Consider the following 47,715-nt stretch of genomic DNA (forward strand, 5'->3'; position numbering starts at 1 on the left):
TGGCTGTGGCCGGCTACAGCCGGTCAGCATTGTCGCGACTGCCGTCTTCTTCGGCACCGGCGTCCTCGTGTCGTTCCTGCTGTGGAAGGTGATCTGATGCGTACCCGGGGCGGGCTGATCGTCGCCAACATCATCGCTGGGCTGGCCCTCGGCTACACCGTCGCGAACATCGGGTTCGCCGACTACGCCGAACTGAACCGCATGTTCACCTTCCAGGATCTTCGCATGCTCCTGGCCTTCGCCGGCGCCGTAGCGATCATCGTTGTGGTATTCGCCGTGTTGCGCGTCCGCCGCACCCCGGGGCGGATCCATGCGGGCGTCATCCCCGGGGCAATCTTGTTTGGCACCGGCTGGGCGATCTCGGGTGGCTGCCCGGCGATCCCCATCGTGCAAGTCGCCAGCGGGTACCTCCCCGCCCTGGTCACCATTGCCGGCATCGTCGTCGGCATCCGGCTCTGCCGCTGGGCCAACACACGGTACTTCCACCTCGACAGCGGATCCTGCGAGCGGTAGCCGATCGCGAGCGACTCGGAAAAAACGTCTCCCCCCCCGGGATCATCCGTACGACGGGGGCAGTAGGTCATACCCCGGGCCGCCCTGAAGGCGCATCAACGCGGTGGCAAGGTGGAGGTGCGCGACGCGACGCTGTCGAGGCCGCATGCTCCGTCCGAAATCGCCGGGTGGGTCGAGCCCGGAGGCGCACCTTTGTCAGCACGTCGTCCGGCAGGTGGACGTGGGCGTCGATGTCGGATGCCGGCTGAGACTACGGGTTGAGGTGGGTCGAACGGGTCAGGATCGCGGAGGTGACCGGATCGGTGGTGGCCAGGTCGGGTCGCCGTACGCGGGGCAGTGGTGCCTCGCCGTCCGGCGGCAGGGTGGCGTTCAGCATCACCGTTCGGGCTGGTTGGCCGGGGGAGCGTAGCCGATCGAGCAGCAGTTTGCCGGCGGTCTGGCCCAGCTCGTACGCGGGCTGGTGGATGACGGAGATCGCTGGTGTGAGTAGCCCGGTCCATGGCGCGTCGTCGAAGACCACCAGCTCGACGTCCTGGCCGGGGGTGAGTTGCCGGTCGCGGAGCACGCGTAGGACGCCGACGGCCATCATGCTGTTGGCCACCAGGATGGCCTCGACGTCCGCCGTTTCCAGCAGGGCGTCCGCGGCCTGGCGGCCGCCGTTTTCGTTGAAGGCGGCGTAGCGGATGAGGTTCTCGTCGATCGGCAGTCCGGCGTCCTGTAAGGCTTCTCGGTAGCCGAGCACCCGTTCGCTGGCGGTGAAGACGCGCTGCGGTCCGGTGATGCAGGCGATCCGGCGGTGGCCGTGGGCGATCATGCGGTCGACCGCGGTTCGGGCTGCGCGACGTGAGTCGATCAGGACCGTGTCCACTGTCAGGTCCTGCCGCAACGGCCGGTCCATGGTGATGACGGGCAGGCCTCGGGACAGCAGCCGGTCGACTCGGCTGGTCGCCGACGTCGGCGTGATCAGCACGCCGGATACGCGGTACTGCGCGGCGATGCTGAGGTAGCCCTCTTCCTTCTCCGGGTTCTCGTCCGTGTTGCACAGCAGCAACGAGTACCCGGCCGACTGGGCTACGTCCTCCACGCCGCGGGTGACCTGGGTGAGGAACGGGTTCTCGATGTCCGCGATGATCAGCGCCCAGGTGGCCGAGGTCTGCTGGCGCAGGGATCGGGCCAGCGAGTTCGGCACGTAGCCGAGTTCCCGTGCGGCGTGGCGGACGCGCTCGGCGGTGTCCGGTCGCACGGCGGTGTCGGAGGCGAACACGCGCGACACGGTTGCGGTGGACACCTGGGCGAGCCGGGCCACGTCACGGATGGTGGTCAAGGCAGGCCCTTCGCGGTGGCGTTCCGGTGGTGAGGTGAGCACAGGTTACCCGTAGGGCGGGCGGCGGTCGATGAGCCACGGGCGGAATGTAATCGATTACAGATCTGCCTGGCAAGATGCGGGTCGGCGAGGCGTGGAAGATTGCCGAGCCGTGAAGGGGCTGTTGCGGACACGTGTAAAAGTCCAGCGCAAGAGGGGGTTGTGCCTGTGGTGCAGCTCATGTAATCGTCTACATCCACGGGCCGCCTCCGGCCCCGTCCGTGGGAAGGACCTGACAGTGAAGCGGCAAAGAAGACTTGGCGCCGTTGCTGCGGCGACAGCGCTCACCCTCGGGCTCGCCGCATGCGCCGGCGGTGCCAGTGACAACCAGTCCACCAGCGGCGGGTCGGGATCCCTGACCTTCCGGTCGTGGAGTCCGATCGAGCAGACCACCCAGCAGATGATCGCGGCGTTCAAGCAGGCGAACCCGGATGCGAAGATCGACGCGACCATCTTCAACTACCCCGAGTACCTGGTCGACCTGCAGACCCGGGCCGCGTCCAACACGATGCCCGACATCGTCGGCCTTCAGCCTGGCGCGCTCACCCAGCAGTACCGGGCCAACCTCATGCCGTTGCAGGACTGCGCCCAGAAGACGTGGGGCGCCGACTGGCAGAAGAAGTTCTACCCGATCGGCATCGAGCAGGCCCGGATGGGCAACCCGGCCGGCGACGAGAACTTCTACACGCTCCCGCTGCTCGTGCAGACCGTGAACCTCTGGGCCAACACCAAGATCTTCGACGAGAAGCACGCCCAGATCCCGCAGACCTGGGACCAGCTCAAGGCGACGGTCAACCAGCTCAAGGGCGGGGAGTACGCGCCGTTCATGCTGCCCGCCAAGGACAGCTGGCTGCGCAACGTCGTCTTCCTGCAGATCGCCAACAACATCGAGCCGGGCCTGGTCTACAAGGCCGAGGACGGCTCCGACTCGTGGACCAACCCCAAGCTCGTCGAAGCGTTCGACTACTGGAGCAAGCTCTTCACCGACGGCATCGCCCAGAAGGGCGCGATCGGCCTGGACGCCTACCCGACCGGCGCGAACCAGTTCGAGGCGGGCAACGCGGCGATGATCCCGCTCGGCGCCTGGTGGATCCAGCAGTCCGACCCGACCAAGACCGGCCTGCCGCCGCTGTCCGAGGGCATGTCCGGCTACCAGCCGTTCCTGTTCCCCACCATTCCGGGCGGCGCCGCCCAGCCGCAGCTCGTCGGCGGCATCGACGTCTCGCTGGGCATCGCCAAGAACACCAAGAACCCCGACCTGGCGTGCAAGGTGCTCACCGACTGGATCGCCGGCGCGGGCGCCCAGAAGCTGATCAACACGTTCAACGACCTGCCCGCGGTGACCGGCCTGAACCCGGAGAAGTTCACCAGCGACAAGCAGAAGCAGATCTGGACGACCCTGACCTCGGACTGGATGCCGCAGGTGAAGTACTCCCGCTACCTGAAGACCCCGCAGATGGACACCGCACTCGGGGACGCACTGTCCGGCATCGCCACGGGTGAGCTGACGCCCCAGGCGGCCGCCGCGAAGGTGCAGGCGGAACAGCAGAAGGTCAACGGCTGAGCGGCCCAGGCCGCCCGAACCAGGCGGATGAGGGTGTGCGGCCCACACCCTCATCCGGCCACGGAGCTGACCAATGAGTGACCACACCGTTCAGAAGCACACCGCTCCCCGGGAGTGGCTTGCCGGAACCCTGTTCCTGCTGCCGGCCATCGTGCTGTTCGGGATCTTCGTCATCTACCCGATCGTCTACAACTTCCAGGCCAGCACCCTCGACTGGGACGGGGTGAACCCGGGCAGATTAGTCGGTCTCGGCAACTACACCCGGCTCTTCCAGGACCCGATCTTCCTGACCACCCTGAAGAACTCCGGCTGGTGGATCCTGCTCACCATCATCCCGCAGGCCCTCATCGGGTTCTTCCTGGCCATGCTGCTCAATGAGAAGCTGCGCGGCCGGGCGATCTACCGGGCGATCTTTTTCATCCCCGCCGTGCTCTCCCCGGTCGTGGTGGGCATCGTCTGGCAGCGCATCTTCGACCCGTTCAACGGCGTGGTTGCCAAGCTGGGCCGGGCCACCGGGCTCGACTTTCTGGTGCACGGCTACCTCGCCGACCCGAAGACCGCCATCTTCGCCGCGATCGTCGTCAACGTGTGGATGTGGACCGGCTTCTCCATGCTGTTCTACCTGGCCGGCCTGCAGCTCATCGACAGCAGCGTGCTGGCCGCCGCCAAGATCGACGGTGCCGGCACCTGGCGCACGATCCGCAGCATCATCTGGCCGCTGCTCCGGCAGACCCACCTGTCCCTGCTGCTGCTCGGCATCATCGGCTCGCTGAAAACCTTCGAACTCGTCTACGTCCTCACCGAGGGCGGACCCAACCACGCCTCCGAGATGCTCCCCACCTACACCTTCAAGCAGGCCTTCCAGCTGCAGAGCGTCGGGTACGCCTCGACCATCAGCGCGGTCCTGCTGCTGATCGCGGTGATCAGCTCGCTGTCGATGGTGCGGGCGTTCGGATCGGGCTTCCTCACCGGAGACGAGAAATGACCATTGACCGCAAGGCCATCCCGGCGACTGGCGCGCCGGCACGAGCCGACTCCGGACCGGTCCGGCCGCACCGGCGCCGCCTTCCACACTGGTCGCACGCCGTTCTTGCCCCGCTGGCCGTGCTCTGGCTGATCCCGCTCGTCATGGTCGTCGGCCTGTCGTTGCTGCCCACCTCGAACCCGGGCACCACCGCCCTCGGGCTGTTCCCGCAGGAGCCGTCGCTGGGCAACTACATGCAGATCTGGACGAACAATCCGATCCTGCGGAACCTGGTGAACAGCCTGCTGGTCACCGTCCCGTCGGTGCTGCTGGTCATCCTGTTCGGCTCCATGACCGCGTTCGCGCTGGCCCGGCTGCGCGTACCGCTCAAGGCGGTGATCTTCGGGGCGCTCACCCTGGCGCTGATCCTGCCGATGTCCAGCATCGTCGTGGCCACCTTCAAGATCCTTCAGGCCATGGGCCTCTACAACAACCTGGCCGGCCTGGTGCTCGTCTACACCGCGCTGGGCCTGCCGTTCGCGGTCATCATCATCCGCACCTCGTTCCTCGCGGTGCCGAACGAGCTGTACGAGGCGGCCATGCTGGACGGCGCCAGCAAGTTCTCCGTCTACTGGAAGGTCTACCTACCGCTGAGCCGGCCCGCCCTGGCCGTCGTGGCGATCTGGCAGTCCATGTCGTCCTGGAACGACTTCCTGCTGCCGCTGGTCACCCTCGAGGACAACACGCTCAAGCCACTGACCCTGATCCCGCTGGCCTACCGCGGCACCTTCCTCAGCCAGCCGGGCGCGCTGTTCGCGATCCTGGTACTCATCTCGATCCCGATCGTGGCGGTCTTCCTGCTGGTCCAGCGCCACCTGGTCAACGGCCTGTCCGGGGCGATCAAATGAGCCTGCTCGGCGTCGACCTGGGCACCACCGGCGTAAGGGTGGTGGCGATCTCGGCGGCCGGCGTCGAGATCGCCGGCGCGGCCCGCGCGACCACCCTGCACCGGCCGGCGCCCGGCATCGTGGAGACCGACGCCGACGAGGTGCTTGCCGCGGCCACCGCGCTGCTCGCGGACGTGGCCGCCCGCGACGCGGTGGTCGCCGACCCTCCGGAGGCGATCTCGTTCAGCGTGCAGGGCGAGGCGGTCCTGCCGGTCGACGCCGAGGGCAAGGCTCTCGCACCGGCGCCGGTGAGCATGGACCGGCGCGGTGCGGACCTGGCCGACCGGGTCGCCGCGGAACTGGGCGCCGGCGAGGTGCAGCGGATCACCGGCCAGCCGCCGCACCCGATGTTCTCCGTCTACAAGATTCCCGGCTGGACCGGTCCGGACGTGCGCGGCTATCGCTGCCTGGGCGACTACGTCGCCGCCCGGCTCGGCGCGCGGCCGGCGCTGGACACCAGCATGGCGGCCCGTACCGGCGGCTTCGACGTCGACCGCGGCGTCTGGTCGGCCGAGCTGCTCGCCGCCACCGGAGTCCCGGTCGCCCTGCTGCCCGAGGTGGTCCCACCGGGCACCATGACCGGCAAGCTCAGCGCCGACGCGGCCAGCGCAACGGGACTGCCGGCCGGCCTGCCGCTCGTGGTCGGATCGCACGACCAGGCGTCGTCGTTCCTCGGCGGCGGCGGCCGGTTCGGCTCGGCGGCCGTGTTCTCCTTCGGATCCAGCGACTGCCTGACCGTCGGATCACCCGCACGTCCCGGCGGGCTCGTCGGTACCGGCCTGGCGTCGTACCCGATGGGTGAGGGCCGCTGGCTCACCCTGGCCGGCACGGCCGCCGGCGGTTGGGCGCTGGACTGGTTCGCCACGCTGGCCGGCGTCGCCGGGCCCGCCGAGCGCGACGCCCTCTTCGAGGCGGCGTCGCCCGAGCCGCCGCAGGTGCTGGTGCTGCCGTACTTCGCCGGATCCGGGACGCTCGACAACGACCCGAGGGCCCGTGGCGCCGTCGTGGGGCTCACCCTCGAGACCACCCGGGAGCAGCTCGCCCGCGCCTTCCTCGAGTCGTCCGCGTTCGAGCTGCGCAAGATCGCCGACGCGCTCACCGAGCGGGGCGTCACGATCGGCGCCGTACACGCCGTCGGCGGCGGCGCCCGCAGCCATCGGGCGCTGGCCATCCGCGCCTCCGCCGCCGGGCTTGCGCTGACCCCGGTGCCGGGGCACGCGGCGGCCCGCGGCGCGGCCCTGCAGGCGGGCGCCGGCATCGGCCGCTATCCGTCGCTGGCCGAGCTGCCCGCACCGGCCTGCCTGCCGATCGCCCACCCCGACCCCGGCACGGCCCAGTGGTACGCCACGCAGTCGCGCCGGTTCCGTGACCTCTATCCGACCCTCATCCCGCACGACCGTAGTTTTTCCGATCCGAAGGAGACCCGGTGACCGAGTTCGACCTGCAGCAAACCAAGCAGGACGTGCTGGACTACTGCCTGCTGTCCATGCGCTACGGCCTCAACTTCAACACCCAGGGCAACATCAGCGTCCGGCTGCCTGGCACGGACCGCTTCCTGATCACCCCGACCGACCTGGAGTACGACCGGATGACGGCCGACGACATGGTGGTGGTGGACGCCGACGCCAACGTCATTGAGGGGCCGCACCAGCCGTCCTCCGAGGTGACCGTGCACTTGGCGGTCTACCGCCGGCGGCCGGACGTGAACGCGATCGTGCACACCGAGCCGGTCTTCGCCAACGTCTTCGGGGTGGCCGGCCAGCCGATCACCGGTGCCCTGGTCAACATGGTCATCTACACCAAGGGCGATGTCCCGATCATGCCGTTCGCCCTCAGCAACCGCACCGAGTTCGGCGACGCGATGTGCGACGTGATGGGGGACCTGAACGCTGTGGTCTGGGCGAACCACGGGCTGCTCACGGTGGGCGAGAACCTGCGGGACGCGTTCAAGACCACCGTCGCGGTGGAGAGCGCCGCCAAGGTGCTGCTGCACGCCCGGGCGTTGACCGACAAGCCGATCGTCCTGGACTACCACTCGCTCGGCATCACCACGTCGCTCTGAGGAAGGGCATCCCATGCCACTGGTCACTCTTCGACAGGCGCTGGACGAGGCGCGGCGCGGCGGGTACGCCCTCGGCGCGTTCAACGTCAGCGACGTGCTGCAGGCCGAGGCGGTCCTCGACGCCGCCGCCGAAACGTCGTCGCCGGTCATCCTCGCCTCGCTGGCCGGCGTCACCGCCCACCGCGACGACGAACGGTTCTGGGCCGCGCTGCACCACCTCATCGACGGCTACCCGCAGCTGCCCGTGGTGCTGCACCTGGACCACGGCCCGGACCCCGCCACCTGCCGGCGAGCGATGGACAACGGCTTCACCAGCGTCATGATCGACGGAAGCCTCCGCGCCGACGGCACCCCGTCCTCGTTCGCCGAGAACCTCGCGGTGACCACCGAGGTCGTGGCGGAGGCCCACCGCCACGGAGTTTCCGTCGAGGGCGAGCTGGGCACCATCGGCGGCTCCAAGACCGACGGATCCCGGGCGCCGATCGTGCTCGCCGACCCCGACCAGGCCAGGGAATTCGTGACGGCGACCGGTGTGGACGCCCTCGCCGTGGCGATCGGCACCTCGCACGGCGCCTACAAGTTCGACGCACCCCCGGACGGGTCCGTGCTGCAGATGACGCTGATCGAAAAGATCAGCAGCCTGGTGCCGCAGACCCACCTGGTCATGCACGGCTCGTCGTCGCTGCCCGCTCAGCTGCGGGAGCAGAACAACCGGTACGGCGCCGGCCTGCCCGAGTCGTGGGGCGTGCCGGACGCGGAGAAGGTCCGGTCCATCACGATGGGCGTCCGCAAGATCAACCAGGGCATGGACTCGCACCTGGCCTTCACCGGTGCGGCGCGGCAGGCGCTGGGCACGGACCGGCTGAACGTCGATCCGGCGTACTACCTGCGCCCCGGCCGCGAGGCGATGCAGCGGATGGTCGCCGAGCGCATGCGGCTCTTCGGGCAGGCCGGCCACGCCGGCGACTACCAGCCCGTACCCCTCGCCGAGATGGCCCGTCGCTACCCATTGGAGACGTCATGATCGACCACGCGTACCTCGTCGCCAACGGCGACCAGCGGCTGTCCGCCAACCAGCTCTGCTGGCCCGCCCAACAGCGGTTCGAGGCCCTCCTCACCGATGCGTTCCGGAAGCGGGGCGTCACCCTGGAACGGGCGCACCCGGCGGACACGCCCGAAGGGCACGGCTTCATCGCCAGCCAGGCGCAGGGCCTCGCGGTGCTCGGCGCGCTGCCGCCGGACGCCCCGGTGGTCATGGCCGAAGGCGTGTGGATGTTCTCCCAGCAGGTCCTCGGCGGGCTGCTGCGGCACCGCGGCCCGATCCTCACCGTGGCCAACTGGGAAGGGGAGTGGCCCGGCCTGGTCGGCCTGCTCAACCTCAACGCCTCGCTGGCCAAGGCCGGGCGGCCGTTCGAGACCCTGTGGAGCCGCACCTTCACCGACGACTGGTTCAACGCGCGCCTCGACGAATGGCTGACCAAGGGCAGCATCCAGCACGACCTCAGCCACGTCACACCGTTCGACGTGTCCGCAGTGGACGGCCGCGCCCGCCAGGCTGCCGACGACGTGCTCGGCCGGCTACACCGGGAGGGCACCATCCTCGGCGTCTTCGACGAGGGCTGCATGGGGATGTACAACGCGATCATCCCCGACGAACTGCTCTTCCCGCTCAACGTCTTCAAGGAGCGGCTGTCCCAGTCGGCCCTGTACGCCGAGACCATGCGGGCGAGCGAGGACGAGGCGGTAGCCGCCCTGCGGTGGCTGACCGACCGGGGCATGACCTTCCACTTCGGCACCGACGAGGCCACCGAGCTCACCCGAGAGCAGGTCCTGCTCCAGTTGCGGATGTACGCCGCCGCGGCCCGGATCGCGGACCGGTTCCGGTGCGACATCATCGGCATCCAGTACCAGCTCGGTCTCGCCGACGTACTGCCCGCATCCGACCTGGCAGAGGGCCTGCTGAACAACGCCGACCGCCCGCCGGTCATCGGGGACGACGGTGCGGTCATCCGCGACGGCGCCCCGATCACCCACTTCAACGAGGTCGACGAGTGCGCCGGCCTGGACGCCCTGCTCACCACCCGGCTGGCCGGCGCGCTCGGGCAGCCGGTGGAGACCACCCTGCACGACGTGCGGTGGGGCGACCACGACGCCAGCGGCACGGTGGACGACTTCGTCTGGGTCTTCGAGATCTCCGGCGCGGTGCCGCCCGAGCACCACGTCGGCGGGTATGCCGGCACGGACTCGATGCGCCAGCCACCGCTCTACTTCCGGCTCGGTGGCGGCACCGTGCGGGGCGTGGCCAAGCCCGGCGAGCTGGTCTGGTCGCGGATCTTCGTCGAGGGCGGCGAGCTGCACATGGACCTCGGCCGCGCCACCGTGGTGGAGCTGCCCGCGGCGGAGACCGAACGGCGGTGGGCCGCGACCACCCGGGAGTGGCCGATCATGCACGCCGTGCTGCACGGCGTCACCCGGGACCAGTTCATGGCCCGGCACCGCTCCAACCACATCCAGGTCAGCTACGCCACCGACGCGGCCGGAGCCGACGAACTGCTCGCCGCGAAGGCGCTGACCGGGCACCAACTGGGCATGCGAGTCAACCTCTGCGGCAGCCGCCCCGACAACGCCCCGCTGCTCTGATGGACGTCTTCCTTGGCGTCGACGTCGGCACCGCGAGCACAAAAGGCGTCGCCGTCACCGCGGACGGCCGGGTCGTGGCCCGCGCGCAGGTCGCGCACGGCCTGAGCAGCCCCCGACCCGGCTGGTACGAGCACGATCCGGAGTCGGTCTGGTGGGGCGACTTCCGGCGGGTGATCGCCGAGCTGACCGCGGATGCCGGTATCCGCCCGGCCGGCCTCGGGGTCAGCGGCATCGGACCGTGCATGCTGCCCGCCGACGAGGCCGGTAGGCCGCTGCGGCCAGCCGTCCTCTACGGCATCGACACCCGGGCCGAGGAGGAGATCGGCCTGCTCACCGACCGGTGGGGCGCGGCGGAGATCGTGCGCCGCGGGTCGATCCTCACCTCCCAGGCGATCGGGCCGAAGCTGTACTGGCTCGCCCGGCACGAGCCGGACATCTTCGCCCGAACCCGAATGATGTTCATGGCGAGCTCCTTCCTGGTGCACCGGCTCACCGACGAGTACCTGCTCGACCACCACTCAGCGAGCCAGGTGAGCCCGCTCTACGACCAGCGGGCCGGCGACTGGGACCCCGCCTGGTGGGACGAGATCGCTCCACACGTACAGCGTCCTCCGCTGCGCTGGGCGAACGAGGTCGCCGGCCGGATCACCGCCGAGGCCGCCCGGCAGACCGGCCTGCCCGCCGGTCTGCCGGTGACCGCCGGCACCATCGACGCCTGGGCCGAGGCGGAGAGCGTCGCCGTCCGCGCGCCCGGCGACCTGATGCTGATGTACGGCAGCACCATGTTCCTGGTCGCGATGACCGACCGGCCACTGACCAGCAGCCGGCTGTGGCCCACCGTCGGCCTACGTCCCGGGGTGAACTGCCTCGCCGCCGGGATGGCCACCGCGGGATCGGTCACCGGCTGGCTGGCCGATCTGACCGGCGCGGACTACACCGCCTTGACCAGGGAGGCGGCCGCGGTAGCGCCCGGCAGCGAGGGACTACTGATGTTGCCCTATCTGGCCGGGGAGCGTACGCCGATCTTCGACCCCCGGGCGCGGGGCGTGGTGGCGGGGCTGACCCTCGGTCACGGCCGAGGCCACCTGTACCGGGCGGCACTGGAGGGAGTCGCGTACGGGGTGCGACACAACATCGCGGCAATGCGCGAGGCCGGCGCGGTTCCGGCACGGGTGGTACCGGTCGGCGGCGGAACCACCGGCGACCTGTGGACGCAGATCATCAGCGACGTGACCGGCCTGGTGCAGGAGCTTCCCCGGGAGACGACCGGGGCGGCGTACGGCGATGCGATGCTGGCCGCGGCCGCGACCGGAGCGGCATCAGACACCGCAGCATGGAACCCGATGATGCGTGCGATCGAGCCGGACCCCCGGCACCGTGACCGGTACGACGCCCTCTTCGCCGACTACCTGGCGCTGTACGAGTCCACCACACCGATCGTGCATCGCCTCTCCGGAGGACCGTGACGACTCGTAGCCCACTGCCTCGAACGCCGCCGTTCGCGCCCGCTCCACAAGCTGCCAGAACCCATCCACTTCCACCGCCATCAGTGCTCGGCGCTGGTGCCCACGATGGCGCAGCTACCGGCGGCGCCGCCCGCCGCGCCCGAGGTCACGGGCGTACGGCGGACGCCGGTGGGATGGTGCTCACCTGGCGTGAGGGCGGCGCAGCGAGCTTCGCCGTCTACCGGGTGGACGGCGACGCGGCCCAACTCCTCGGCACCACCCGAAGTACGGCCTGGGTCGGCCGCGCAGCCCCGGCCGGCCGCCCGCTGTCCTACTGCGTGCCCGGGCTGGATCGCAGCGGGAACGAGGGCCGGCTCAGCGCGCCGATGTCGGTCGCCGTGAGGTAGAAGGCCCGAGACGCTCACTGGTGGCAGAACCGGGCCATCGTAAAGGGCTCCATGCAGGTGGCCGGGAACGTGCTGGTCGGCACTCATGTCGGTGCCTTCCGCGCTTCCGATCCGGGTGGTAGCACCAGCCCTTCACGGTGATAGCACGATTCACGTTCCGCCGGTGGGATCGCCGTGATTGTGCCACCCGCTGATGGGCGGCCTGGCAATGTACCGCGTGAGGGGGTCGGCGAGCGGGGCTGGGGAGGGCAGGGGTGCGGGACAACCTGCTCCGCAAACGAGGAAGTCCGCAGCAGGCGACGTTCCTGGAACTGTTCTTCGACCTGGCCTTCGTCTTCGTCATTGGGCGGATCACCCTGCGCGTGACCGACAGGTTGGGCCAGCCTGGCGTCGCCGAGTCGTGGCTTGCTCTCCCGGCCGCCGGCAGGACGCTGCTGCTGCTCATGCCGCTGACCTGGGTGTGGACCCTGACCGCGTGGACGACGGCGCGACTCGACCCACGCCGGCCGCCGGTGCAGGCCGTGGTCATCATGACCATGTTCGGAGTCCTGATCATGTCGGCCGCGCTGCCCACCGCGTTTCGCGGCGGCGCGCTGGCCTTCGCCGTGCCGTATGTCGTCATCCAGATCGGCCGATCCGTCGTCCTCGAGATCATGCTGCGTGGCCACGAACTGCAGGGCACGGTGGCGCGTGAACTCGTCTGGTTCACCCTGACGGGCATCTTGTGGATCGCCGGCGCGTTCACCCACGGCGCGACCCGGGTGCTGCTGTGGGTTGTCGCCGCAGCCGGGGACTACCTGTCGGCCCGCTTCGGGTGGCCCGTGCCGAAGCTCGGCCCGCAGCGTTCCACGGTGTGGGCGGCCGCCGGCGAGCATCTGGCGGACCGCTACCGGCAGTTCCTGCTGATCGCCCTCGGCGAGTCCGTCGTGGCCCTCGCCCTGGAATACACGAGGGGCCTGTACGGCGTCGCATCGACAGCCGCGTTCGTGATCGGGTTCGCCACCACCGTGCTGCTGTGGCGGATCTACTTCTACCGGGCCGGGCAGATCCTCGGCGAGGCCATCGCCGCGTCGGAGGACCCGACTCATCTCGGCCGGGTGGCCGCCTTCGCCCACTGGGTCATGATCCTCGGCATCATCATCACCGCCGTCGGCTACGAACTGGTCATCCCCAACCCGCTCGGCCACACCGAGCCGGCCTGGGCCGCGGTCATCCTCGGCGGTCCCGCCCTGTACGTCGCCGGACGCGCCCACTTCGAATACGTCGTCTTCGCCCGCGTGTCTCGACCACGGGTGATCGGGGTCCTCATCTTGATCCTCGCCACCCCGTTGATGGTTCTCCTACCACGCCTGTTCGCCGCCCTCGTCGCCGCGCTGGTCCTGGCCGGCATCGCCGCCACCGACGCCGCACGTGCCCGCGGAAAACCACTGGAGGCCCCATCGCCTCCTAGATAGGCGATCTGACAGCCATGGACCGGGCCAAGCGCTGGAAATGGGGTCTTTGACGGTGGGGGAACCGGCACAGCTACTGCTCAAGGACGAGGCCAAACGGCCGGCGACTTTCCTGGAATTGTTCTTCGACGTGGTGTTCGTCTTCGCGTTCACCCGGATATCGGCCCGGTCCGCCGACGTTCTCACCGGCCCCGACAGGCATGTTCCGAGTGTCGTCGCCACCGGCCTGGCCAAGGCATTGTTGCTGCTGCTGGCTCTCTGGGCGGTCTGGCACCTCACGGCATGGACTACCAGCCAGTACGACCCTTACCACCACAGAGTCCAACTCGTGGTCATCTGCTCGCTGGTGGCCAGCCTGGTCATGGGAGTGGCCGTATCCAGAGCCTTCGGCGACCGGAGTCTGGCCCTCGCCGCCGCCTACGTCCTCGCCCACGTCAGCCGATCCCTCATCCTGTCGATCTCACTGCGCGGCGAGCCCGAAAGACGGCGGCACGAGCTACGGATGCTGACCACCTTCACCCTGACCGGCGCCCTATGGATCGCCGGCGCCGTGCTGACACTCAGATGGCGGCTACCGCTGTGGCTGCTGGCACTGGCCACCGAATGGATGACCGCGCGATCAGGCTTCCCGATTCCCGGCCTCGGCCGCTCCCCGGCAGCGAAACTGCGCATGGAGGGCGAGCACCTGGCCGAGCGCTACCAACAGTTCCTCCTCATCGCCCTCGGCGAGGCGATCCTGGTCACCGGCCGCGTCTACGCCGAAGGCACCGTCGGCGCCGGCCAGACCGCCGCGTTCGCGATCGCGGTGGCCACCACAGTGCTGATCTGGCGGATCTACTTCCACCGCGCCGGGCAGATCCTCCCCGAAGCGCTCAGCAGAAGCACGTCCCCGGCGAAAATGGGCTGGTCCACCACCGACTCACACCTGATCATGCTTGCCGGCATCGTCACCACCGCCATCGGCTACCACCTGGCCATCGAACACCCCCACGGCCACACACAAGCCACGTGGATCGCGGTCATCCTCGGCGGCCCGGCCCTGTTCACGATCGGCCGAGCACGCTTCGAGTACGAAGTCTTCTCCCGCGTGTCCCCCTCCCGGGTCATCACGCTGGCCATCCTGGCCGCTCTCTTTCCCGCGATGATCCACCTGCCACCGCTGGCCGCATCAGCCGCTGCCACCGCCGTACTGGCCGCCGCCGCCACCGCCGACGCCAGGCGAGCGTGGGGACGTCCACCCGAACAACCCAAACCGTCGCCATGACGGGACCTGACCGGCCCATAGGACCGAGATCAACCCAAGATGCGGCAACTACCGGTGTGGGCGGAATCGACCGTACGAGTTCCCCTGCATCGTGAGCGGAGCTTCAGGTGTAGACGAGTGTGCCGCACCCGGTGGAGTCGATGAAGGTGATCGTCGACATGTCACCGCCGGAACCGGCTGGCGCCGTCAGGTTCCCAGGGTCAGGGCGGCCAGCGCTGCGTTCGTGATCGATCCGGGGAGCAGGTCGTGGATCTCGTAGAGGTCGGCGACGCTGCCCGATTGTCCGAACTCGTCGACCCCGAGCGGCACCGCAGGCACGCCGAGCGCGGAGCCGAGCCACGCGAGTGCGTGACTGGAGGCATCGTGGACGGTCACGAGAGGTGCCCGCGTCGCGAACGCGGTGCGCAACGCGCCGGGGATGGCCGGCGCGGTCGCGGTCCGAATGCCTTGCCGCAGTGCCCGTTGCCAGGCGGTGAAGAGGCGGTCGGCCGAGGTGATGTCCACGACGTGCGCGGCGATGCCTTCCTCGGCCAGTTCGGTCGCCGCCGCGACCGTTTCCGGCAGGACGGCGCCGCTGGCGGCCAGGTAGACCTGCGGTGCCCCGGTGGCGGCCAACTCGGACGCGTCGACCAGCCGGTACGCACCGGCCAGCACCTGCCGGCGCAGGACCACGTCGCCCAGCCGGCGGCGGGCCGCTTCGAAGGGCGCCTGGTCGATCGGGCGGGTCGACAGCCGCAGGTAGTACGCGCCGTCGTCGGCAGCAGAGCCCGCCGAACCTGCGGCGATGTGCGACAGGGCGTCGCACATGAGCCAGTCCAGGGCGGTGGCGTAAGCGGCCTCCAGGAACGTCACGCCAGGCAGTTCGATGCCGATGGACGCGGTGATCGTGGACTGATGAGCCCCGCCCTCGGGTGCCAGGGTGACCCCGGACGGTGTGCCGGCCACCAGGAAACGCGACCCGGAATAGGCGCCGTGGATGAACGCGTCCAGCCCTCGGCACACGAACGGGTCATAGACGGTGCCGACCGGCAGGAGCGGTTGGTCGGAGTGGTCCCAGGCCAGACCAAGCTGCCCGAGCAGCAGGAAGAGGTTCATCTCGCTGATGCCGAGCTCGATGTGCTGCCCGGTCGGCCCCTCCGCCCACCTCAGCACCGGGTCGGCGTTCCATGACCGCCGCTCGGTGGGCGCGAACACTCCGGCCCGGTTGATGAACCCGGCCAGGTTGGTCGACGTCGCGACGTCCGGCGCCGTGGTCACCAGGTACGGAGCGACCGCCTCGTCGCGCGAGAGGTCCACCAGGATCCGACCGAAGGCCTCCTGGGTGGACACCGGCCGGGAGACGCGTACCCCGGTGGCGGTCGGCACCGCGACGCCCAGCCGGGCGTTTCGCGGCTGCCGGGCCAACTGCCGCGCGCGTTCCTCGACCCACCGGCCCTCGGCCGAGTCGGCGTCGAAGCGGTCCCACTCCCGGTCGGCGCGCACGCCGGTCCGGGCCCGCAGCGCATCGATCTGCTCGCCGGAGAGCAGGGCCGAGTGGTTGCGCGGGTTCCCCGCGATCGGCAGGCCCCAGCCCTTGACCGTGTAGGCGAACAGCACCGCCGGCCGGTCCGTCGCGTCGCACTCGGCCAGCCCGTCCAGCACCGCGCCCAGGTCGTGGCCGCCCAGGTCGGTGACGAGTTCGCCCAGATCGTCGTCGGTGACGTCGGCGACAAGGTCCGCCAGGCCGGCGGGAGCCCCGTCCAGGAGCCGTTCCCGCAGTGCCGGGCCGACCAGGCCGAACAGCGACTGGTACTGCTCGTTCGGCATCGCGTCGATCCACTCGCGCAGCAGCGGACCGTTCGGGCGGGAGAAGAACGCCTGGAGCCGTCGCCCGTACTTGACCTCGACGACGTGCCAGCCGTTGGCCTCGAACGAGGCCCGCCACTGGTCGATCCGGATTCCGGGGACGACCCGGTCAAGGGACTGCCGGTTGAAGTCCACAATCCAGGTGACCTTGCCGAGCCCCTGGGTGGCAGGGTCGGCCACCGCTTCCCAGACGTTGCCCTCGTCCAGTTCGGCATCGCCGAGCAGCGCGATGAACCGGGACCGGGGACGCTGCCCGAAGTGGGCGTCCACGTAGCGGCGCACGGCCGCCGCGAACAGCGGCGCCGCCGCGCCGAGCCCGACCGAGCCGGTCGAGAAGTCGACCTCGTCGGGGTCCTTGGTCCGCGAGGGGTACGACTGCAGCCCGCCCCGTGCGCGCAGCTTCGTCAGGTAGGACCGGTCCAGCTTGCCGAGCAGGTACTGGATCGCGTGGAAGACCGGTGCGGCGTGTGGCTTGACCGCCACCCGGTCCGCCGCGTCCAGGTGCGCGAACCACAGGGCCGTCATCACCGTCACCATCGACGCCGACGACGCCTGGTGGCCCCCGACCTTCACCCCGTCGCCGGTGTCCCGCTCACGGTTGGCCGCGTCCACGATCCGCGTCGCGAGCCACAACACCCGGCGCTGGACGGCGTCCAGGACGCCCAGGTCGACGCGCGGTTCGGCGTCCGGAACCGGCGGGCGGGCGGACACCATGGGGGACGCGGGGGAGATGCCCGGGCGCTGACCCGGCAATCCCGTGGTGGTGACGGGGTGGTTGATCGTGGTGCTCATGCGGGGACCCGTGTGGCACCCGCGTTGGTGACGAACTCGGCGACGCGGGCGAGGTCCTTCTCGAAACCGCCTCCGGGCAGCGCCCGGTTGGTCAGCGTGAGCGAGTCCACGCCCCACGGGCGCACGGTCGCGATCGCCGCAGCCACGTTCTCGGGGGACAGCCCCCCGGCGAGGATGACCGGGATGCCGACGGACGCGACGATCCGCGCGCTGATGTCCCAGTCGTGCACCACCCCGGCGGCGCCGACGCCCGCGACCTCGTCGGTGTGGGAGTCGAGGATGAGCAGGTCACTGACGTCGGCGTAGGCGCGGGCGGTGTCCACCGCCTCGGGACCGGTGACGGCGATGGCCTGCATGATCTTGCAGTCGGGCAGCCGGCGTCGCAGCGACGCGACGGCGGACGGCGGCACGGCGCCGGGCTCGCCACACAGGTGCAGGATGTCGGGCTGGACCCGCGTGGTCATGCGGACGATCTCGTCGAGGTCACCGGAGACGGACAGGGCCACCGAGACTGCCTTCCCGCGCAGCGCCCGGACTGCTTCCGCAGCGGTATCTTCATCGATCTCCCCGGGCAGGCCGAGCTTGGCCGGGGTGAGGCCGACGTGGTCGACCCCTACCTCCGCGAGGGCGAGGGCCTCGCGAGCGGACTGCGCGGTGTAGATCTGGACGATCACTCGGTTCTCCAACTGGTGTCCGAAGTAGTCAGTAGGAACGCTGTGCGATGGCTTGGTTGAGCCGCTTCTCCTTCTCCAGCACGTCGTCGACGTGCCGCAGCGAGTACGCGACGTAGAGGGCGTCGAGGAGCGCCATCTGGCAGGCCCGGGCGGCCAGGGGCTCACTGCGGGTCTCGTGGGAGACGCTGACCAGCACGATGTCTCCCTGCCGCGCGACGTGTGAGTCCCGGTTGCCGGTCACGACGAGGGTGGACGCGCCGGCCCGGCGCGCCTGGGTCAGCATGTCGGCCACGTCCTTCGTGGCGCCTGAGTAGGAGATGCCGACCGCGAGATCCCCGGGGCGCAGCAGGGAGGCGTGCATGATCTGCAACTGCGAGTCGATGGGGGCGTCGCAGCGGATCCCGAGCCGGTGGCACCGCTGGTAGAAGGACTGCGCGACGACCCCGGACGTGCCGACGCCGCCGACCAGGACGTGGTCGGCGGCTTCGAGTAGATCCAGGGCCCGCGCCATGTCCTGCCCGGTCAGCAGGTGGTGCGTATCGCGCAGGGACTGGATGGTGCTGGCGAAGACCTTGGCCGCGACCGTCGCCGCGTCGTCGTCGGGCGTGACGTCGTCGTGGATCAGCTGGGTCGGCGAGGCGAGGTCCTGGGCCAGGCCGAGCTTGAGGTCGGTGAACCCGGCGAAGCCGCTGTTGCGGCACATCCGCAGCACCGTGGTGTCGCTGACGTTGCAGGCGCGGGCGACATCCAGCATCGAGCTCTCCAGCAGTCCTGCCGGCTGCTCCAGGATCCAGTCCGCGACCTTCCGTTCGGTGTCGGACAGCGACGGCCTGGCAGCCCTCAGTCGCGCCAGGGCGCTCGTCCCGTTGGTGATGGAGTTGGTCATTCCCTCGCCCGTCTCGAATTGAGCAACACCCTAGACCAGGCTGACTCGTGGTGGTAGTACTACTACCCACCAAGATTTTAAGCAGTGGAACCACAGGAGTCTGGGATGCGAATCAGATCTGCATGGCGAGCGGCACTGGCTGCCGGTGCCGCGCTCGTGATGCTGTCGGCGTGCGCAGGCGCCGGTGGCTCGACTGACACGTCTGGCGGCGGGGGCAAGACGTTGGAAATCTGGCACGCCTACGCGGGCCAGAAGGACAAGGTCGAGTTCATCGAGTACGCGCTGGACACCTTCAAGAAGGCGCACCCCGACATCAAGGTGAAAGAGGTGTCGGCCGAGCAGTCCTCCTACAAGACGAAACTGCAGACGGCCATGGCCTCGGGCAACCCGCCGGACGTCTTCTACACCCTGCCCGGCGGCTACCTGAAGGCCTTCGTCGACAGCGGCCAGGTGCTCGGGCTGGACGACGAGCTCGCCAAGCAGGGCTGGCGGGACAGCTTCCTGGAAAGCTCGCTGCCGTCAGTCACCTTCGGCGGGTCGACGTACGCGGTGCCGATCGACATCGACGCCGCGCTGGTCTGGTATAACAAGGCGCTGTTCCAAGCCAAGGGCTGGCAGGTCCCCACCACCTGGCCGGAGTTCCTCGACCTGGCCGAGAAGATCAAGTCTGCCGGCGTCGTGCCGGTCGCGCTCGGTAACAAGGACAGCTGGCCCGCGACCTTCTGGTTCCAGTACGCCGAGATGCGCATGCACGGCAGTGGGGTGATGTCCGGCTTCGGCGCCGGAGACAAGAACGCCACCTTCGGACCCGAGGCCAAGGACGCGGCCGGCGCCCTGCAGACGCTCGCCCAGAAGGGATACCTGCCGAAGGGCGCGAACGGTATGTCCGACGCCGAGGCCAACATCCTCTTCCTCAACGGCAAGGCGGCCATGGTCCTCAACGGCACCTGGCAGATCGGCATGTCCGCGGAGGCCCCGGCCGGCTTCGAGCTCGGCTACTTCCCGTTCCCGACCTTCGCCGCGGGCAAGGGGAACCAGAGCGACGTCCTCGCCGGCGTCGCCGCCAGCTTCGCCGTGTCCAAGAAGGCCAAGGACAAGGAGGCGGCCCTGGCGTTCCTCCGCCACATCACCAGCCCCGAGGTGATGACCAAGTACGTCCAGATCCGCAAGACCATGGTCGCCCGCAAGGGAGCGACCACGCCGGAGGCGGCCGGCCCGCTGCTGGCCGGGGTGGTCCAGGACGTCATCGGCAAGGCCGACACCCTCGACCCGTTCTACGACACGGCCATGGCCCCCAAGACCACCGAGACGTACTACTCCACCCTCCAGGGGTTGATCGACGGCTCGATCACGCCGGCGGCGGCCTCCGAGGCCATCGAGAACGCCGCCAAGGCCGGCAAATAACCACTGCGACCCGTCGTCCGAGCGCCCGCACCGACCGCGGGCGCTCGGACGGCGACCCCGGAGGTCTCGTGTCCACATCCACGCGGTCCCACGCCGCCCGCCGCGACGCCCGGGCAGCCCTGCTGTTCCTCGCGCCCGCGGTGCTGTTCCTCGCGGCCTTCGTCGCCTACCCGCTGCTCACCGCCGGGGTCCTGTCGTTCCACTCATGGGACGGCGTCTCGCCCCGGCAGTGGACCGGGCTGGCCAACTACGAGCGGCTGCTCGGCGACCGGATCTTCTGGGGATCACTTCGTAACAACGTCCTGGTCGCGCTCACCGCGATCGTGTTCCAGGTCGGCGTCGGCATGGTCATCGCGTACTGGCTGGTGCGGGTGGTGCCCCGGATCAAACGGTTCGCCATGTTCGTCTACGTCATCCCGGTGGTGATCAGCGAGATCTGCATCGGGTTGCTCTGGGGCTTCGTCTACAACCCCTACTTCGGCCTGCTGAACGGCTTCCTCAACACCGTCGGGCTCGACGAATTCGCCCGCGGGTGGCTGGGCGACCGGTCGACCGCCATGCCCGCAGTGCTGGTGGTCATGAACCTGACCTACCTGGGTCTGTACATCCTGCTCTTCGTCGCCGCGTTCGAGAACGTCGACGAGGCGGTCTACGACGCGGCGGCCATCGACGGCGCCGGCCACTACCGGACCTTCTTCTCCGTCAGCGTCCCGATGGTCTGGTCGAACGTCCAGGCGACGACCCTGCTCGCGGTCGTCTCCTCGTTCAAGACGTTCTCCCTCGTCTACGTGCTCACCCGAGGGGGACCGAACAACGCCACCGACGTCGTGTCCACCTACCTCTTCCAAGCCGGCTTCGGGAACTTCGAGGCCGGCTACGCGTCCACCATCGGATTCGCCCAGATCCTGCTGACCGCCGCGGTCGGCGTATTCGTCCTCGGCCTGATGCGCCGCGGGAAGCGAGGAGAGGCGTGACTTCCTCGACCATCCACGTCACCAGGCAGCACCCGACGGCCGTACCGGGAACGACCGGTCGCGGACGGCCCCGCCTCAGCACCGGCACCGCGATCGTCTACCTCATCCTGGCGGTCCACCTGACCGTGGTCGTCTTCCCCTTCCTCTGGATGGCCTACAGCTCGCTGAAGAGCAACAAGGACTTCCTGGCGTCCGTCTGGTCGCTGCCCACCGACCCGCAATGGGCCAACTACGGCAAGGCGCTCGGCGAAGGGAAACTGCTCGTCTACGCCGGAAACTCCCTCGCCGTGACGGCGGTGTCGGTCGCGCTGACCGTCGCCATAGCCACCGCCGCGGGCTACGCCTTCGTCATCTACCGCACCCGTTGGATGCCCTGGGTGGAGGTCGCGATGCTGGTCGCGATGGCCATCCCCGCGTACGTCGCACTGGTGCCGCTGGTCGCGACGCTGCGCGACGCGGGCCTCCTGGACACCCGTACCGGCGTGGTCCTGCCCACCGTGGCCTTCAACCTGCCGGTGTCCGTCCTCATCATGCGGGCGTTCTTCAGCACGGTCCCACGATCCCTGGTCGAGGCAGCCCGGGTCGACGGCGCGTCCGAACTGCGGGCCTTCCTACGCGTCATGGTGCCCATCGCGCGACCGGCGATGTTCACCACCGCCATCGTCAACACCATCTGGGTCTGGAACGACTTCCTCTTCCCGTTGGTGCTGCTCAACACCCCCAGCAAGAAGACCTTGCCGCTGGGCCTCACCGACTACGTGGGCGAGCGGGTCACCGACTACCCCGTGCTGCTGGCGGCGATCCTGCTCGCCGCGCTCGGCTCATTCGTGGTGTACGCCGCCCTCCAGAAACACGTCATCGGTGGGCTGACCAGCGGCGCCATCAAACAGTGACGGCCGGCCCCACCCGCCCCAACCCAAGGAGACACCCCATGGACGACCTCGACTTCGCCAGCCGCGCCGTCTACTACGAGCCCGAGGCCAGCACACAGTCGATCAGCTACCCGATCTACATGTCGGCCAACTACCAGTACGCCGACGACATCTACGACCAGATCGTCGACGGGGCTCGCAAGGAGGTGAACATCTACAGCCGCTGCGGCAACCCCGGCGAATACAAGCTCGAGGAGCACGTCGCCCAGCTCGCCGGCGCCACGGCGTGCCTGGCCACCGCCTCCGGGATGGCGGCGATCTCCCATGCCCTGCTCGGCCTGCTCAAGGCCGGGGACCACCTCGTCGCCGACCTCACCACCTACAGCTCCACGCACGAGTTCTTCGACCACCGCATCCAGGACTTCGGCATCGAGGTCACGTTCGTCGACGCCAGTGACCTCGCGGCGGTGGAGGCGGCGATCACCGACCGCACCCGCCTCCTCTACGTCGAGACGATCGCCAACCCCACGATGAAGATCGCGCCCCTTCGCGCACTCGCGGACCTCGCGCACTCGCGGGGCCTCGTCGTCTTCTGCGACAACACCTTCGCCAGCCCGGCGGTCTGCCGGCCCCACGAGCACGGCGTGGACGTGGTGCTCGAGAGCGCCACCAAGTTCATGGGCGGCCACAACGACGCGGTGGGTGGGGTCATCACCCTGCGCTCGGACATCCTCCCGGCGGACTGGCTGGAGCAGGTCCGTTGGAACACCCTCACCAAGCTCGGCGGCGCGCTGTCCCCGTTCAACGCGTGGCTGCTGCTGCGGGGGCTGCAGACCCTTCCGCTGCGGGTCGAACGGCAGACCCAGAACGCGCTCGCCCTCGCCGAATGGCTGGAAAAGCAGCCTCAGGTCCGTAAGGTGTTCTACCCGGGCCTGCCCAGCCACCCGCAGCACGAGCTGACGCAGCGGCAGTTCGACATGCCGGGTGCGATGCTGGCGTTCAGCCTGGACACGGAGGACCAGGCGGTGCGCGTCCTCAAGGGCCTCAAGCTGGGCTCTTTCGCGGCAAGCCTGGGTGGGGTGCGGACCGTGACCCAGGTACCCGGAACGATGGCCTTCCTCGACATCCCGGCGGCGGAGCGGGAGCAGATGGGCATCACCGACGGCATGATCCGGGTATCCGTCGGCATCGAGTCCGCCCGCGACATCATCCGCGACTTCGAGCAGGCCATGCGGTAACTCCGGGCCGGCCCGGCCCGGTCGTTCCGCCCGGGCCGCGGTGTCCCCACCCACCACGAGATCACCAGGACGATCGAAACATGACATTCCCAGCATCCGACCGGTTGGATGGCCTGCCGGTCGAGGTTCATCCAGAGGTGGCCGAGGCCCTCCGCCACGGCGGGCCCGTCGTCGCGCTGGAATCCACCATCATCAGCCATGGCCTGCCTCGCGACAGCAACATGCAGGTGGCGCGGGACATCGAGCAGTCGGTGCGAGCTGCGGGCGCCGTGCCGGCCACCATCGCTGTCCTGGACGGTCGCGTGCGGGTCGGCCTCGACGAGGATGCCCTCCTGCAGATCGCGAGTCGCGACGATGTCAACAAGGCGAGCATCCGCGATGTCGCGGTCGCCCTCGCCCGTCGGGTTCCGGGTGCCACGACCGTGGCCTCCACGGCCTGGCTGGCCAGCCTGGTGGGCATCGAGGTCTTCGCCACCGGCGGTCTCGGCGGCGTGCACCGAGGCGCGGCGACCTCGTGGGACGAGTCCGCCGACCTCATGGGTCTCGCGGCTGCGCCGATCGTCGTGGTCTGCGCCGGCGTGAAGTCGATCCTCGACGTGCCGGCGACGCTGGAACGGCTCGAGAGCCTGTCGGTGGGCGTCGTCGGATACCGCACCGACCGGTTCCCCGGCTTCTACGTGCGAGAGACCGAAATGGCCGTGCCGTGGCGGGTGGAGACCCCGGAGGAGGTGGCCCGGATCCACGCCGCCAATCGAGCCCTGGGTAACAGCCGGGCCCTGGTTGTCGCGAACCCGATCGAGCCGCAGAGCGAGATGGACCCGGACCTGCACGACGACGTCCTGGCGGCGGGGCTCGCGGCGTTGCGGGAGCAGGACGTGCGAGGCAAGGACGTGACTCCGTTCCTGCTGGCCTTCTTCCATGAGCGGACCGGCGGTGCGAGCCTGAAGGCCAACGTCGACCTGGTGCTGGCGAATGCACGCCTTGCCGGCCAGATCGCCGTGGCCGGGGCCGGCGGCTGAGAGGTGGCAGCGCAGTGACCGCGAGCCAACTCGTGGCGGAGGTCAGCCGGCAGCGGGACGCCGTCGTCCTGCTGCTCGGTGACATCAACGTCGACCTGCTGCTCGAGATCCCCGAGTACCCACGGCCCGGTGGCGACGGCGTCGCATCGTCCCAGCGGATCGGGCTGGGCGGCTCCGCGGCCAACAGTGCCATCATGCTCCGCCGCTTGGGCCTGCGGGCCAGCATGCTCAGCGCGATCGGCGACGACCGCTGGGCCGAGGTCGCGGTCGAGGCGCTGCGCGCCGAAGAGGTCGGCTTGGAGTACGTCGTCCGCGACCCGCACGAGCCGACCTCGCTCAACGTGATCGGCGTGACGCCGGACGGGGAGCGCACGATGATGGCCTACCGCGGGGCGAACCCCCGTTATTCGCCGGCCGACCTGCCTGAAGAGGCGATCGCCGCCTGCGATTTCCTGCACGTGTCCGGCTACGCCTTCCTGCAGGCGCCGCAGTCGCTCGCCGCGGCCCGGGCAATCGAGGTGGCCACCGCGAACGGCGTGCCGGTCTCCCTCGACATCCCGGTGGATCCCGCCCGTCGTGAGCCGGCCACCATCAGGCGGTTGCTGAGGTTCACCGATCTGCTGGTCGTCGGCGTTCCGGAGGCCCGGCAACTGGTCGGGACGGCCGAGCCGGCGGAGGCGTGCCGCAGGCTGCGCGATCTGGGGGCCAGGACCGTCGCGCTCAAGGTCGGCCGCGACGGCACCGTCATCGCCAGCGGCGACGAGTGGGTCGAGCTGTCCGGGCTGCCGGTGCGGACAGTCGACACGACCGGCGCCGGTGACTCCTTCTGCGCCGGCGCCATCGCCGCCATGCTGGCTGCCCTGCCGCTGGCGAAGATCGGAGCCTTCGCCAACCTGCTCGGCGCGGCCGCGGTCGAGAAACCCGGGGCCGGACAGTCGCTGCCGACCCTCGACGAGTTGCGACGCATCGAGTGCTCTATCAGCGGCGATTTCACCTCCCGCTGTGGTCATGCCTGAGGAGCATCAAGGCCGTGACATCCCATGAGCTGGGCTGTCAAGCTGCTGCGTCGGGTTTACGAGGAGACGGCGACCACGGTGCGATGAGTTTGCAGATCGTCGATCGCGGCCAACAGGTAGTCGGCCAGGTCGGCGCGCGTCATCTGTGTGCCAACCTTTGCGGTGGCGCCCAGCGAAGTGCGTAGACGGCCGGTGCCGGGTCGGTCGGTCAGCCTGGTCGGGCGTACCACGGTCCAGGTCAGGTCACTGGTGGCGAGGCGTTCTTCCATCCGCGCCATGTCGGCGTAGGTGTGTCGCATGAGGCGTTGCAGGATGCGTGAGGCCAATCGGGTGCCGGCTGTTGCGTCGGCGGGGATGGACAGGCCGGCTGAGGAGATCACCAGGAGTCGGCCGTGGGGCTTGAGGGCGGAGATGATCTCGGTGGTGCCAACCGAGTAGATCGTGGTGGCTCTGGTGTCGGCGGCACCGATCGCGGAGATCACCGCATCGTGGTCGTCGAGCACGCCTTGCAGCGAACCTGGGGTCAGGATGTCGGCGGCGTGCACGGTGAGCCGGTCTCGGGCGGGGCCGAGGGTATCGGGGTGCCGGGCGACCGCGGTGACGCGGTGCCCGGCGGCGAGCGCGTGCTCGACGATGAGCCGACCGGTGCGGCCGGTGGCGCCGATGACGGCGATGGTGGTCATGCGTTGTTCTCCTAGGTCAGGCCGTGGCGGGCTTGGTGGCGGGCTGCAGCTTGAAGGAAATGGCCTCCATCAGTGGCTTGTGCTGGGTCTTCTGGACGGCGGCGATGCGCCAGTGGCCGTCGGTGTCGCGCACGAGCGTGTAGGTGGCGAGCTTGCCCAGTCGGCGCGGGGTCTTCTTGGTGACGTCGCCGCGGGTCATGACGACGGCGGTGTCGGCGCCGTAGCGGCGGATGTCGAGGATCTGCAGGCTCAGGCGGGTGTCTTTGAGGAAGCTGTCGAACAGGGCCTGGTGGGCGCGGCCGATCTCCAGGCCGCCGTGGTAGACGGTGCCGACGAAGGTGACGTCGGTGGCGTCGGCGGTGAAGCAGGCGCCGTAGGCGGCACCGTCACCGCGGTTCCACGCGTCCTGGCTGCGCGTTAGCAGCTCGCGGATCGCCGCGACGTCCGGCTCGGTGGTCTCGGGGCGGATCGGATTGCTGGTCATCTGGATCGGTCCTTTCTTACTTTTCGGCTTCGGGCCGGGTCTGCGGGGAGATCAGGAACGAGATGTGTTCCATGACGGACTGGCGCTTGGTGTTGTGGAAGGCGGCGATGCGCCACGTGCCGTCGTCCTGGCGCACGAGGGTGTAGGTCTGGGTCTTCGACAGCTCTGCGGGCTGCGGGCGCTGGCCTTCGTAGGTGTCGCCGCGGCTGGTGACGATCGCGGTTCCGGGGCCGTAGAACCGGATATCGAGGTAGGAGTCGGCGAGTTTGGTGCCCTTGACGAAACCACCGAAAAGCGCGCGGTGGGATTCGGTGATGTCGCGGCGGCCCTGGTAGTTCGTGCCGACGTAGGTCGTGTAGGTGGCGTCGTCGGTGAACATGGCGCCGTAGGCGTCGGCGTCGCCGCGATCCCACGCTCCGACCAGTTGGTCCAGCACGTTGCAGACCTCAAGGTGGGCGGCGGCTGGCCCGGACGGCGTGACCGCGGCGCAGTCGGCGGTTCCGGTGGCCTGTACGTCGGCGGTGGCGTCGAGCCAGGCGTATCCGCCAGCGGCGGCCAGCCCCAGCGTCAGGCCGCCGGCCGCCAGGAGGCGCCCTACGCGGCGTCCGCGAGCGCCGCGCTTGGCTGTCGGGCACGCAGCGGTGGACGGTGCCGGGGTGGTCGTGGTCATAGGTGCCTCCCGTGGTAGCTTCTTAAGAGAAGTTTCTTCCTAGAAGATTTCTCTTCTCCGAGGAAGAGATTAGGTGGATGGAGGATCTTGTGTCAACTCCACGGGCGCAGTCGGACGCGAGCCACACCTACCGCCGCTACCTGAGCGCGGTCATGCTGCACGGCCACGCCAGCGCCAAAGCCTGCGACCTGGGCGCGACGGATCTCTACGCGCTGAACATCCTGGAACTGGCCGGGCCGATGACGCCGGGCGAGCTGGGCACGCGCACCGGACTGACCACCGGGCCGACCACCCGCCTCATCGACCGCCTCGAAGCCGCCGGCTACGTCCGCCGCGCCCCTGACCCCAGCGACCGCCGCAAAGTAATCGTCGAGCCGATCGGTAAGCCGGCCCAACTCGACCAGGTCATGGCACCGGCTCGGCAGAAGATCGGCCAGATCCTCGCCGGCTACTCAGACGAGCAACTCCGCGTGCTCTTCGACTACTTCACCCGCGCCACGCAGGCGTACCAGGAAGCGGCCGAACGCATCCCCGACGGCGACTAACAGATGCCATGAACCCGGGGCGCCGGCCGTCCCCCGCCTGGCCTCGCGGCGACCGGTCGGCGGCCTGGCCGGCGGGGTGTTCCACCACCGCAGCCGGCAGTTGGCTCTTGGCCTGTTGAAAATTGCCAAGCGTTGCGATGGAATAGTCGAAATGTTTCGCCATCGGTCTTCGCGGATGAAGGTGGCGCCATGTCAGTCCGCCCACCCCGCCTTCTCGGCTTGGCGGCGGTCGGCGTCCTGCTGGCCGTCGCCTCCCTGACCGGCACGTCCGGCGCCACGCCCGCCGAGCCGGCCTCCATCGCGGTCTGGGATCCGAGCACGTGTACCGCCCCAATCCACAACAGTTTTCGTTGTCGTTCCACACCCCTCATGGAGGCAGCGCATGTCACCTGACCAGCACGAGGTTGGTCGTCGCACCTTGCTCAAGGCAGGGCTGGGTACTGGGATCGCGGCGATCGTCGGCACTGAACTGTTCGCGGCGGCACCCGCTGGTGCCGCGCCCAGCGCCATGTTCCCCTGGATCATCGATTGCGATACGTGGGGTGCGCGTCCGCCAAGGGGAGCGATTCAGATCACCGGCAACGTCACCAACAAGATCATCCTGCACCACATGGCATTCCCGAACGTCACGGACTACTCGCGCGACCACGCGATGCAACTGGCGCGGGACTGCCAGAACCTGCATATGGACGTCAACGGCTGGGCGGACACCGGCCAGCACTTCACGGTCAGCCGTGGCGGCTATGTGCTGGAGGGCCGCCACCGCAGCCTGCAGACGCTCGACACGGGCGCGCACCAGGTCATCGCCGCGCACTGCCCCGGCGAGAACGGGAACGCGATCGGGATCGAGAACGAAGGCACGTACATCACCGAGACTCCGCCTGACGCGCTGCTCGACTCGCTGGTCACGCTGTGCGCTGCGGTGTGCCAGCAGTTCCGGCTGCAGCCATGGGACATCTTCGGCCACTGGGACTTCTACACCACCCAGTGCCCCGGCACCGCCTTCTACCGGTTGTTCCCGATGGTGCGCTCGCGTGTCGCGGCAGCACTCGGTACCGAACAGCCGGACATCCCCGCACGCCGGTGGCCCGACATCTGGCGCTTCGTGGACGGCCCGGTGGTGCAGGTCGCGCAGTATCTGCTCGCGGATCTCGGGTACCCGCTGATCCCGAACGGCAATTTCGGGTACGACATGAATGCGGCCGTGGCCGACTTCCAAGCCAACCACGGGATTCGGGTCGATCCGGACGCGACCTTCGATGCGGCCACCTGGGAAGCGCTTGTGCCGACACTCGACAAGGACGCCAACGGCCTTCCCGTCAACGCGCTGCAGTACCTGCTCGGCCGCAAGGGGTACGACGACGTCACGGTGAGCGGCGAATTCGACCACAGCACCATGAAGGCGGTCCAGGACATGCAGCGCCTACACGGCCTGGTGCCCAATGGGAAGGTCGACGTGGACACGTGGTGCGCGATTGTCGGCGGCTCGGTCCGTTCGGCCTTCCACTACTGAACACCGCCTGCTGGCTGCTTTCAGGACGATCCGGGCCCGACCGACGTAGGCGCTGGAGCGCTGCCACGTCGGTCGGCCGGACAGGCCATTACATCTGAGTGCGTCTGCTGCGACCCATAAGCGTGCCGACTACCAGTCCGGCACCGCCGAGGGTGGCGGCCAGGATGAGGACGGCGGTAGGGGCGCGTTCGATCGAGCCGCCAGCGGCACGGATCAGTTCTGTGGCGGCTGGCCGGAGAAGCACGACATAGGCAGGGTTTTGGCCACATCCGGCCAGATGCTAGCGACCTGCTTCGATGGCTCGATACCGTGGCTCGCAGGACTGCCCGACGGGCCGTCCTGCATGGTGCCGGGCTGGCCGCCGCCCCATTGGTCGCCGGTGCCGTCCAGCCCGGGGCGGGCGCACACGCCTAGCCGGCGCCCGGCTTCCGGGCGCGATGGCCGGGTGGCGCGCTGGGACGGACTCGCGCCCGCGTTGTGAACTGCCCAACCCCCGCAGCTCGTCGGGGCAGCGCTCCGCTCTTGAAGGGACTTGCCGAGTAAGGGAACGGCGACCATCGAGGAAAAGGTTTACCCATCCATTTGTCAACCGACCGGGAGATTTGCACATGCCGAACCAACCGAGCCGCCGCACGTTCCTCCGCAGCATCGGCGTCATGGGTCTCGCGGCCTACGCGCTGCAGCCCGGCAGCGCTGCGGCGTCCCCGCTCCCGCCCGGCAATCCGTGGGCCCGGGCCGAGTACATCAGCGGCACGGTGCGCCGCCCCCACTTCCCCAACCGCTCGTACGACATCCGCCAGTTCGGCGCCCTCGGCGACGGCGTCACCAACTGCACCGAGGCGATCAAGCAGGCCATCCAGACCTGTCACGCCGCCGGTGGCGGCCACGTGGTCGTGCCGGCCGGTCGGTGGCTGACCGGTCCGATCCACCTGCTGAGCAACGTCGACCTGCACGTCACCGCCGACGCGGTGGTGCTGTTCAGCCAGCGCCCTGCCGACTATCTGCCCGCCGTGCTGACCCGGTTCGAAGGGGTCGAGCTCTACAACTACTCGCCGCTGATCTACGCGTACGAACAGGAGAACATCGCCGTCACCGGCTCCGGTGTCCTCGATGGCCAGGCCGACATGGAGAACTGGTGGCCCTGGTGCGGTGCGGCCAAGTGGGGCTGGAAGCCGGGTGACCCGCGGCAGACCGAGGCCAGGAATGCGCTGTTCGCGCAGGCCGAGCAGGGAGTTCCCGTCGAGCAACGGGTATTCGGCGACGGCGGCTACCTGCGGCCGTCCTTCCTCGAGCCCTACCGCTGCCGCAACGTCCTCATCGAGGGCGTCACCATCGTCGGGTCGCCGATGTGGGAAATCCATCCGGTGCTGTCGGAGAACGTGCTCGTGCAGGGTGTGACCGTCAACTGCCACGGGCCGAACAACGACGGCTGCGACCCGGAGTCCAGTCGGATGGTCGTCATCCGCGACTGCACCTTCGACACGGGCGACGACTGCATCGCGATCAAGTCGGGACGGAACGCCGACGGTCGCCGCGTCAACGTGCCGAGCGAGGACATCCTCATCGAGGGCTGCACGATGCGCGACGGCCACGGCGGCGTGACGATCGGCAGCGAGATGTCCGGCGGTGCCCGCAACATATTCGTCCGGGACTGCGAGATGTCCAGCCCCAACCTCAACATCGCCCTGCGGTTCAAGACCAACAGTGTCCGCGGCGGCTTCATCGAGGCCTTCCATGCCCGCGACCTGACCATTGGGGAGGTCGGCGGAGCCGTGATCGACATCAACTTCTTCTACGAGGAGGGTCCCGGCCACGGCTTCAACCCGATCGTCGGCGACATCGACGTCCGCAACGTCACCGTGGGGACCGCGACCCGGGCGCTGAACCTCCGCGGCTACGCGGACGACCACATCAGGGGGATAACCCTGACCGACATCGACTTCGGCATCACCAGCAAGCCCAGCGTCGTCGAATACGTCGACGACCTCGTCCTCAAGAACGTGCGCCAGAACGGCGTGGAGTTGGTGATCTGAGCCTGGCCCGGACCAGAGCCGAAGAGTGGCCTGGGTGACGCGGGACGAACGCGCCAGCCATCCGTCAGTTGGGCTGGTTCCTCGAAACATGAATGGTAACGACACGCAGCACTGGAGGTCATACCGATGAAGAGGCGAGGTAGGAGAAGGATAGGCACGCTCGTCGCCGTGGCCGCGCTGGTCGTCGCAAGCGCACCACACGTGGCCTGGGCAGATCCCGTCGAATCTCCGGCGAGCACGACGGAACTCCGTTCCACCGGGACCGTCGTTGTCGCCAAACAGAACGAATCCGGCATGATAAAGACTGTCGGGACCTCGACCATCACGGTCAGGGACGGCGTGACCGTTCAACAGCTCAAGGCACAGATCGTCGCCAAGGACAAGTCGCGACAAAGCTACATCGTGGCGAACAAAGATCAGCAGGAGAAGCGGTCGGGTGCCATCGCGGACGGCGATCAGCTCCAGGTTACCGCCGAGAACGATGAGGACCGGTTCGCTTATCGGTTGGCAATCTACGACCCGGACGCCAAGAAGAGAGACGGCGCGTACTGGAACGAGGACCACTACAACGAGATAGACCAGGCGGTCAACGCCAACACCCCGACCTTCAAAGACAACTATTGCGACATCACAGATCCGAAGTATGCCGGCCTGGTGCGACGCGCCACCGAGACGTTCTACGTCGGCAATCAGGCCAACAACCCGGCGAACAAGACGTCACCGTTGGTCGCAAGCTCGCAGGAGGTGTGGTACTACACCGAGGCGATTCACGCCGCGATCAGAGACTGCCACGAGAGCGGTGGTGGCATCGTCGTCATCCCCGCCGTGGGTTCGCGCAACGCCAACGGCGCCTACTACTCGGGGGCGATAACCCTCCTGAGCAACGTCAACCTGCGGATCGAGACCGGTGCCGTGGTCAAGTTCATGCGGAACAAGACCAACGAGTACTACCCGGTCGTCCTTAGCAGTTATGAGGGGACCGACTTCTACAACTTCTCTCCGCTGATCTACGCGCTCAACCAGACGAACATCGCGGTCACCGGCGGCGGGACCCTTGACGGCCAGGAGGACATGTGGAACTGGCGACCGTGGAAGAAGGGCTACTGGGGCGAGCCGTCGGTGGAGAACAAGAGCCTCGACGCTCCGTACGGTGAAAACGGCATCCTCAACCAGATGAACTTCGAGGACGTGCCGATCACCAAGCGGATATTCACCGACGACGGGCATATGCCCAGCACGATCCCGGTGCTCGACGGGGACACGGTGAAACACATTCCACCGCCGGCGGACGCGGTGGCCATGAAGTCTACCTTCCGGCCACATTTCATCGAAACGAACCATTCTCGCAACGTCCTCATCGAGGACGTGAAGATCAGGAACACGCCGTTCTGGATCGTCCACCCGCTCAACTCCGAGAACGTACTCATCAGAGACCTCGACATCTACAGCGACAAGACCAAAGACTTCGAGGCCACCGGCTGGAACAACGACGACGGAACCAACCCGGAGTCCACCAACAACGTCGTCATGGAAAGGAACCGGGTTACGGTCAGCGACGACGGTGCCGCGATCAAGGCCGGCCGAAACGTCAATGGCAGGCTGCACCGGCAACCAAGCGAGAACATCATCATCCGGGACTCGCTGTACAACAACGACAACATCGGCACCTACTCCGCCGCGGTCTCGATGGGCAGCGAGATGTCGGGAGGCATCCGGAACGTGTTCATCGAACACAACGAGTTCGGTGGACCTGGGCTGGCGATGATCCTGAAGATCAAGACGAACTCGTACCGGGGTGGATTCGTCGAGAAGATCTATCTCCGGCACAACCTGCTGAAGATGGCGCGGTCGGCGATGGTCCAGCTCGACAGCAACTACTCCGAAACCGTGTCGTTCCCCAACGCCGACATCTTCAACCCGACAGTGCGCGACATCTACCTGGACGACGTCAACACCGCGCCGACGATGACCCCGGGCCGGACCACGTTCCAGTTCTCCAGCGCAGCCTCGCGTTCACCGGTGGAGAACGTCCACTATCGGAATTCGGTCTTCCACACGAGCAACACGCTGCAGGCCGCCTTCAGCTCGAACAAGAACATAAAGAACCTGGTTGTCGAGAATGTGACCTACATCGACCCGTCGACCGGAGCGGAGACGGTTTACAACACGACACCGCTGAACGTCCTGGACGAGACGGTAGCTCGCGCAGGTGAGGAGACCGTGCACCTGACGCCGGTGAGCATCGGCAACCCGACTGCGATCAACAAGGTCTCCGGACACAGCTTCACGATCAGCGGCCAGGTCGACCTGGCCGCATATCCCGATTTTGTCAGCGGTGGCACGGCCCGCATCTTCGTGGACAGGAGCGGCACGGCGATTCCGGTGACCTTGAACGCGGACGGTTCCTTCACGAGTGGCACGATCACGCTGAACGACGACCAGTACTGGTACACCGACCGTCACTATGTCGCGCTGAACCTGTTCAACGGAGTCAACATCAACACGATCGTCTATCAGGTGGCCGCCGACGCCGGTACCTCCTGACGCCTGACCATTCTGCCCCGGGTGGCCGCGCCGAACCGCGCGGCCACCCGGGCGACGGCCGGCAGACGACATTGCGCTGACCAACGAGGCCGGGGCGGGTGACCGGCGACGCCGGCCGCCCGCCCACGACCGTCCGTCACAACGCCGGGGCGAGCCCCTCCCACCGGACCACCCAGCCGTCCGGGAACCCGGGCGCGGTGCCGTCGGCGCCGGCAACCCCGGTCGCCCCGCCCGGCGCGTCGGGGGAGTCGCCCCAGCCCGCGCACATCATCGCGACCGCGTAGAGCAGCCCGCCCGCGGCCGGGAAGTACGGCGAAGGCACGCCCTTCTTGCCACTGGCCGGCAGCCCGGTGTCGGTGAACCCGAGCCGCTCGTGCAGCAGGAAGTCCACCGCCCGTACGGGGTCCCCGAGGCGGGCGGCGTTCATCGCCAGCAGCGGGAAGTCCCAGCTGTACAGGTCGGTCACCGGCCACGTCTCGTACACCCTCGCGGTGGTCGCCCGCATGGTTTCGACGTCCACGCCGTCGCCGGGCAGCATGCCGTACGGGGCGATCGGGTCGGGGTGGTTGGTGTTGTACCGGGTCCACATGTCCGGCACACCCTCGTAGAGCACGTACCGGCCGTCCTGCACGGGCAGCGGCGCCAGCCGGGCGAGCACGTCTTCCCAGCGCGCGTCGCGGCCCAAACCGAGGCGTTCGCGCCACTGCTGGGCGATCCGCAGCCCGAACCGCCAGTACGACAGCTCGAAGGTCGGGTTCGTGGTGGCCCCGGCGGGGTTGCGCTCGTTGGCGCACATCAGCGGCGGCCCGAGAACGTACCGGCCGGCGCCGTCATCGTGGGCGAACGACGCCATGAACTCGGCGCTCTCGAAGATCACCGTCTGCCACTTGAGCAGCGTCCGGCGGCTCGGGTGGGCCTGGTAGTCGAGTTCGGCCAGGAAGATCGGGTGCGGCTGCTGCCAGAGCAGCAGGGCGGTCGGCACGTTCGGCGACTCGCGTCCGGTCGCGTCACCGACCGCGGTGGTCATCTTCGGCCACCGGGCACCCCGGAAACCCTGCTCGGCGGCGAGCTGCCGGGCGCGCGGCAGGAACCGGGAGTAGATGTCGGTGCTGCGGTCCAGCAGCGGCCACCGGTCCCAGAGCGCGTAGTGCGCGGCGTGCCACCAGTACATCTCCATGTGGAACTTGCCGTACCAGCCGTTGTTCACCAGGCCCGACTCCTGCGGCGGCTCGTCGCCCGCCTCGTTGACGGCCAGGTGGTACTGGCTGAGCACGATCCGCCGCTCCAGTTCCCGCCACCGAGGATCGCTGCTGCCGGACAGGTCGACCGCCCCTCCGGTGTGCCAGAAGCGGGGCCACCAGGAGGCGCTCTGCGCCGAAACCTCGGCGGCCGGTGGGGCCGCCCGGTCGACCTTCGGTGCGAAGTGGCAGGTGACGTCGAGCTGCTCGGAGCGCCCGCCGGTGATCCGGTAATGGTGCCGCGCCGGGTCCTCCCGGGTCACCGTCGCGCCAGCGGTGAAGGCGAGCGCGACCTGATACTCGGTCTCGTCGAGGACGTGCGTGATCACCGCGCCGGCGTCACCGCGGGAAGACAGGGTGGTGGTGTGTGCCTGCGGCCGGTCCCAGAAGCCGACGTACGGGGCGGAGAACTTGTCCTGCCCGTCGGCGGTCGCGTAGGGGAAGTCGAGGAACATCGTGAGCCGGCCGAGCGCCACCAGGGGCGAGGTGATCCGGACGCCGACCGCGTCGATGCCGGGGTGGCAGGAGGTCTCCACGGTGACCGGATGCCCGTCCAGTCGGAAGCTGCTGTGCAGCAGCCCGGTCCAGGTGTCCAGCCGCTGCACCGTGTCGGTGAGGTCGGCCTCGGTGGCTTCGGTGCCGTCGGCCCTCAGCAGGCGCAGGCCGATCCGGCCGAGGTTGATCCGGTGCGGGTTGCCGCGCAGCCAGTTGTGCAGCTCCGGCTCGTTCTTGTCGCCGGTCCAGTAGTAGACCGGTCGGCCGTAGGTGTCCCAGACCGTGCCCTTGTAGTCGGCGATGGTCTTCCCCGGCGGCAGGGCGTCGCTGTGCCAGCCCCAGTCGGACAGGGTGGAGAACGGGACGAACGTCTGCAGGCCGGTGACGTCGGCGCCGAAGGCGAACCGGCCGTTGCCCACCTGGACGGGCAGTTCCCGGTCGCTGGCGTACCGGACGACCGGGTGGCGGGAGACCACCGCCCGCCGGTCGATGTGGGGCCCGGGCTGCGGGGGCGCCTGCGCCGCCGCGGCCTCTGCGGCGAGGACCTGGGCCATCAACGGAGCGGCGGCGAGCGTGCCGGCTCCCCGCAGGACAGTGCGTCGGCTGATTCTGCGTTCTTCGGTCATCTGCGCCTCTCCTCGGGCGGGTCGGTGCCTCGCGGTTCGGGGCGAACGTGAATCGATTCAAAGACGTGGATCACGCTACAAAGGCACCGGCGGCGGCTACAACCCTCGCCGGCGAACTCGGCCGGATCCGGCCACCGCCCGGACCACGCCCATCGCGAATGCCCCTGTAGACCATTTACCCTCGTGGATTGCTTCGCCCGAGAGTCACGCCGCACACTGTTCGTATGGCTACCACTACAGCCGGGCGGGTCCGCACCGTGACGGGCACCGCGGTAACCGCCGCCCTGATCCTGGTGATCGCATTCGGTAACCCGGCCTACACCGACTGGGCGAAGAACCACACCTCGAACGACGCGTGGGGATTCTTTCTCAAGCAGTTGGCGTGGCCGACCTGGTCGTTCAGCTCGGATGATTCGGTGCGGACCATCCTCGCCAACGACATCAAGGCAATCCTGCTCGTCGTGCTGACCGGCGTCTTCGTGTCCGTGATGGTTGCGGCAGGGTCACCGCGCAGCGCGAGGTTGTTCTTCTCGAGCTGGGGCGCCTACGTTTTCGCCGCGGCGTCAGCCGGCCTCCTTGCCGCGTTCGTCCAGGTGGACGCCAGTCTGCGCGGCGCCTTCGGCTGGGCCGCCGGCGGTGGGGTGTACGGACTGTTTGTCGGTTGGGTCCTTGCCAGCGTGGTCGTCGCCTCCCGGAAGTAGACCCCGCATTGCCTGAATCGGCGGCCACGCCGTCAGCCGGCATGGCCGCCGTGGTCTGCCATCGCGGCGCCGGTCAAGACGAGGCTGTGCTAGTCCCCGCTCGTCGCTCGACCGGCCTGCTTCCTGGCCGGGTGGCCGAGGCGGATGAGGTATCCGACCGTGCCGCCGCGGTGTGCGGTCTCCTCCAGGAAGGCACCTCGCCCCGCGCACCAGCCAGGCAGCGCCGCCCGGACGCCCGGGTCGGCGGTCATGATCTCGATGACGCCACCCGCGGCGATCTCCGACGTACGGCGGTCGAGCACGGGACCGACCCGGGACCATGGATCGCCTCCCGCCTCGATGACGACTGCCGGTCCGGGACGCAGGTCTGACATCAGGACTCCTCGCCGGGGGGTGGTGCGGTCGAACCGTAGGGGAGCGCCGTTACCGAGGGATTACGGGCGACGCCAGCCCAGTCCAGGTCATCTCACCGGGCCGGTAATCCGCCAGTAACGGCCTGTCCCTAGCCTCCTCGATCAGCTGGCACCCCCGGCCAGCACCGCCTACGAGGAGCCCCCCATGAACCTGCCCCGATCGCCGCACCGCAGTCGCGCGGCGTGGCTGGCGGCCGCCACCGCGGTCGCCGTACTCGTGGGATCCGCCCCGGCGCGCGCGCAACCCTCGCACCACGACCCGCGGGCCCAGAGCGTTGCGGCCGCGAAGGTCGACCCCGATCTGCGTGACGCCCTCGGGCACGGCACGGATGCCACGTTCTTCGTCGTCATGACGCGGCAGGCCGACCTTGCCGCAGCCCGCAGCGCGCGCGGCCACGCGGCGAAGGCGTCGGCTGCGTTCGCCGCGCTGCGGGCCGAGGCGAAGGCGAGCCAGGCGCCGCTGCAGGCTTTCCTGGACCAGAGCCACGCCGGCTACCAGTCCTTCTGGATTGCCAACGCCCTGAAGGTGACGGGTGACGAGGCGCTGGTGGACCTGCTGGCCCGACGCTCGGACGTGGCCCGCATCGTCCCCGAGCGGCGCTACCAGCTGGACAACATCGAGGCCGCCTCGATCGCGTCGTCCGCGACGACCGGCGACGAAGCCACCGTGCTCCCCGAGTGGGGCGTCAAGGACATCGGCGCCGACCAGGTCTGGTCGCAGTACGACGTCCGGGGCGAGGGCATCGTCATCGCCAACGTCGACTCCGGCGTGCAGTACAACCACCCGGCGCTGGTCGGCAACTACCGGGGCAACGTCGGCAACGGCACCTTCGTCAACGACTACAACTGGTACGACCCGACCGGGCAGTGCACCTCCGCCGGCGGTTTCCCGTGCGACAACAACGGTCACGGTACGCACACCATGGGCACCATGGTCGGTGCGGGCGGCGTGGGAGTCGCGCCCGGCGCGAGGTGGATCGCGGCCAAGGGCTGCGAGTCCCGCACCTGCTCGGACTCCGCGCTGCTCGCGTCCGGCCAGTGGATCCTCGCCCCGACCGACCACAACGGCGAGAACCCGCGCCCTGACCTCGCCCCGGACATCGTCAACAACTCCTGGGGCGGCGGCGACACGACCTTCTACCAGGACATCGTCGAGGCGTGGAACGCCGCCGGCATCTTCGAGGCGTTCGCGGCCGGCAACGACGGTGACGGCACGACCTGTTCGACCACGCACGCACCCGGATCGCAGGCCCCGGCCTACGGCGTCGGCGCTTACGACTCCACCGGCAGGATCGCGTCCTTCTCCGGCTTCGGGCCATCCCTGGTGGACGGTTCGGAGAAGCCGAACATCGCGGCTCCCGGCGTAGACGTACGGTCCACCTGGCCGGGCAGCACCTACCGGGTGATCTCCGGGACCTCCATGGCCACCCCGCACGTGGCCGGCGCGGTCGGCCTCCTGTGGTCCGCTGCCCCCGCCCTGATCGGCAACATCGACGAGACGCGCGCACTGATCGACCAGACCGCGCGGAACGTCGACGACACGCACTGCGGCGGGACGGCCGATCGCAACAACGTCTGGGGCGAGGGCAAGCTCGACATCTTCGCCGCCGTGGACCGCGCGCCGCACACCGCGGCGATCGTTGCTGGCACGGTCGCCGACCGGGCCACCGGCGCACCGCTGTCCGGCTTCACCGTCCAGGCCGCCGGCGACATCACCACCCGCTCCGTCACCACCGGCGCCGACGGTTCGTACCGCCTGACGCTGCCCGCCGGAACCTACACGTTCACCGTGTCTGGCTACGGCTACGCCAGCTCGACCGAGACCGGCTACCCGGTGACGGCCGGCACCGACGTCACCAAGTCCTTCACCCTGGCCGCCGTGCCGGTCCACCTGGTCTCGGGGACGGTCCTCGACGTCACCGGCAAGCCGCTGCCGGGTGCCACCGTCCGGGTCACCAACACACCGGTCGCCCCGGTCACGACCGACGCCTCCGGCCACTTCAGCTTCGCGAAGGTCGCCGAAGGCTCCTACACGCTGTCCGCGACCCCGGCCGCGCCGATCCTGTGCAACGGCACCTGGAACGGCCCGCTGACCGTCGACGGCGACGAGACCGTCACCGCCGCGCTGCCGGCCCGCAGCGACAGCTTCGGCAACCGCTGCACCCCGGCCGCCTACGCGTGGATCGGCGGCAGCACCAAGATCGCGCTGTCCGGAGACGAGAACGTCGCGTCGCTGGCGCTGCCGTTCCCGGTCACGTTCTACGGCGTGCCGTACACGACCGTCAACGTGACCACGAACGGCCTGGTCAACTTCCTGGAGCCGCGGCTGGGCGACTACACCAACACCGCGCTCCCGTCGGCTGCCAAGCCGAACGGCACCGTCGCCGCCTTCTGGGACGACCTGACACTCGACAAGCGGTCGAGCGTGTGGACCGCGACCACCGGCGCCACCGGGGACCGCAGGTTCGCGATCGTCTGGCAGAACGCCGCCTTCGCCTCCGACCCCTCGGTCCGGGTGACCTTCGAGGCCGTCTTCGACGAGGCCACCGGCGCGATCACCCTGCAGTACCAGGGCATCGGCTCCAACGCGCTCCAGGCCGGCTCGAGCGCCACCATCGGCATCGAGAACCAGGCCGGCACCGACGCACTGCAGTACTCCTTCGACGAGCGAGTGCTGACCGACAAGTCCGCCATCCGTATCACGCAGGGGACCAAGTGATGACCTCCCTCTCCCAGCGGGCCGCCCGGCTCACCGCCGCCCTGACAGCCGCGGCGCTGGCACTGACCGTCGCGCCCGCGGCCCACGCCGCCGCTGGCGACGGCGTACTGACGCTGACCGACGGCCAACTGCAGGACCTGGAGCAGCGGGTGCGGCTCGACCCGTACACCGCCGCCGACAGCACCGGGAACACCGAGCCGACCGCTCCGGCCCCGGATACCAGCTCCGCTACGGACGACGGGTCCGGCGACGCCAGCACCGACTCCACCCTGTCCGTGATCCCGAAGTCGACCATCGAGGGCGTCCGCGGCCTGGTCGACACCACCGCGCTGGCCGGCACCGCCGGCGACTATCTCGCCATCAGCAGCCTCGGCACCGTGCAGCGCCTCACCAAGGAGGGTACGGCGGTCTGGAGCCGTGACAACGCCTCCTTCTACCGGGACTGGAACGTCACCAACATCCGCCCCTGGCAAGCTGAGCCGTACCCGGCCAGGATCCTGATGGGCTACAACGCGGTCAGCCCGTTCACCGCCACGTCCGACCTGGGCTACACGACCGGGGACCTGACCGGCGACGGCGTCGCCGACCTGGTCTTCTCGGCGAGCGTGGGCATCAACCCGTATCGTCCGTTCACCAGCCCGGGCTCGACCCTGCCCAACGGAACCTTCGTCACGATCGTGGACGGCAGGTCCGGTGCGACGCTGTGGAGCAGGCTCTACGCGTATGCCGCCTGGGTGGCGCTGGCCGGCGGCACCCTCGTGGTCGGCGACGCGCCGTACTACAACCTGAACTCCGCCACGGATGCCACCGCAGCCCTGTACGGCCTCCGCTTCGACCATGCCGACGGGAAGCTGATCCCGACCCAGTCGTGGACGTACTCCACCGGCGACCGCACCGGCGTGATCTGGGGCGGCATGGCGGACCTCGGAAGTGGGCTGCTCGCGGTCTCGTGGAACAAGCGGAAGCTGGCAGCCTCCCCGGCACAGGGCAACACCCTGGTCGTCGACACCGCCGACGGTAGCGTCAAATGGAAGACCGACGGCACGCTCTACTCCCGCCAGCTGCGCTACGACGCCGGACGGAACCGGATCGTCGCGCTGGAACAGTCGGACCTCACCGACGGCGTGACGTACGAGTTGGCCGGCTACGACCCGGCGACCGGCGCCCGCACCACCCTGAACACCCGGGCCAACGCGCTGCCGCTCGGCCTGACGATCGGCAACCTCAAGAACGGCCCCGACGCCGAGTACGTGCTCAGCGAGTCCACCCTCGACCCCGACCTGTGGATCAACTCCAGCAGCGTGCGGGCCCTGGACGGCGCCGACGGCAGCAGACAGCTGTGGTCGTACACGATCAAGCGGGACCCGGCCAACCACAAGGACGGCCCCGGCATCTGGGGTCTGAAGATCGCCGACGGCCGGCTGCTCGCCTCGGCGCAGGACGACCGGTACCGGAACACCGCGCTCGACCGGAGCGGCCGGATGGCCTCCCTGGTCGCGCTGGCCGGTGAGAGCGGTGCCGTGCGCTGGACCCGGGCCGGCGTGGTCGCCTCGCCGCTGTTCGCACAGCCCTACCAGGACGCCGACGGCTGGCACGTCCGCACCGCCGACGCCGACCAGAACATCCGCACCTACGGACTGGGCAGCGGCCGCCAGGAGAACCTCGTCGCGCTGCAGGGCGATCTCGCCTACGCCACGTCCACGGACGTCAACGGCGACGGTACGAAGGACCTGGTCGTCGGCGGCCAGTCGCACGGCCTGTGGGCCTACGACGGCCCGTCGCTGGTGGCGGGCAAGCCCAGGCTGCTGTGGAAGGCCACGCTTCCGGGCCCGGTGCACCGCATCGAGCAGGCGGACACCACCGGTGACGGCAAGGCCGAGCTCCTGGTCGCCGCCGACACCGACGTCGTGGTGGTGACCGCCGCCACCGGCCGGATCACGGCGGACATCGACGGCGACGGCCAGTTCGTCCGCTCGGTGACCGGCGCGGACGTCGACGGCGACGGCCAAGCCGAGCTCATCGTCCCCACCGACAAGGTGCGCGCCTACACCGGCCGCGGCAAGCTGCTCTGGGAACACGGCGCCCCGGCAGCCGCCGGTGCGGTGGTCTTCTCCGACGTCTCGGTCGCCGACGGCCGGGTCTACGCCCAGTACAACTCGGTCGGATCCCTCGGCCTCGCCGCCCCGGTCGTGAACGGCGTCGCGCTGAACGCCGAGGACGGCTCACTGGTGTGGACGGCGAACCCCGAGGCGCCGGACGGTGGCTTCTCCGCCACCGTGCTGCGGAACGGCACCTTCGCCTCGCCGGCGATCCCGTACGCCGACGGCCACGCGGTCGTCTACACCTGGATCGCACGCGCCGCCGTCGGGTGGTCCACGATCGTCGAGATCCGCGACGGCCGCACCGGTGCGGTAGTGCACACCGGCACCGCCGGTGGGCTGGGGACCACTGGCAACTGGTTCACCGGCCCCGAGGGCCTAATACTGGCCGGCACCGCCTCCTTCTACACCTGGACCGCGGCCGGCGACTACCGCATCTTCACCCTCCCGACGAACGAGACCGGCGGCTTCATCGCCGGCCCGAACGGGCAGCGACTGCTGCTCGGCGGCGTCCAGAGCGGCGTCTACCTCTGGGATCCGGCGGTGCTCACCGCCGGCAACAACTACCCGAACCACCTTGCCAGGCTGGCCCTGATGGGTGCCCGAAACTACTTCTCCGGCGACCTGGACGGCGACGGGGTGGACGAGGTGGTCACCCTCAACTTCGACGACGTCGGCTACGACCGGACCATGGAGCTGTCAGGTGGCGGCTACTACCTGTCCAACAGCGGCATCCACCAGCTGACCGTGGCGGCAGTGACCGCCTCCTGAGCTGGCCCTTCGGCATACGGTCCCTACCGGCTACAGTGACGCACTGTGCAACGATCCCCGGGCCGGCCGCAGCCCACCGCACTCCGTGCGGACCAGGCAGCGGCCGCCGGGGATCCGCCACTGCTACGCCTGCACCTGCTCGGCGGCTTCCGGGTCACCCGCGACGGCGGGGCGCCGCCGGCCGAACGCTGGACCCGGCCGAGCGCCCAGGCGCTGGTCAAAGTGCTCGCGGTGAGCCCCGGCCACAGCCTGCACCGCGAGCAGGTCATGGCAGCCTGCTGGCCGGACGCGGATCCGGCCGCCGCTCTGGGCAGCCTGCGGGTGGCGCTGCACGCCGCCCGGCGCGCGCTCCAACCGGACCTGGCCCCACGCACCCGGTCGGCCTACCTGACCGGCGAGGGCGCCCTGCTGCGGCTCGACCCGCGGACGGTGTGGATCGACGCCGACCACGCAGAACAGCTGGCGGAGGCGGCGCTGACCGACGGCCGCTGCGCTGAGCTCGCGCACGCGCTGGCCGCGTTCACCGGCGAGCTGCTGCCAGCGGACCGCTACGCGGAATGGGCTGCGCCGCGCCGCGAGCGGTTGACCGCACTGCGGGAGGCGGTGCAGGTCGCGCTGGCGGAGGCATATCTCGCGGTGGGCGACCTCGCCGGGGCCGTCACCGCAGCGGAGCGGACGCTGGTGGAACAACCGGCCGAGGAACGCGCCCACCGCGTGCTGATCGCCGCGCACCTGCACGCGGGCCGGAGGCGACAGGCCGTGCGCCAGTACCACCAGTGCCGGCAGGCGCTGCACGACGAGCTCGGCATTCCTCCCGGTCCCGAGACCGAGCGGCTGCACCGCCTAGCCCTGGACAGCAGCCCGGCCAACCCGGCCCCACCGGCCTCCCATGCCGTCGAACCCCATCTGCCGGCCGCGATCCGCACCCCGCCAACGGCACCGCTGCGCGGACGGCAACGCACCCTGGAACTGATGCTGACCGGCGGGCCGCCGGTGGTGCTGGTCGGCGGGGAGGCGGGAGTCGGGAAGACCCGGCTGGCCGCCGAAGCGGCACGACGGTCGGCGGCCAGCGGAGCCCTGGTGCTCTGGGGCGCCGGGCACGAGGCCGAGGGGCACACGCCGTACGGGGCGTTCGCCGAGGCGTTGGACGGCTGGCTGGCGGACCGGCCGCCCGCCGAACGCGCCCGCGTGGGCTCCGAGTATCCCGAACTCATCGCGCTGCTGCCGTCACTCGGCCGGCCGGGCGGCCGAACCACCGACCGCACTCCAGAGGAAGAGCGCGACTGCCTGTTCCGAGCCGCCGACGCACTTCTCGGCGAGCTAGCCGGCAACGGACCCGTGGTCGTCGTGCTGGACGATCTGCACGCCGCCGACACCGGATCCTTCCAACTGCTGAGCCACCTGGCCCGACGCGCCGCGGCCGGCCGGCACGCCTGGCGGTTCGTGGTGACCTACCGCGAGGAGGAACTGGGCACCGGCGACCCGCGCCGTACCAGCCTGGGCCTGCTCGTACGGCAGGGCCTGGCCCGACGCGTCGAGTTGATGGGGCTCGGCCGGGACGAGTGCCTCGCCGTCGCCGCGGACGTCCTCGGTGCCCCATCCGGCCCGGACACACCACGTGCCCTCGACCGGGTGTGGGAGCTCTCGCTCGGCAACCCGCTGTTCGCCGTCGAGCTGGCGCGGGCCGTGCGCGACGGGACCCCCGCGGAGGAGCTGAGCGCGCCGGAGGGCGTACGGCAGTTCGTCGCCGAGCGCCTGGGACGGCTCGGGGCGACGGCCCGACGGCTCGTCGAGGTGCTGGCGGTCGCCGGCGGCGAAGCGTCCCTGGCCGTGGTGCTGGACGTGGCCGAACACGGCCTCGTCCCGCCGGTGACGGGAGCGGACGCGGCCGACGCCCTCGACGCCGTGCTGGCGGCATCGCTGGTCGTCGAACGCGACGTCGTCGTTGCGGGCCGTCCCGCTCCAGGGCTGGCCTTCCGCCACCCACTGGTCCGGCTGACCTGCTACGACGCCCTGACCGGGGTGCGTCGCCGCCACCTCCACCGCGCGTTCGCCGACGCCCTGCTCCGGCATCGCCCCGATGCCGTGGACGCGCTCGCGTCGCACCTGGTGCGGGCCGACGATCCGCGCGCGGCGGAGTTCCTGCTGCAGGCGGCCCGGCGTGCCGCTGCCCTGTGCGCGAACGACAGCGCCGACGGCTACTACCGCGACCTGCTGGCGCGGCTGGACCCGGCGAATGACCCGGCCGCCGCCCGGATCCGGCTCGAATGGGTCGCCGTACTGCGACGGATGGCCCGCTATGCGAAGGCCGCCGAGGTGGCGCGGACCGCGCTGCTGGACTTCGGCGCGGCCGGGGAGCAGGATGCCGAGGCGCTGGCCGCCGGGCGGCTCGCCGAGGTCCTGGTGCGAGCGGGTAGACCGGCCGAGGGGCTGGAGGTGCTCGAACGATATCCGGTGCCCGCCGACTGCGCACCGGAGGCGGCCGCCGCGCATGACACCGCCCGCTCCGTGGTGTGCTTCGTGATGGGCCGCTACGAGGACGGGTACGTGGCCGCGGTCGCCGCGGAGCAAGCGGCTCGCCGCATGGCCGGACCAGCGGGCCAGGTTGCCCTGGCCCGGGCGCTCGTCCAACAGGCGACCAGCCTGGGCCTGAGCGGACGGCTCGACGTGGCGGGCCGCCCGGCCGAACAGGCGCTGGCCGTCGCGGAGGACGCCGGCGACCCGGCCCTGCTGGGCACCGTGCTCTCGGTGGCCAGGGAGAACGCCCGACGTGGCGGCAGGCTGCGGGAGGCATGCGCCATCGGCAGGCGCGCCATGGAACTGGTCGATTACGCCGGCGACCCGACCGCGATGGCGTTCGAACGAACCAACCTCGCCGAACTCCACCTGCTGCTCGACGAATCCGAGGAGGCCGAGCGGCTGGCGGTGTCGGCGGTGTCGCTGGCCGAGCCGCTGGGGGAGTGGTCCCTGGCGTTCGCGCTGGCGGCTCTGGCCCGGGTCAGGATGGCACCCGACCCGACCGATGCGGCCGGCCTGCTGACCTGCGCCGAGGCGGCCGCGGTGGACAGCGGCGACCGGCAGGCGTTGGAAGAGGTGCGCACGGCGCAGGCCGAGCTGGCCGTCCGCAACGGCCGCCCCGAGGAGGCACTACGGCTCCTGGGCACGCCGGTGCCCGGCGCTGGGACGTCGGCCGCCGCCGCCACGCTGACGGCATGGGCAAATCTGACCGCCGGCCACGCCCAGCGCGCTGCCGAGATCGCCGGCACCGAGGCGGAACGCGCCGCCCAGTCCGGCGAGCGCCTGGCCGAGGTGGACGCCCTGACCGTCCACGCTGCCGCCCTCGCCCGTCTCGGCCGCCCGGAACGCGCCGCCGCGACCTTCGGCCGGGCATCGGATCTTGCGGCATCCCTTCCCTACCCCATGGGCGCCGCTCGCATCGCGCTGGCCGGCGGTTAGTAGGAGCAGCTCCTGGTGCGGGTCGAAGCCGACGACGTGGTGAGGAGGCCGTCGTCGCGCTCGGCGCAATGACGGCCTCCGCCCGTCGACAGCTTGCTGTTACGAGACTGCAGTCATCGGATTTGCGGCGTGGAAACCCGGTCGTTTACGGCCGGGAGGAAACGCCGCTCCCTCCCCTCAGTGATCGTCCTACATGGACGTTGGCTAGAATGTGAGGCATGGGTGAGGTGGTGAAGCGGGCTTACAAGTACCGCTTCTACCCGTCCCATGAACAGGCTGGGCAGTTGAACCGCACGTTCGGGTGCGTGCGTGTGGTGTACAACCGGGCCCTGGAAGCCCGTACCCGGGCGTGGGCGGTGGACCGTCAGCGCACCACGTATGTGCAGTCGTCGGGGTGGCTGACGGAGTGGAAGCGCACGCAGGAGTTGGCGTTCCTGAACGAGGTCAGTTCGGTGCCGTTGCAGCAGACGTTGCGGCATCTGCAGGCCGGGTTCGTGGCGTTCTGGGACAAGCGGTCCCGGTATCCGCGCTTCAAGTCCAAGCGCAAATCCAGGGCGTCGGCGGAGTACACGCGCTCCGCGTTCCGGTGGCGTGACGGTCAGCTCACCCTGGCCAAGATGAACACCCCGCTGAACATCGTCTGGTCCCGACCGTTGCCCGAAGGGGTGGAGCCGTCGACGGTCACGGTGTCTCGGGATGCTGCGGGCCGCTGGTTCGTGTCCCTGCTGGTTGAGGACCCGACGGTGCAGCCGCTGCCGCCGGTCGCGCCCGTGGTTGGTGTGGATGCGGGTATCACCAGTCTGCTCACCCTGTCGCGCCCGATACCCGGGGTGAGTGACGAGCAGGGCAAGGTGGCCAATCCGCGGTTCGGGCAGGCCGACCGGCGGAAGCTGGCCAAGGCGCAGCGGAACCTGTCCCGCAAACAGGACGGTTCCGCGAACCGGGCGAAGGCCCGGCTGAAGGTGGCCCGGATTCATGCCCGTATCGCTGACCGGCGTCGGGACCATTTGCACCAGCTGACCACTCGGCTCGTCCGTGAGACCCAAACGGTCGCGATCGAAGACCTCAGCGTGCGGAACATGCTCCGCAACCGGCGTCTGGCCCGCGTCATCTCTGATGCGGCCTGGGGTCAGTTCCGCAGCATGCTGGAGTACAAAGCCACCTGGTACGGGCGTAAGGTGATCCCCGTCAACCGGTGGCTGCCCACGTCCAAAACCTGCTCCGTGTGCGGGCGGATCAACACCACCCTCGCCCTCAACGACCGCTCCTGGACGTGCCCGGGTTGCGGGGTCGTGCACGACCGGGACATCAACGCCGCCAAGAACATCCTCGCCGCCGGGCTGGCGGAGAGGTAAAACGCCTGCGGAGCTGACAGAAGACCTCAA

Annotated in this window: 36 protein-coding genes; 27 read left to right on the plus strand and 9 right to left on the minus strand. The window is 69.4% G+C overall.

The features are described 5' to 3' along the window. The first annotated feature begins 96 nt into the window (after positions 1–96). Entirely contained in the window at positions 97–513 is a 417-nt protein-coding gene (locus tag ACY34I_RS30155; protein WP_462758447.1) for a YeeE/YedE thiosulfate transporter family protein, read from the plus strand. A 250-nt stretch (positions 514–763) separates the two neighbouring features. On the opposite strand, the gene ACY34I_RS30160 is transcribed toward ACY34I_RS30155, so the two are convergent. Next, the gene (locus ACY34I_RS30160; protein WP_462758448.1) at positions 764–1,837 is read right to left on the minus strand and encodes a LacI family DNA-binding transcriptional regulator; all 1,074 of its coding nucleotides are present in this window, start codon (positions 1,835–1,837) and stop codon (positions 764–766) included. A 277-nt stretch (positions 1,838–2,114) separates the two neighbouring features. On the opposite strand from ACY34I_RS30160, the gene ACY34I_RS30165 reads away from it, so the two are divergent. The 11 genes from ACY34I_RS30165 (at position 2,115) to ACY34I_RS30215 (ending at position 14,620) form a co-directional block, all read left to right on the plus strand. Continuing rightward, positions 2,115–3,440: an ABC transporter substrate-binding protein gene (locus ACY34I_RS30165; protein ID WP_462758449.1), complete on the plus strand. Its 1,326-nt coding sequence runs from the start codon at positions 2,115–2,117 to the stop codon at positions 3,438–3,440. 73 nt (positions 3,441–3,513) lie between these two features. After that, positions 3,514–4,425, plus strand: coding sequence for a carbohydrate ABC transporter permease (locus tag ACY34I_RS30170; protein WP_462758450.1), 912 nt, complete (start codon positions 3,514–3,516; stop codon positions 4,423–4,425). Beyond that, positions 4,422–5,312, plus strand: a complete 891-nt coding sequence (locus ACY34I_RS30175; protein WP_462758451.1) for a carbohydrate ABC transporter permease — start codon at positions 4,422–4,424, stop codon at positions 5,310–5,312. The genes ACY34I_RS30170 and ACY34I_RS30175 overlap by 4 nt, the downstream gene beginning before the upstream one ends. After that, complete coding sequence (locus ACY34I_RS30180) at positions 5,309–6,781, plus strand: FGGY-family carbohydrate kinase (RefSeq protein ID WP_462758452.1); 1,473 nt, start codon at positions 5,309–5,311, stop codon at positions 6,779–6,781. The genes ACY34I_RS30175 and ACY34I_RS30180 overlap by 4 nt, the downstream gene beginning before the upstream one ends. Beyond that, positions 6,778–7,413, plus strand: a complete 636-nt coding sequence (locus ACY34I_RS30185) for a class II aldolase/adducin family protein (RefSeq protein ID WP_222870800.1) — start codon at positions 6,778–6,780, stop codon at positions 7,411–7,413. The genes ACY34I_RS30180 and ACY34I_RS30185 overlap by 4 nt, the downstream gene beginning before the upstream one ends. A gap of 13 nt (positions 7,414–7,426) precedes the next feature. Then, positions 7,427–8,437 carry a ketose-bisphosphate aldolase gene (locus tag ACY34I_RS30190; RefSeq protein WP_462758453.1) on the plus strand — a complete coding sequence of 337 codons (1,011 nt, stop codon included), beginning with the start codon at positions 7,427–7,429 and terminating at the stop codon, positions 8,435–8,437. After that, complete coding sequence (locus ACY34I_RS30195) at positions 8,434–10,053, plus strand: fucose isomerase (protein ID WP_462758454.1); 1,620 nt, start codon at positions 8,434–8,436, stop codon at positions 10,051–10,053. The genes ACY34I_RS30190 and ACY34I_RS30195 overlap by 4 nt, the downstream gene beginning before the upstream one ends. Then, positions 10,053–11,519, plus strand: a complete 1,467-nt coding sequence (locus ACY34I_RS30200; protein ID WP_462758456.1) for an FGGY-family carbohydrate kinase — start codon at positions 10,053–10,055, stop codon at positions 11,517–11,519. Before ACY34I_RS30195 ends, ACY34I_RS30200 begins: the two co-directional genes overlap by 1 nt. Positions 11,520–11,692: 173 nt before the next feature. After that, a complete protein-coding gene (locus ACY34I_RS30205; protein WP_462758457.1) occupies positions 11,693–11,905 on the plus strand; it encodes a hypothetical protein in 213 nt (70 codons plus the stop codon). Between the two features lie 254 nt (positions 11,906–12,159). Further along, complete coding sequence (locus ACY34I_RS30210) at positions 12,160–13,359, plus strand: low temperature requirement protein A (protein WP_462758458.1); 1,200 nt, start codon at positions 12,160–12,162, stop codon at positions 13,357–13,359. Then, entirely contained in the window at positions 13,316–14,620 is a 1,305-nt protein-coding gene (locus ACY34I_RS30215) for a low temperature requirement protein A (protein WP_462758459.1), read from the plus strand. Before ACY34I_RS30210 ends, ACY34I_RS30215 begins: the two co-directional genes overlap by 44 nt. Before the next feature lie 186 nt (positions 14,621–14,806). Here ACY34I_RS30215 and ACY34I_RS30220 read toward each other — a convergent pair whose 3' ends face one another. From ACY34I_RS30220 to ACY34I_RS30230, 3 genes are all read right to left on the minus strand, one after another. Then, positions 14,807–17,179, minus strand: coding sequence for a transketolase-like TK C-terminal-containing protein (locus tag ACY34I_RS30220; protein WP_462758482.1), 2,373 nt, complete (start codon positions 17,177–17,179; stop codon positions 14,807–14,809). Between the two features lie 74 nt (positions 17,180–17,253). After that, on the minus strand, positions 17,254–17,931 hold the full coding sequence (locus ACY34I_RS30225) for a phosphoribosylanthranilate isomerase (protein ID WP_148800761.1): 678 nt from the start codon (positions 17,929–17,931) through the stop codon (positions 17,254–17,256). Between the two features lie 28 nt (positions 17,932–17,959). Then, on the minus strand, positions 17,960–18,817 hold the full coding sequence (locus tag ACY34I_RS30230) for a MurR/RpiR family transcriptional regulator (protein WP_148800763.1): 858 nt from the start codon (positions 18,815–18,817) through the stop codon (positions 17,960–17,962). Between the two features lie 222 nt (positions 18,818–19,039). Between ACY34I_RS30230 and ACY34I_RS30235 the strand changes: the two genes are divergently transcribed. The 6 genes from ACY34I_RS30235 to ACY34I_RS30260 all read left to right on the plus strand — a co-directional run bounded on the left by ACY34I_RS30235 (position 19,040) and on the right by ACY34I_RS30260 (position 25,340). Further along, complete coding sequence (locus ACY34I_RS30235) at positions 19,040–20,221, plus strand: ABC transporter substrate-binding protein (protein ID WP_462758460.1); 1,182 nt, start codon at positions 19,040–19,042, stop codon at positions 20,219–20,221. 68 nt (positions 20,222–20,289) lie between these two features. Then, positions 20,290–21,195, plus strand: coding sequence for a carbohydrate ABC transporter permease (locus ACY34I_RS30240; RefSeq protein WP_462758461.1), 906 nt, complete (start codon positions 20,290–20,292; stop codon positions 21,193–21,195). Continuing rightward, positions 21,192–22,088: a carbohydrate ABC transporter permease gene (locus tag ACY34I_RS30245; RefSeq protein ID WP_462758462.1), complete on the plus strand. Its 897-nt coding sequence runs from the start codon at positions 21,192–21,194 to the stop codon at positions 22,086–22,088. Before ACY34I_RS30240 ends, ACY34I_RS30245 begins: the two co-directional genes overlap by 4 nt. A gap of 38 nt (positions 22,089–22,126) precedes the next feature. Next, positions 22,127–23,305, plus strand: a complete 1,179-nt coding sequence (locus ACY34I_RS30250; protein WP_462758464.1) for a trans-sulfuration enzyme family protein — start codon at positions 22,127–22,129, stop codon at positions 23,303–23,305. 80 nt (positions 23,306–23,385) lie between these two features. After that, the gene (locus ACY34I_RS30255) at positions 23,386–24,324 is read left to right on the plus strand and encodes a pseudouridine-5'-phosphate glycosidase (protein WP_462758465.1); all 939 of its coding nucleotides are present in this window, start codon (positions 23,386–23,388) and stop codon (positions 24,322–24,324) included. A gap of 14 nt (positions 24,325–24,338) precedes the next feature. Beyond that, on the plus strand, positions 24,339–25,340 hold the full coding sequence (locus ACY34I_RS30260; protein WP_462758466.1) for a carbohydrate kinase family protein: 1,002 nt from the start codon (positions 24,339–24,341) through the stop codon (positions 25,338–25,340). A gap of 56 nt (positions 25,341–25,396) precedes the next feature. On the opposite strand, the gene ACY34I_RS30265 is transcribed toward ACY34I_RS30260, so the two are convergent. The 3 genes from ACY34I_RS30265 to ACY34I_RS30275 are packed head-to-tail and all read right to left on the minus strand — an operon-like array spanning position 25,397 to position 27,177. Then, positions 25,397–26,023: an NAD(P)-dependent oxidoreductase gene (locus tag ACY34I_RS30265; RefSeq protein WP_462758467.1), complete on the minus strand. Its 627-nt coding sequence runs from the start codon at positions 26,021–26,023 to the stop codon at positions 25,397–25,399. Between the two features lie 16 nt (positions 26,024–26,039). Continuing rightward, the gene (locus ACY34I_RS30270) at positions 26,040–26,507 is read right to left on the minus strand and encodes an SgcJ/EcaC family oxidoreductase (protein ID WP_462758468.1); all 468 of its coding nucleotides are present in this window, start codon (positions 26,505–26,507) and stop codon (positions 26,040–26,042) included. 16 nt (positions 26,508–26,523) lie between these two features. Beyond that, positions 26,524–27,177, minus strand: coding sequence for an SgcJ/EcaC family oxidoreductase (locus tag ACY34I_RS30275; protein ID WP_462758469.1), 654 nt, complete (start codon positions 27,175–27,177; stop codon positions 26,524–26,526). 89 nt (positions 27,178–27,266) lie between these two features. On the opposite strand from ACY34I_RS30275, the gene ACY34I_RS30280 reads away from it, so the two are divergent. The 4 genes from ACY34I_RS30280 (at position 27,267) to ACY34I_RS30295 (ending at position 33,812) form a co-directional block, all read left to right on the plus strand. Continuing rightward, on the plus strand, positions 27,267–27,722 hold the full coding sequence (locus ACY34I_RS30280) for a MarR family winged helix-turn-helix transcriptional regulator (protein WP_462758470.1): 456 nt from the start codon (positions 27,267–27,269) through the stop codon (positions 27,720–27,722). Between the two features lie 382 nt (positions 27,723–28,104). Then, positions 28,105–29,235, plus strand: a complete 1,131-nt coding sequence (locus tag ACY34I_RS30285) for a peptidoglycan recognition protein family protein (protein WP_462758471.1) — start codon at positions 28,105–28,107, stop codon at positions 29,233–29,235. Between the two features lie 656 nt (positions 29,236–29,891). Continuing rightward, the gene (locus ACY34I_RS30290) at positions 29,892–31,268 is read left to right on the plus strand and encodes a glycoside hydrolase family 28 protein (protein WP_462758473.1); all 1,377 of its coding nucleotides are present in this window, start codon (positions 29,892–29,894) and stop codon (positions 31,266–31,268) included. 168 nt (positions 31,269–31,436) lie between these two features. Continuing rightward, a complete protein-coding gene (locus tag ACY34I_RS30295) occupies positions 31,437–33,812 on the plus strand; it encodes a glycoside hydrolase family 28 protein (RefSeq protein ID WP_462758474.1) in 2,376 nt (791 codons plus the stop codon). A 136-nt stretch (positions 33,813–33,948) separates the two neighbouring features. On the opposite strand, the gene ACY34I_RS30300 is transcribed toward ACY34I_RS30295, so the two are convergent. Continuing rightward, a complete protein-coding gene (locus tag ACY34I_RS30300; protein WP_462758475.1) occupies positions 33,949–36,171 on the minus strand; it encodes a hypothetical protein in 2,223 nt (740 codons plus the stop codon). Between the two features lie 257 nt (positions 36,172–36,428). On the opposite strand from ACY34I_RS30300, the gene ACY34I_RS30305 reads away from it, so the two are divergent. Beyond that, positions 36,429–36,872: a hypothetical protein gene (locus ACY34I_RS30305; protein ID WP_462758476.1), complete on the plus strand. Its 444-nt coding sequence runs from the start codon at positions 36,429–36,431 to the stop codon at positions 36,870–36,872. A gap of 89 nt (positions 36,873–36,961) precedes the next feature. On the opposite strand, the gene ACY34I_RS30310 is transcribed toward ACY34I_RS30305, so the two are convergent. After that, a complete protein-coding gene (locus ACY34I_RS30310; RefSeq protein ID WP_462758477.1) occupies positions 36,962–37,246 on the minus strand; it encodes a sulfurtransferase TusA family protein in 285 nt (94 codons plus the stop codon). 184 nt (positions 37,247–37,430) lie between these two features. On the opposite strand from ACY34I_RS30310, the gene ACY34I_RS30315 reads away from it, so the two are divergent. The 4 genes from ACY34I_RS30315 (at position 37,431) to ACY34I_RS30330 (ending at position 47,685) form a co-directional block, all read left to right on the plus strand. Further along, positions 37,431–40,004 (plus strand): S8 family serine peptidase, encoded by a 2,574-nt coding sequence (locus ACY34I_RS30315; RefSeq protein ID WP_462758478.1) that lies wholly within the window; start codon positions 37,431–37,433, stop codon positions 40,002–40,004. Continuing rightward, on the plus strand, positions 40,004–42,874 hold the full coding sequence (locus ACY34I_RS30320) for a hypothetical protein (RefSeq protein ID WP_462758479.1): 2,871 nt from the start codon (positions 40,004–40,006) through the stop codon (positions 42,872–42,874). Before ACY34I_RS30315 ends, ACY34I_RS30320 begins: the two co-directional genes overlap by 1 nt. A 45-nt stretch (positions 42,875–42,919) precedes the next feature. Then, a complete protein-coding gene (locus ACY34I_RS30325) occupies positions 42,920–46,330 on the plus strand; it encodes an ATP-binding protein (RefSeq protein ID WP_462758480.1) in 3,411 nt (1,136 codons plus the stop codon). A gap of 218 nt (positions 46,331–46,548) precedes the next feature. After that, positions 46,549–47,685 (plus strand): RNA-guided endonuclease InsQ/TnpB family protein, encoded by a 1,137-nt coding sequence (locus ACY34I_RS30330; protein ID WP_462758481.1) that lies wholly within the window; start codon positions 46,549–46,551, stop codon positions 47,683–47,685. Positions 47,686–47,715 lie beyond the last annotated feature (30 nt).

This window comes from Micromonospora sp. RTBAU3-60 (assembly GCF_054963695.1).

Bases quoted from the DNA above. Each gene is read 5' to 3' on its own strand.
- ACY34I_RS30220 (WP_462758482.1), bottom strand. From the start codon at position 17,179: ATGGTGTCCGCCCGCCCGCCGGTTCCGGACGCCGAACCGCGCGTCGAC.
- ACY34I_RS30230 (WP_148800763.1), bottom strand. From the start codon at position 18,817: ATGACCAACTCCATCACCAACGGGACGAGCGCCCTGGCGCGACTGAGG.
- ACY34I_RS30270 (WP_462758468.1), bottom strand. From the start codon at position 26,507: ATGACCAGCAATCCGATCCGCCCCGAGACCACCGAGCCGGACGTCGCG.
- ACY34I_RS30205 (WP_462758457.1), top strand. From the start codon at position 11,693: ATGGTGCTCACCTGGCGTGAGGGCGGCGCAGCGAGCTTCGCCGTCTAC.
- ACY34I_RS30275 (WP_462758469.1), bottom strand. From the start codon at position 27,177: ATGACCACGACCACCCCGGCACCGTCCACCGCTGCGTGCCCGACAGCC.
- ACY34I_RS30175 (WP_462758451.1), top strand. From the start codon at position 4,422: ATGACCATTGACCGCAAGGCCATCCCGGCGACTGGCGCGCCGGCACGA.
- ACY34I_RS30300 (WP_462758475.1), bottom strand. From the start codon at position 36,171: ATGACCGAAGAACGCAGAATCAGCCGACGCACTGTCCTGCGGGGAGCC.
- ACY34I_RS30250 (WP_462758464.1), top strand. From the start codon at position 22,127: ATGGACGACCTCGACTTCGCCAGCCGCGCCGTCTACTACGAGCCCGAG.
- ACY34I_RS30255 (WP_462758465.1), top strand. From the start codon at position 23,386: ATGACATTCCCAGCATCCGACCGGTTGGATGGCCTGCCGGTCGAGGTT.
- ACY34I_RS30180 (WP_462758452.1), top strand. From the start codon at position 5,309: ATGAGCCTGCTCGGCGTCGACCTGGGCACCACCGGCGTAAGGGTGGTG.
- ACY34I_RS30285 (WP_462758471.1), top strand. From the start codon at position 28,105: ATGTCACCTGACCAGCACGAGGTTGGTCGTCGCACCTTGCTCAAGGCA.
- ACY34I_RS30200 (WP_462758456.1), top strand. From the start codon at position 10,053: ATGGACGTCTTCCTTGGCGTCGACGTCGGCACCGCGAGCACAAAAGGC.
- ACY34I_RS30170 (WP_462758450.1), top strand. From the start codon at position 3,514: ATGAGTGACCACACCGTTCAGAAGCACACCGCTCCCCGGGAGTGGCTT.
- ACY34I_RS30155 (WP_462758447.1), top strand. From the start codon at position 97: ATGCGTACCCGGGGCGGGCTGATCGTCGCCAACATCATCGCTGGGCTG.
- ACY34I_RS30290 (WP_462758473.1), top strand. From the start codon at position 29,892: ATGGGTCTCGCGGCCTACGCGCTGCAGCCCGGCAGCGCTGCGGCGTCC.
- ACY34I_RS30190 (WP_462758453.1), top strand. From the start codon at position 7,427: ATGCCACTGGTCACTCTTCGACAGGCGCTGGACGAGGCGCGGCGCGGC.
- ACY34I_RS30195 (WP_462758454.1), top strand. From the start codon at position 8,434: ATGATCGACCACGCGTACCTCGTCGCCAACGGCGACCAGCGGCTGTCC.
- ACY34I_RS30315 (WP_462758478.1), top strand. From the start codon at position 37,431: ATGAACCTGCCCCGATCGCCGCACCGCAGTCGCGCGGCGTGGCTGGCG.
- ACY34I_RS30330 (WP_462758481.1), top strand. From the start codon at position 46,549: ATGGGTGAGGTGGTGAAGCGGGCTTACAAGTACCGCTTCTACCCGTCC.
- ACY34I_RS30320 (WP_462758479.1), top strand. From the start codon at position 40,004: ATGACCTCCCTCTCCCAGCGGGCCGCCCGGCTCACCGCCGCCCTGACA.
- ACY34I_RS30265 (WP_462758467.1), bottom strand. From the start codon at position 26,023: ATGACCACCATCGCCGTCATCGGCGCCACCGGCCGCACCGGTCGGCTC.
- ACY34I_RS30310 (WP_462758477.1), bottom strand. From the start codon at position 37,246: ATGTCAGACCTGCGTCCCGGACCGGCAGTCGTCATCGAGGCGGGAGGC.